This window comes from Deltaproteobacteria bacterium (genome assembly GCA_023382265.1).
In the GTDB taxonomy this organism is placed as follows: Bacteria; JAMCPX01; JAMCPX01; order JAMCPX01; family JAMCPX01; genus JAMCPX01.
The window spans coordinates 1-57,671 of record JAMCPX010000025.1 but is presented as its reverse complement, the minus strand read 5'-3'; the positions used below and the strand labels follow the sequence as shown (position 1 = coordinate 57,671).

Annotated in this window: 52 protein-coding genes and 1 tRNA gene (1 of these 53 running past the window's edge); 26 read left to right on the top strand and 27 right to left on the bottom strand. The window is 39.4% G+C overall.

Annotation, left to right across the window (positions count from 1 at the left end; translation table 11 throughout):
• From M1381_04995 to M1381_04970, 6 genes are all read right to left on the bottom strand, one after another.
• A protein-coding gene (locus M1381_04995) for a histidinol phosphate phosphatase domain-containing protein (GenBank protein ID MCL4478444.1) crosses the window boundary here: on the bottom strand, window positions 1-133 show its 5' portion. 530 nt of this gene lie to the left of the window's left edge; only the first 133 of its 663 coding nucleotides appear in the window; its start codon is at window positions 131-133; its stop codon lies beyond the left edge, outside the window.
• Window positions 130-1,674 (bottom strand): DUF4388 domain-containing protein, encoded by a 1,545-nt coding sequence (locus M1381_04990; GenBank protein MCL4478443.1) that lies wholly within the window; start codon window positions 1,672-1,674, stop codon window positions 130-132. The genes M1381_04995 and M1381_04990 overlap by 4 nt, the downstream gene beginning before the upstream one ends.
• The gene (locus tag M1381_04985) at window positions 1,675-3,531 is read right to left on the bottom strand and encodes a diguanylate cyclase (protein ID MCL4478442.1); all 1,857 of its coding nucleotides are present in this window, start codon (window positions 3,529-3,531) and stop codon (window positions 1,675-1,677) included.
• A 21-nt stretch (window positions 3,532-3,552) separates the two neighbouring features.
• The gene (locus M1381_04980; GenBank protein ID MCL4478441.1) at window positions 3,553-4,059 is read right to left on the bottom strand and encodes a bifunctional nuclease family protein; all 507 of its coding nucleotides are present in this window, start codon (window positions 4,057-4,059) and stop codon (window positions 3,553-3,555) included.
• Window positions 4,049-5,365, bottom strand: a complete 1,317-nt coding sequence (miaB, locus tag M1381_04975) for a tRNA (N6-isopentenyl adenosine(37)-C2)-methylthiotransferase MiaB (protein MCL4478440.1) — start codon at window positions 5,363-5,365, stop codon at window positions 4,049-4,051. Before miaB ends, M1381_04980 begins: the two co-directional genes overlap by 11 nt.
• Before the next feature lie 123 nt (window positions 5,366-5,488).
• Window positions 5,489-6,289 (bottom strand): inositol monophosphatase, encoded by an 801-nt coding sequence (locus tag M1381_04970; GenBank protein ID MCL4478439.1) that lies wholly within the window; start codon window positions 6,287-6,289, stop codon window positions 5,489-5,491.
• A gap of 192 nt (window positions 6,290-6,481) precedes the next feature.
• Here M1381_04970 and M1381_04965 point away from each other — a divergent pair, with 192 nt between their 5' ends.
• Window positions 6,482-7,354 carry a GGDEF domain-containing protein gene (locus M1381_04965; protein MCL4478438.1) on the top strand — a complete coding sequence of 291 codons (873 nt, stop codon included), beginning with the start codon at window positions 6,482-6,484 and terminating at the stop codon, window positions 7,352-7,354.
• Window positions 7,355-7,547: 193 nt separating this feature from the next.
• Here the strand turns inward: M1381_04965 and M1381_04960 are convergent, their stop codons facing one another.
• Window positions 7,548-8,144, bottom strand: coding sequence for a Maf family protein (locus tag M1381_04960; protein ID MCL4478437.1), 597 nt, complete (start codon window positions 8,142-8,144; stop codon window positions 7,548-7,550).
• A gap of 34 nt (window positions 8,145-8,178) precedes the next feature.
• On the opposite strand from M1381_04960, the gene rnr reads away from it, so the two are divergent.
• On the top strand, window positions 8,179-10,101 hold the full coding sequence (gene rnr, locus M1381_04955; GenBank protein ID MCL4478436.1) for a ribonuclease R: 1,923 nt from the start codon (window positions 8,179-8,181) through the stop codon (window positions 10,099-10,101).
• Between the two features lie 4 nt (window positions 10,102-10,105).
• Here the strand turns inward: rnr and M1381_04950 are convergent, their stop codons facing one another.
• On the bottom strand, window positions 10,106-10,456 hold the full coding sequence (locus M1381_04950) for a PilZ domain-containing protein (GenBank protein ID MCL4478435.1): 351 nt from the start codon (window positions 10,454-10,456) through the stop codon (window positions 10,106-10,108).
• Between the two features lie 172 nt (window positions 10,457-10,628).
• On the opposite strand from M1381_04950, the gene polX reads away from it, so the two are divergent.
• The 3 genes from polX to M1381_04935 are packed head-to-tail and all read left to right on the top strand — an operon-like array spanning window position 10,629 to window position 13,616.
• On the top strand, window positions 10,629-12,353 hold the full coding sequence (gene polX, locus M1381_04945; protein MCL4478434.1) for a DNA polymerase/3'-5' exonuclease PolX: 1,725 nt from the start codon (window positions 10,629-10,631) through the stop codon (window positions 12,351-12,353).
• Window positions 12,350-12,961 carry an isoprenylcysteine carboxylmethyltransferase family protein gene (locus tag M1381_04940; protein MCL4478433.1) on the top strand — a complete coding sequence of 204 codons (612 nt, stop codon included), beginning with the start codon at window positions 12,350-12,352 and terminating at the stop codon, window positions 12,959-12,961. Before polX ends, M1381_04940 begins: the two co-directional genes overlap by 4 nt.
• A gap of 55 nt (window positions 12,962-13,016) precedes the next feature.
• Window positions 13,017-13,616 (top strand): DedA family protein, encoded by a 600-nt coding sequence (locus M1381_04935; protein MCL4478432.1) that lies wholly within the window; start codon window positions 13,017-13,019, stop codon window positions 13,614-13,616.
• A 138-nt stretch (window positions 13,617-13,754) separates the two neighbouring features.
• On the opposite strand, the gene M1381_04930 is transcribed toward M1381_04935, so the two are convergent.
• Genes M1381_04930 through M1381_04920 form a run of 3 tightly spaced genes read right to left on the bottom strand, consistent with a single transcriptional unit; the run spans window position 13,755 to window position 19,527 of the window.
• Complete coding sequence (locus M1381_04930) at window positions 13,755-16,868, bottom strand: efflux RND transporter permease subunit (GenBank protein MCL4478431.1); 3,114 nt, start codon at window positions 16,866-16,868, stop codon at window positions 13,755-13,757.
• A complete protein-coding gene (locus M1381_04925) occupies window positions 16,865-18,010 on the bottom strand; it encodes an efflux RND transporter periplasmic adaptor subunit (GenBank protein ID MCL4478430.1) in 1,146 nt (381 codons plus the stop codon). The genes M1381_04930 and M1381_04925 overlap by 4 nt, the downstream gene beginning before the upstream one ends.
• Before the next feature lie 20 nt (window positions 18,011-18,030).
• A complete protein-coding gene (locus M1381_04920; protein MCL4478429.1) occupies window positions 18,031-19,527 on the bottom strand; it encodes a TolC family protein in 1,497 nt (498 codons plus the stop codon).
• A 204-nt stretch (window positions 19,528-19,731) separates the two neighbouring features.
• On the opposite strand from M1381_04920, the gene M1381_04915 reads away from it, so the two are divergent.
• From M1381_04915 to dapB, 5 genes are read left to right on the top strand one after another with little or no spacing between them, the layout of a single operon-like run.
• On the top strand, window positions 19,732-20,934 hold the full coding sequence (locus M1381_04915; GenBank protein ID MCL4478428.1) for a hypothetical protein: 1,203 nt from the start codon (window positions 19,732-19,734) through the stop codon (window positions 20,932-20,934).
• Entirely contained in the window at window positions 20,935-22,182 is a 1,248-nt protein-coding gene (lysA, locus tag M1381_04910; GenBank protein MCL4478427.1) for a diaminopimelate decarboxylase, read from the top strand.
• A gap of 14 nt (window positions 22,183-22,196) precedes the next feature.
• On the top strand, window positions 22,197-23,024 hold the full coding sequence (gene dapF / locus M1381_04905; GenBank protein MCL4478426.1) for a diaminopimelate epimerase: 828 nt from the start codon (window positions 22,197-22,199) through the stop codon (window positions 23,022-23,024).
• Window positions 23,021-23,911, top strand: coding sequence for a 4-hydroxy-tetrahydrodipicolinate synthase (gene dapA / locus M1381_04900; GenBank protein MCL4478425.1), 891 nt, complete (start codon window positions 23,021-23,023; stop codon window positions 23,909-23,911). Before dapF ends, dapA begins: the two co-directional genes overlap by 4 nt.
• Window positions 23,904-24,716, top strand: coding sequence for a 4-hydroxy-tetrahydrodipicolinate reductase (gene dapB, locus M1381_04895; GenBank protein ID MCL4478424.1), 813 nt, complete (start codon window positions 23,904-23,906; stop codon window positions 24,714-24,716). The genes dapA and dapB overlap by 8 nt, the downstream gene beginning before the upstream one ends.
• A gap of 139 nt (window positions 24,717-24,855) precedes the next feature.
• Here dapB and bamD read toward each other — a convergent pair whose 3' ends face one another.
• The 5 genes from bamD to pstC are packed head-to-tail and all read right to left on the bottom strand — an operon-like array spanning window position 24,856 to window position 28,833.
• Window positions 24,856-25,578, bottom strand: coding sequence for an outer membrane protein assembly factor BamD (gene bamD, locus M1381_04890; protein MCL4478423.1), 723 nt, complete (start codon window positions 25,576-25,578; stop codon window positions 24,856-24,858).
• Window positions 25,579-25,622: 44 nt separating this feature from the next.
• Window positions 25,623-26,285, bottom strand: coding sequence for a phosphate signaling complex protein PhoU (phoU, locus tag M1381_04885; protein MCL4478422.1), 663 nt, complete (start codon window positions 26,283-26,285; stop codon window positions 25,623-25,625).
• A gap of 12 nt (window positions 26,286-26,297) precedes the next feature.
• Window positions 26,298-27,056, bottom strand: a complete 759-nt coding sequence (pstB, locus tag M1381_04880) for a phosphate ABC transporter ATP-binding protein PstB (GenBank protein MCL4478421.1) — start codon at window positions 27,054-27,056, stop codon at window positions 26,298-26,300.
• 11 nt (window positions 27,057-27,067) lie between these two features.
• Window positions 27,068-27,913: a phosphate ABC transporter permease PstA gene (pstA, locus tag M1381_04875; GenBank protein MCL4478420.1), complete on the bottom strand. Its 846-nt coding sequence runs from the start codon at window positions 27,911-27,913 to the stop codon at window positions 27,068-27,070.
• 14 nt (window positions 27,914-27,927) lie between these two features.
• Window positions 27,928-28,833, bottom strand: coding sequence for a phosphate ABC transporter permease subunit PstC (pstC, locus tag M1381_04870; GenBank protein ID MCL4478419.1), 906 nt, complete (start codon window positions 28,831-28,833; stop codon window positions 27,928-27,930).
• 481 nt (window positions 28,834-29,314) lie between these two features.
• Between pstC and M1381_04865 the strand changes: the two genes are divergently transcribed.
• The 9 genes from M1381_04865 to M1381_04825 all read left to right on the top strand — a co-directional run bounded on the left by M1381_04865 (window position 29,315) and on the right by M1381_04825 (window position 38,344).
• Entirely contained in the window at window positions 29,315-29,791 is a 477-nt protein-coding gene (locus tag M1381_04865; GenBank protein MCL4478418.1) for an acyl-CoA thioesterase, read from the top strand.
• A gap of 121 nt (window positions 29,792-29,912) precedes the next feature.
• Window positions 29,913-30,113 (top strand): cold shock domain-containing protein, encoded by a 201-nt coding sequence (locus M1381_04860; GenBank protein ID MCL4478417.1) that lies wholly within the window; start codon window positions 29,913-29,915, stop codon window positions 30,111-30,113.
• 202 nt (window positions 30,114-30,315) lie between these two features.
• Window positions 30,316-31,287: an ABC transporter permease gene (locus tag M1381_04855; protein MCL4478416.1), complete on the top strand. Its 972-nt coding sequence runs from the start codon at window positions 30,316-30,318 to the stop codon at window positions 31,285-31,287.
• Complete coding sequence (locus tag M1381_04850; protein MCL4478415.1) at window positions 31,284-32,309, top strand: ABC transporter permease; 1,026 nt, start codon at window positions 31,284-31,286, stop codon at window positions 32,307-32,309. Before M1381_04855 ends, M1381_04850 begins: the two co-directional genes overlap by 4 nt.
• Before the next feature lie 121 nt (window positions 32,310-32,430).
• The gene (locus M1381_04845) at window positions 32,431-33,717 is read left to right on the top strand and encodes an ATP-binding protein (protein ID MCL4478414.1); all 1,287 of its coding nucleotides are present in this window, start codon (window positions 32,431-32,433) and stop codon (window positions 33,715-33,717) included.
• Window positions 33,714-35,105, top strand: coding sequence for a sigma-54 dependent transcriptional regulator (locus M1381_04840; GenBank protein MCL4478413.1), 1,392 nt, complete (start codon window positions 33,714-33,716; stop codon window positions 35,103-35,105). Before M1381_04845 ends, M1381_04840 begins: the two co-directional genes overlap by 4 nt.
• 137 nt (window positions 35,106-35,242) lie before the next feature.
• Complete coding sequence (locus tag M1381_04835; GenBank protein ID MCL4478412.1) at window positions 35,243-36,688, top strand: OB-fold domain-containing protein; 1,446 nt, start codon at window positions 35,243-35,245, stop codon at window positions 36,686-36,688.
• Window positions 36,689-36,699: 11 nt separating this feature from the next.
• Window positions 36,700-37,911 (top strand): acetyl-CoA acetyltransferase, encoded by a 1,212-nt coding sequence (locus tag M1381_04830; protein MCL4478411.1) that lies wholly within the window; start codon window positions 36,700-36,702, stop codon window positions 37,909-37,911.
• Between the two features lie 79 nt (window positions 37,912-37,990).
• The gene (locus tag M1381_04825; protein ID MCL4478410.1) at window positions 37,991-38,344 is read left to right on the top strand and encodes a hypothetical protein; all 354 of its coding nucleotides are present in this window, start codon (window positions 37,991-37,993) and stop codon (window positions 38,342-38,344) included.
• A gap of 138 nt (window positions 38,345-38,482) precedes the next feature.
• On the opposite strand, the gene M1381_04820 is transcribed toward M1381_04825, so the two are convergent.
• The 10 genes from M1381_04820 to M1381_04775 all read right to left on the bottom strand — a co-directional run bounded on the left by M1381_04820 (window position 38,483) and on the right by M1381_04775 (window position 48,433).
• Entirely contained in the window at window positions 38,483-39,607 is a 1,125-nt protein-coding gene (locus tag M1381_04820) for a penicillin-binding transpeptidase domain-containing protein (GenBank protein ID MCL4478409.1), read from the bottom strand.
• Window positions 39,608-39,662: 55 nt separating this feature from the next.
• Window positions 39,663-40,754, bottom strand: coding sequence for a hypothetical protein (locus M1381_04815; protein MCL4478408.1), 1,092 nt, complete (start codon window positions 40,752-40,754; stop codon window positions 39,663-39,665).
• Window positions 40,755-40,766: 12 nt separating this feature from the next.
• Window positions 40,767-40,850: transfer RNA gene (locus tag M1381_04810), tRNA-Leu, on the bottom strand.
• Window positions 40,851-41,124: 274 nt separating this feature from the next.
• Window positions 41,125-41,946, bottom strand: a complete 822-nt coding sequence (locus M1381_04805; GenBank protein MCL4478407.1) for an ABC transporter permease — start codon at window positions 41,944-41,946, stop codon at window positions 41,125-41,127.
• A complete protein-coding gene (locus M1381_04800; protein MCL4478406.1) occupies window positions 41,906-42,739 on the bottom strand; it encodes an ATP-binding cassette domain-containing protein in 834 nt (277 codons plus the stop codon). The genes M1381_04805 and M1381_04800 overlap by 41 nt, the downstream gene beginning before the upstream one ends.
• A gap of 38 nt (window positions 42,740-42,777) precedes the next feature.
• Window positions 42,778-43,194, bottom strand: coding sequence for a MarR family transcriptional regulator (locus tag M1381_04795; GenBank protein MCL4478405.1), 417 nt, complete (start codon window positions 43,192-43,194; stop codon window positions 42,778-42,780).
• A 290-nt stretch (window positions 43,195-43,484) separates the two neighbouring features.
• Window positions 43,485-44,924, bottom strand: coding sequence for an argininosuccinate lyase (argH, locus tag M1381_04790; protein ID MCL4478404.1), 1,440 nt, complete (start codon window positions 44,922-44,924; stop codon window positions 43,485-43,487).
• Window positions 44,925-45,081: 157 nt separating this feature from the next.
• Window positions 45,082-46,176 (bottom strand): phosphate ABC transporter substrate-binding protein PstS, encoded by a 1,095-nt coding sequence (pstS, locus tag M1381_04785; GenBank protein MCL4478403.1) that lies wholly within the window; start codon window positions 46,174-46,176, stop codon window positions 45,082-45,084.
• 81 nt (window positions 46,177-46,257) lie between these two features.
• Window positions 46,258-47,664 carry a HAMP domain-containing histidine kinase gene (locus M1381_04780; protein ID MCL4478402.1) on the bottom strand — a complete coding sequence of 469 codons (1,407 nt, stop codon included), beginning with the start codon at window positions 47,662-47,664 and terminating at the stop codon, window positions 46,258-46,260.
• The gene (locus M1381_04775; GenBank protein MCL4478401.1) at window positions 47,657-48,433 is read right to left on the bottom strand and encodes a prepilin peptidase; all 777 of its coding nucleotides are present in this window, start codon (window positions 48,431-48,433) and stop codon (window positions 47,657-47,659) included. Before M1381_04775 ends, M1381_04780 begins: the two co-directional genes overlap by 8 nt.
• A 213-nt stretch (window positions 48,434-48,646) precedes the next feature.
• Between M1381_04775 and lipB the strand changes: the two genes are divergently transcribed.
• The 7 genes from lipB (at window position 48,647) to M1381_04740 (ending at window position 55,398) form a co-directional block, all read left to right on the top strand.
• Window positions 48,647-49,285: a lipoyl(octanoyl) transferase LipB gene (gene lipB / locus M1381_04770; protein ID MCL4478400.1), complete on the top strand. Its 639-nt coding sequence runs from the start codon at window positions 48,647-48,649 to the stop codon at window positions 49,283-49,285.
• Window positions 49,286-49,291: 6 nt separating this feature from the next.
• Window positions 49,292-50,134 (top strand): lipoyl synthase, encoded by an 843-nt coding sequence (locus M1381_04765; protein ID MCL4478399.1) that lies wholly within the window; start codon window positions 49,292-49,294, stop codon window positions 50,132-50,134.
• Between the two features lie 13 nt (window positions 50,135-50,147).
• Complete coding sequence (locus tag M1381_04760; protein MCL4478398.1) at window positions 50,148-50,576, top strand: hypothetical protein; 429 nt, start codon at window positions 50,148-50,150, stop codon at window positions 50,574-50,576.
• The gene (locus tag M1381_04755; GenBank protein MCL4478397.1) at window positions 50,573-52,315 is read left to right on the top strand and encodes a C45 family autoproteolytic acyltransferase/hydrolase; all 1,743 of its coding nucleotides are present in this window, start codon (window positions 50,573-50,575) and stop codon (window positions 52,313-52,315) included. The genes M1381_04760 and M1381_04755 overlap by 4 nt, the downstream gene beginning before the upstream one ends.
• Window positions 52,316-52,514: 199 nt before the next feature.
• Window positions 52,515-54,356, top strand: coding sequence for a translational GTPase TypA (gene typA, locus M1381_04750; GenBank protein ID MCL4478396.1), 1,842 nt, complete (start codon window positions 52,515-52,517; stop codon window positions 54,354-54,356).
• Between the two features lie 393 nt (window positions 54,357-54,749).
• Window positions 54,750-54,998: an AbrB/MazE/SpoVT family DNA-binding domain-containing protein gene (locus tag M1381_04745; GenBank protein ID MCL4478395.1), complete on the top strand. Its 249-nt coding sequence runs from the start codon at window positions 54,750-54,752 to the stop codon at window positions 54,996-54,998.
• Window positions 54,991-55,398 carry a PIN domain-containing protein gene (locus M1381_04740; GenBank protein MCL4478394.1) on the top strand — a complete coding sequence of 136 codons (408 nt, stop codon included), beginning with the start codon at window positions 54,991-54,993 and terminating at the stop codon, window positions 55,396-55,398. Before M1381_04745 ends, M1381_04740 begins: the two co-directional genes overlap by 8 nt.
• Before the next feature lie 396 nt (window positions 55,399-55,794).
• Here the strand turns inward: M1381_04740 and M1381_04735 are convergent, their stop codons facing one another.
• Window positions 55,795-57,576 carry a methyltransferase domain-containing protein gene (locus M1381_04735; GenBank protein ID MCL4478393.1) on the bottom strand — a complete coding sequence of 594 codons (1,782 nt, stop codon included), beginning with the start codon at window positions 57,574-57,576 and terminating at the stop codon, window positions 55,795-55,797.
• Window positions 57,577-57,671 lie beyond the last annotated feature (95 nt).

The following is a 57,671-nucleotide window of genomic DNA, read 5'->3' as shown; positions in this document are numbered from 1 at the left end:
ATATGAAATTTGAAAAATCAACATGATCCGTAATTGCAATAGCTTTTATCCCAATATCCTCTGCTCTCCTTACGAGCTCCGATGGTAACAGTTCACCATCACTGAACAATGAATGTGTATGCAGATCTATCATACGTTTATTACCCTTCTTATGAGTTCCGGTAGCACCTTGATCCCTTCTGTTGAATACTCATTTATTATAAAAACAGGATCATCATTATTTAAACCGAGAAGTTTCCTTATAGCAAGCACTGCATTTTTGCCCTGCTCCTTTGTTGATGGATTAATGAATACGTAAGCAAATGGAAGTCCCCCTATTTGTTTAAACTTTCCTATTGCCTTAACAAATGAATCCATTACCTCTCTGGATTCCTTATCAAAGATAGCTACTGCACCAACAGCACTGCCTGATAGTGCAGTCCATAGTGGGCTGTACTCTTCCGCCGGCGGGATTGATAATAGCTCGATACTCAGGAGATCTGTAAGTGTAATAAAACCAATATTACCAAGTAAAACATCATCTTTTGCTGATCGTGTAAATGAGCTGCTAAAACTAAATTTTGGCATATTTGCCATACTATTTAAAAATATTTTAAGCGAATTATGATTTGTCGGTAACATAACCACTCTGCCGCGATGCATCTCTAACTTTATATGCCTGTTTGTAGAAACGTATTCAAGAAGCTTATACACCTCTTCATTTGCAAGCAGGCTTTCTTCTTTTATCTTCTCTTTCGTTAATATTTTGGTATTGATCTCTATGATACCCTTCTCCACAAGGGCCTTCAGAACCCTTAGCACATCGTAGTCGGGGAAAGTACAGTTGTCCACTATATCCTCTACATTAGAATAGAACTCAAGCAATAATAAAACCTCCTGTGTTATGGTTCTCACCTGTTTCGGTATGTCTGATAACTTTTTTTTCAACGCTACAACTCCATCATAGCTGGGTAATTCGCTCTTGTGTTTATTCATTTCGTCTATATGCCTCATACCTTCCATCAGCAACGATTCCGTCGTAGAATTTATTCTGGTCGGTGTCAATGCCCGGTGTGGAACAAATTCGAACTTCCCAACCCTTATACCAATCAATCTGAACAGAGCTTTTACACCTTCCGCTTTACCTATAGTAGCGTTTATGATATTCCCTTCCTGGAGATAAATAAACCCGTTACTCTTTTCTGAATATATCGTTATGGTACCGTCTTTTTTGTTCATACTGAATATCTGGAGCAGATCGATTAACGATATCTGTGATATATTACCTTCTATTTCTTTATCCTCTCTTGATAATTCTATAGCCTTCTGCCTTTTTTGATAAATGCCTGATATTAAGTTGATAAGTTCATCGACACGAAACGGTTTTGTGATGATCTTTTCTCCGGAATTATTAAGTTTTTTTAATTGTTCCGGTGTCCCGAGAAATATGATAGGCAATTTATCTGTGTTTGGATTTGCTCTTACAATATCCCTTAATTTCTCCGTTGCTACAATCGTTAGAGTCATACTGAGTATTATAATATCCGGGATGTTCTCTATTATGAGTTCAAGCGCCTTTGCCCCATTAAGAGCTGAAAATACTGTAAAACCCTGAGTTTTAAGGGTATCCTTTATAAGGACTACAGATTTTTGATCTACATCTGCTATAAGGATCTTGCCCTTTATTTTAACCACTTATATCTGCCTCTGCAAAAAATATTTTTCCTGAAGAACAGCAATGAATTCCTCAACAAGCAGCGGCTCGCTGGTATGAAAAGCTTTTAACGTATTATCAGGCTGTTCTACTGCAACGAATCCGTACGCATATTCTTCATTAAGATTGAATATAAAATATCTATTGCCGAAATCTTCATCCATGATTATAACGGGTGCATAAGATATATCAATATCTTCACCCACTGTTTTTTTACCCATAATATAAAATTTTGTGCTGGAGTTGTGAAGTTTGTACTGTTCTCTTAAAATCGTCATCTGCTTTGTTATAAAAGGTAAACCGACAAACAGCATACCTCTCATATAAGGCCTTTCGATCATGTCGGATGAAATCAAATCGATGATTTCCTGCCCGCGATCTTTAGTAAGGGTGAATACGGCATTTACGGTTTTTCCATCTTTATCCATACGACTAAAACTATCTATTATTTTATCGGCAAACTCCGCAAAGCTTGTGTATTCTATTGCCGAAACTTGCTTCAATATCCCCGACTTAGTCTTATTTGCACTTTCATAAGCCTTTGACAAAAGGGTCTGCACTGTAGTCCCGTCAACTGGATACGTTGCAGCACCTATTACAATTTCCACATTCTTTGTTATTAATCCATCCGTTATGTATAAGTTTTGCTTAAGCTGGTTTTTAATTCTGCGTATGGTTATAATGGAACCGAAATAATCGGTATCGGGTAAAAAAAGGTTAAGCATATTTGAATGTTCCGATAAGGAAAGAGTATCAGCATCTCTTAAAACCTCGTTCATAAGATCGGCTATCTTTTTAAAAATAGCATTCACGTGATTTTTGCCGAATGTCTCAACCAACTCTCTATAATTTTCTATAGATACCACCGATAGGGAAAACATACCATGCATCCTATGGGCTCTTCTAATCTCATTCTCCGTGTATTCTATAAAATACTTGTACGTATAGGCAGGTAAATCGCCTGCTCTTAATGTATCGGGTATTTTACTTGAAAGCTCTATTGCATTAGCTATAGCAATGCTTCCAAATGTAGCGAGCGTCCTCATAATTCTTACATCCTGAATAGAAAAGCCTTCTAAACCTTCTTTAACCAACCTGAGCATTGCATAGATATGCCCATCATTGGACTGAATAAGTACATACATCACACTTTTGCTATCTTTTTTTATAATATAGTAGCCTTCGTTAAATGCAACTTTGTATTTAAATCCTTTCCAGTTAAAAGATGTTGATTCATCATAAGGCTCTGTCTCATAACCAAAGGACTGTACAATGTTAAAGTTATCTGCATCATCCCTTAACCATATCATGGCTTTATAAGCCTTTAACTCTATAACCATTGCACTTGTAAGCTTTTTTAAAACATCATCGATACTTTTTTGTGATAATATCTCACTCGCCCTTTTATAAACTTCGAGCAGTATAAAATATTCCATACCTTCTCGGGCAAGTTTATCTTTATCTATATATAATCTCCTCTTTGAAATTGCATTCGTTACGAGATTAATCAGTTTGTTGTCATCAAACGGCTTCTTTATATATGTGTATTGCTGATCGGATGGGTTAAACATGGCTTTATACTTCTGCACATCCCCCGATGTTATAATCATTATTTCAGGCTTATAAGGCTGGGCCTTTAAAATGGAAGTCAGAACCGTAAATGATTCTTCATGTTTATTTGGTTCATAAATGATCAGATCAAAATCCTCCAAATTCGATGGAGCAATATCGTAACTATCGTTTATTGAAATTTCATAACCTATGCCCGTCAGTAAATCGGAATAAAGCTCTCTATAAAATCTATCCCGCTCTACTATAAGTACTTTACCGTTATTCATTTATACTGTTATCCGTATTTATTACATCTTGTACTTACCGAAATCAGCATTCTTAAAATGTTTTAATAATTCATCATAGGTTTTCTTTTTTTCTTCGGGATTTACATCCGATACGGTGGAAGCAGAAATAATGGATTCTATTGATTTATCAATAACCGATTTTTCAACAAAAATGGGCGCTGCCATTCTTAGTGCAAGTGCTATTGCATCTGATGGCCTTGAATCGATTGAGATATTTAAGTCGCCGGCCCTTAAAAATATAATCGCATAGTATGTATTATCTTTTAATTCCGTAATTTCTACTTTTGTAACGATAACACCGAGTGTATTAAATACATTCCTGAGCAGATCGTGTGTATATGGTCTGGGAGGCTTAATACCTTCCATTTCCATCATAATAGCACTTGCCTCAGAAACACCAACCCATATAGGTAAGGTATATTTATTTTCACTATCCTTAAGTGCAACTATTGGTGTCAGATTTACAGGGTCAACCATTACACCCGCTACTTTCATTTCAATTAACATTGTTCACCTTCTTATTTTTAACACTGCCGTACAGGGCATTGTCTGAATAATCATTGATCAAAACATCAACAACTTCACCAGGGTCTGCCGCACCTTCAAAATTTACAATTCTATTATGCCCGGTTCTGCCCTGCATTCTGCCCTGTTTTTTACTCTTCCCTTCCACAAATACTCTCTGAACCGTATTAACAAGAGAGCTGTATATACTTTTTGTTATCCTTAACTGTGTTTCATGAAGTTCTTTTAATCTCCCGGCCTTATCATCATCACCCACCTTATTATCAAACCGGCTCGCCTTTGCAAGGAGCCTATCGGAGTATTTAAATGAAAATATATTATCATAGTATACCTGTTTTATAAATAAAATTGTACTATCGTGATCATCATCGGTTTCCGATGGAAAACCTACTATAAAATCAGATGTAATAGCTATATCCGGTTTGATGTTCCTTAGTTTTTCAATTTTTTTTATATAATCCGTTGTCGTATAACCTCTTGCCATAAGTTTAAGTATCCTGTCAGAACCGGATTGTACCGGCAGATGTATGTGAGGACAGACTTTGCCAAAATCTGCAAACGCTCTAATCAGCTTGTCGGTAAGATCCTTTGGATGGGATGTAATAAATCTTATTCTCTCAATGCCATTTATATCATTAAGCATGGACAATAGTTCATAAAGGCTTGTTGATTGATCCGTGTATGAATTTACATTCTGTCCAAGCAGTATAATCTCTTTAACCCCAGACCCGGCAAGAGCATAAACCTCATCAACGATCTCCCTTGCATCTCTGCTAACCTCCCTGCCCCTCAGGTAAGGAACGGTACAGTATGTACAGAAGTTATTGCATCCTTCCATGATCGTAACATAAGCTTTTATCCCGATTATGTTTTTTACCGGATTTTTAAATCTGGATTGGCCGGTGTTCTCTGATGTAGCTATTACATGCCCATCATGATCGATCCGTGCAATCAGCTCACCGATCCTGTGAACATTTGAAGGGCCTACTATAACATCAACATCTTTAAATGTTTTAATAAGCTCTTTACCGTCCTGCTGTGCAACACAACCACTGAAAACAACAACCTTATTGTGCTTCCTGTGTTTTAGTTCCATGTATCTGCCAAGGCTTGAATAAGCCTTATGCTCGGCCTTTTCCCTTACACTGCATGTATTAATAATGATTACATCGGCATCCTTTGGATTATCGGTATAACCGTAGCCATCCTCTTTTAAGATCGAGAGCATTCTCTCAGAGTCGTGTTCGTTCATCTGACATCCATAAGTTTCTACATAAACCTTTCTCATACTTAGAATAATAATGGTGATAAGAATAGTTGTCAAACACTACATAGGCTGTATAAATTAAAAAATGCAATGCCGGGCTTCCTGAATGATGCTGTTCGTTATAAGTAAAACGCGAATGGTTTTTTATCTCTCATTAAGAACGTCAAGAAGATCACCGTGGATAATGCCATTGGATGCCACTATGCTATTGTTATAAATGGAATAATGTTCTCCTAAAAAATCTGTAACCTTTCCGCCTGCTTCATTAACAATCAATGAACCTGCTGATACATCCCATGGCTTTAACTTCATCTCCCAGAAACCGTCAAATCTTCCCGCGGCTACATAACAAAGATCAAGGGCAGCAGAGCCGTCTCTTCTTATTGCCTGCGCCCTTTTCAGGAACCTTATCCAGTTATCAATGTTGTTCTCGTTTGTATGTCTTATATCATAAGGAAAACCTGTTGATAAAAGCGATTGTTCTATGGCATGTATGCGAGATACATGAATCCTTTTACCATTAAGGAATGCACCCTTGCCATTTATTGCAGTAAAGGTTTCATACTTTAATGGATCATGCACAACACCGGTGATGATCTTGCCTTTATGCTCAACAGCTATTGAAACTGATACAAAAGGGTACGCATGAAAAAAATTGGTCGTACCATCTATTGGATCTATAATCCACTTATAATCACTCTTTCTTGATATGCTGCCCATTTCTTCTGTAAGAATGGAATGTTCGGGGAAGTATTTATTAATTACTCTGATGATCTTTCGTTCAGATAATTTATCAACGTCCGTTACGAGATCAACAACACCTTTGTAGGATACCTCTTTGTAACCGCTGATCCTTTTTCTAATAATATCCCCGGCAACCTTTGCTGCTTTCTCAGCTATGCTTAGCAGTTCTGCATGTGATATCATCTTTTTTACCTTTTCCATATTGAGTTTGATTAAACCAGTTTATTAAAAACTACAATAATTAAATCAGATCAATAAGATTTAGTGCCTATTATTTAAGCAAACCATCTTTTAGCTGTATTATAACAGAGCAGGCATGGCATTTAAACTAACTTACTAACAATTTTTAAACAAATTAGTTGATTGTTTTACGATATTAGTTAGTATTATTTTATGTTTTCTGAAGATAAAACATCTTTAATAAAAATAGAACAAATCGGAGCTGCGCATGAGAATATTCCATCCCTTATTGTTGTTGAGGGTGAACAGATAGGAGACGTGTTTAAGGTAAAAAAGGGTGAAAATATTATCGGGAGAGGGGCAGACGTTGATATAAGGTTAAATTCTCTTTTGGTTTCACGGGCACATTCTGTAATCATTTTAAATGATAATAATATTTCTATAAAGGATTTAAAAAGCAGTAACGGAACTTATGTAAACGGGAAAAAAATTGATGCGGCAAATTTGAAAGAAGGTGATGTTATCACAATTGGGACAATTTGTCTATCCTTTATGCCGGTGTATGATTCCGATTTTATTAAACGCATTATTAATGATGCAAGGATAGATCAATTAACAGGCTTATACAACAAAGGGTATATAACCCATTTATTGGATATAGCTGTAAACCAGGCTTTAATTTTAAACACGTACGTTAGCATAGCAATAATTGATATCGACCATTTTAAAAATATTAATGATACTTACGGACACATCGCAGGGGATACAGCGTTAAGATATATCTCAAATCTATTCCGCAAACATCTTCGTCCGATCGATAATATCGGCAGATTTGGAGGAGAAGAGTTTTTGGTAATACTTGATAAATTTAATTTATCCCATGCTGCATCGGTTTTTGAAAGGTTAAGAACCATCATTGCGTCTTCTACGTTAACTTATGAGGATTTAGCTATAAACATTACGGTAAGCATAGGCGTAGCATGCAATGAGTTCATTGAGGTAAAAGATACATTGTCGTTGATTAAGATCGCAGATCAAAAACTATACAAAGCAAAGATACAGGGAAGGAACCGCATTGCTTACTGATTATAATCAAAAGGTTTCCACGACATTTACGCTGATGTAGAGCGTCTATGCTGTCATTCTCAAGAAAGCGGTAATCCAGATAATGTATGCCTATGCACTTTGGTATAACAGATACGCCGGTGCTTGCGCAGTGGGGCTTCTTTGATAAAAAATTATTGCCTCAAAAAATGCATTTTTGAATTAAACGACCGTTTTATAATTTCTTAAGTGCCTTTAGCAACTCAGCAGTCGGAAAACCTACGACATTTGTATACGAGCCGTTTATCTTTTCAACAAACAAACCGCCTATACCCTGTATTCCATAGGCACCTGCTTTATCCATCGGCTCTCGTGTTTTCACGTACCACCCGATCTCCTTATCGGTTAATTTTGCCATCTTTACTTTTGTACTTACATGAAAACAACGTAAATGCATCTGCGGTGTTTTTAAAATGCACACACCGGTAATTACACTGTGGGTTTTACCGTTTAACAGTCTAAGAATCCTTTTTGCATCATTTTTGTTTTTTGGCTTTCCTATAATTCTGTTTTGCATTACGACTATAGTATCTGCCGATATTATTATGGCATCATCCTTTAGCCATGAGCCTATCGATTGTGCCTTTATCTTTGCGATTTTAATAGCGTATTGATACGGTTTTTTACTGTTCAATATGTGTTTGAATCCCGGCTCATCCTCAATCGCAGGCGCTATTACCCTAAATTTTAAGCCCATACCCTTAAGCAGTGCCTCTCTTCTTGGGGATGCCGATGCAAGAATAATATCCGTTAAGTTTATTATAGGTTTCATAAGTATTATGTGTTATAACATTACAGGAGCAAAAATGGGAAGAAATAAATTTAATAGCATAAAAAAAGAAGGCCGCCTTTTCGTACACCCTGATGGGTACGGATTTGTTGCAACGGATATGTCTAAGGACGTGTTTATTCCAAAAAAGCATATAAACGGTGCAAGACATGGAGATAAGGTGCTTATAAAAACAAAATCTAAAGGCGAGCTTTACGAAGGCGAAGTTTTAAAGATATTGGAGAGGAAGGTAAAAGACATCGTTGGTATGGTCCAGAAAGAGCAGGGCCGTTTTATGTTTTTTCCATTAGACAAACATTATCCATTTGCCGTCCCTGTTCAAAAAGGTACAAGAAATATCAAAGATGGAGATGTTGTTACCTGTGAGATATTAGAAGCAAAACATGGAAACATGTATGTTAAATTAAATGAGATACTCGGTGATGAGCATAGCCCTGACATTGATGCAAAGCTTGTCATAAAGAAGAATGGCCTGCCATTTGAGTTTAGTAAAAAGGCAAAAGAAAAGGTATCTTCACTAAGATATGGGATAAATGCTTCAGAACGTTTTAAAAGACATGATCTCACAAATATGCAAATTGTAACAATCGATGGAGAAAATGCACGTGATTTTGACGATGCTGTTTTTGTAAAAAAGGCATCACACGGTTATACTCTTTATGTTTCCATTGCAGATGTCAGCCATTATGTAAAGTTTTCGGATCCGGTTGATTCGGATGCTTATGAGAGAGGAACAAGCGTATATTCCCCTGATAGGTCAATACCAATGCTTCCAGAGGAATTATCAAACGATCTGTGCAGCCTGATACCCCATAAAGAGAGAGTTACATTAACAGCAGAGATAAGGTATGACAACAATGGTATCAGGACCGGTTATGATGTATATCAAAGCATTATAAAAAGCTATGCAAGGCTTACCTATACATCTGTGAAAGAGATGCTTGAGAATGGCGGCAATGATACGTATAAAGATCATCAATTAATCCGCAACCTCAATACCATGAAGGAACTTGCTTTAAAACTTAAACAAAACAGGATAGCACAGGGGAGTCTTGATCTGGATCTCCCCGAGGTAGAACTTTTGATAGGCTTATCGGGTGATATAGAATCCATTGTAAAGAGAGAAAGAAATGTTGCCCATATAATTATAGAAGAATTTATGCTTGAGGCAAACAGAGTAGTTGCTATAATGGGGACATCAACAAAACATCCTTTCCTATACAGGGTACACGATCAACCCGATAGAGAAAAGCTCTATGAATTTTATTTGTTTGCTTACAACCTCGGAATCAAGTTACCGGTATTTGAATCTTTTGATGCCTTATCCCTTCAACACATTCTCGATGAAGTAAAAAATACAAAACACGAAAAAGTTATAAATTATACACTTTTAAGATCCATGAAGCAGGCAAAATACTCAACTCACAATATAGGGCATTACGGGCTTGGGTTTGATCTTTATACACACTTCACATCGCCTATACGAAGGTACCCGGATCTAACCGTCCATAGAATTATAAAAAATAAATTAGCGAATAATAAAGAATCATCGCGTGAACTGTTTGGACAGGCTTTACTGGATACTATAGCCAACAATACATCTGAAACAGAGAGAAGAGCAATGGATGCAGAAAGGGATATAACAAAATTACTGATATCAAAGGCATTAAAAGAGATGCAAGATGACATCTTCACAGGCTATATAAGCGGTATAACCAAATCGGGATTGTTTGTAGAGATAGAAAATTATTTTATTGATGGGTTTTTATCATTTGATAATATAAAAGGGGATTATTTCTACAGTGATATCCAGCGGTACACGGCGATAGGCAAAAGAACAGGGAGGATGTTCAAGATCGGCCAAAAGATAAAGATCGAAATTGAGCATATAGAAAGATTCACAGGTAATATAACATTAAGGATTGCTCAGAACAAATAATATCTTAAGCTATTCGTTTAGAGACGAATCCGAATAGTTTTTCTTTATGTGAATCATTAATATCTATGAATTGAACCCCGAACATCGCATTTGACTTACCTGATTCATACGTACTTGGTTTTACTCTTGACCACAAAACCTTACCTCTTACCATTATGCTTTCTGTCTCCTCAGGTAATGTGAAGAATAGATCAATAATTGTTCCAGGGGCAATGGTCACCAGACTTTCTATGCCAGCTCCATCAAAACTTATATCTCTTGTAAAATCAGAAAAGAAAATACCCTCACTTTTGCAATTAACCCGTACGTGTGTTTTTGCCCGTATATGCTTTCGTTTTTCATTATTATTAGGCATACAGATATTTATACTACACTTATAAAATCTTTTTGCAAGGATAAAATTAAAGTCAACCGTATTATACCGCAGTACCTCAAAAGCACATTCATGCGGTTGTGTTACTGTACAAAGGAATTACTTTGATTAAACAAATTATTGATATTTTTTATCATACGTTTATCTTTTATATATGTTGAATAAAGAAATTGCTCACATATTTAACAATATAGCTGACATGCTTGAGATGAGGGGAGATAATCCTTTTAGAATACGGGCGTACCGGAAGGCTGCGTATGTTATGGAAGATCTTGCAGAGGATGCCGATAAACTCGTTCAAACACACGATCTTGAAGAGATTCCGGGTATCGGCAAGGATCTGGCTTCCAAAATAGAAGAATATGTCAAAACAGGTAAAATGATTTCCTATGAAGAGCTTAAAAAAGAAATCCCTCAGGGTGTGCTTGATGTCTTATCTATTCAGGGAGTCGGGCCAAAGACGGCAAAGCTGTTGTACGATCAATTCAAGATAGATTCGGTCGAAAAGCTTGAAGAATATGCAAAATCGGGCAGGATTAAAGGCGTTAAAGGTATAAAAGATAAAACGGTAGAGAATATTCTAAAAGGTATTGAACTCAAGAAAAGTATTAAGGGCAGATTTCCACTTGGCACTGCATTACCTATAACGGAATCCATTATAAAAGAATTAAATGCCCTAACAGGAGTGGATGAGGTCGAGGTTGCAGGAAGTATAAGGCGGAGAAGAGAGACGATTGGGGACATAGACATACTTGCAATTGCATCTGATTCCGAACCGCTGATGAATAAATTCGTAAATTTAAAAGAAGTAGAAAGAATCCTTTCACACGGCACAACACGATCATCCGTCATACTTAAAGATACACACATACAGGTTGATCTGCGTGTGCTTGATAAAAATAACTTTGGTGCATCGCTTTTGTATTTTACAGGTTCCAAAGATCACAACATAAAACTTAGAGAAATTGCTATAAAAAAGGGCCTAAAACTCAATGAGTACGGGCTGTTCAATATGAAGAATAATCAAAATGAGGCAGGGACAACAGAACAAGAGATTTACAAAGTCCTTGATATGCAGTTTATTCCTCCCGAGATCAGAGAGGATCAAGGGGAGATTGAACTCGCGGTTGAATACAAATTGCCCGACCTTATCATGCTTGCCGATATAAGAGGGGATGTACATACACATACCGTTCACAGCGATGGAGACAGCACTGTAAAACGGATGGCTGAACATGCATCAAAACTTGGATACGAGTATATCGCAATCACAGATCATTCACAGTCACTCGGCGTAGCAGGAGGACTTGATGCGGAACGGCTAAAAGAAGAAATGATGGAGATAGATTTACTTAATAAAAAACAAAACCGAACAAGGATTCTAAAAGGCATGGAGGTTGATATTCTATCAAACGGCTCACTCGATATGGATACAGAATTGCTCGGTCAGCTCGATATTGTTATAGGTTCTATACATTCGGGTTTTAAACAAACGGCAGAACAGATTACAAACCGTTTAACGGGTGCAATGAAAACAGGGCTTGTGGATGTTATAGGACATCCGTCGGGAAGGTTAATTGGTGAAAGGGATAGTTACGACGTAAACTGGGATAAGGTATTTGAAGCAGCTGCACAGTACAATGTAGCAATGGAGATTAATTCATACCCGTTAAGACTTGATCTTACCGATATTATGATAAGAAAAGCATCGGGTTATGGTGTAAAGTTTATGATAACAACAGACAGTCATGATCCAAATCAGATGCGGTATATGAGCTATGGTGTATCTGTAGCAAGACGCGGCTGGCTTAAAAAAGATGATGTTATTAACACAAAGCCTTATGAAGACTTCGTAAAATGGTTGGGAGGTGATAGATGAAGCAAAGTAAGATGGTGCGTTTTGGAGATTTTCTTTTCCGGCACAGGGACACCCTGCCGGTGCCTTTTATTATCTTGACAATAATAATACTTGTGCTGGCCAAGCCTTCGTTTGTCGGTTTTAAAGCAAACCTGGCAATTCTCATTATAGGAGGGTTTGTTGTCCTTTCGGGTGAGGCCATAAGGATATGGGCCGTTGGGTATTCAGGCATGACAACACGATCGAAAAAATTAATTGCGGACAGGCTTACCACAGAGGGGCCTTATTCTATAATCAGGAATCCTTTATATCTGGGTAATTTTTTCATTACGTTAGGGTTCTCTGTAATTGCTAATCAAATAATCGTAATACCTATGGTAGTTGTATACTTTGTATTCCAATACTACCCAATTGTTATAAGAGAGGAGCATTTTCTTCTCGAAAAGTTCGGTGACGCGTATAAACAGTACACATCGGAGGTCCCGAGATTTTTCCCTTTGATGTTAAAAACAAAAAAATCCAGATACAATTCACGTGCACTTAAAGGCGAGATGTGGACAATTACAGGTATTGCAGCGATGTTTATAGCCATGATAGGGATCAATCTGATCAGGTTAAAGCTTCTATAAGATAATTTACGTTGATATTCTTGATTTCGGGCGGCGATTCATTTAATGATATATCATGCTAAATGAATTTGTATTCCAGTATATTGAGCAGTTCACCTTTATTGCAATATTCATCTTTCTTATATTATGCGGACTAGGATTCCCTGTTCCTGAAGAGGTTTTACTCGTTATTTCAGGATACATAGCTTATAAGGGTTTGACGTCTCTATATCTTATGGGGGCTGCCGATTTTTTAGGTGTACTTGGCGGGGATCTTATACTCTTTTCTATAGGCAAAAGATGGTCGATCGGGCGAAAAGATCACAGGTTTATAAAAAAATTTATAGGGGATATCGGCCTTGAAAAGGTAAAATATTTTTACACCAGGCATGGTAATAAAACAATATTTATAGCAAGATTCATAAGCGGATTAAGGGTTGCCGTATTTCTGTCAGCGGGTGTTATGAATATAAAAACAGATAAATTTCTATTTATCGATGCACTTGGTGCAATCATTTCAGTACCGTTATGGGTAGGTGCAGGGTTTATAATGGGCAGCAATATTGATAAAGTACTGAGGTATGCGAGAGATTTCGAATACCTTTTTATAATTCTTGTTCCATTCATTATTGCAGGCATTGTGGTAATCTTTTTACACCTGAGAAAAAGGACATAGACCATGGGAATACAATAGGAAAGCCTGTCCGTTCAACACTGTGCTACGCTCAACATACCATAAACAAAGATGTTTTGTCCTCCTCCCACATTTTTAAATGCACGTTTTGGGTTAAGAAAACCTGTGTGATGCGGTAAGTCAGGGTTCTGTATCCTGCCTGATATGCAATGCCTTAGGCAGCCATTTGCTGAAGGAATCCATGTATATGTAGAAAACCGGGGTGATATACAATGTAAGGAACTGAGAAAATATAAGTCCGCCGACGACGGCAAGGCCCAGCGGCTGACGCGAGCCCGCACCTGCACCAAGTCCGATTGCTATGGGTAAGGTACCGATGATTGCAGCCACTGTTGTCATCATAATGGGCCTGAACCTTATGACACATGCCTCATAAATGGAATCCCTCGTGCTTTTCCCTTCCTTCCGCTCTGCTTCAACCGCAAAATCGATCATCATGATACCGTTCTTTTTCACAAGTCCTACGAGCATTATTATGCCCACGAATGAGTAGATGTTTAAATCCACATGAAAGATCAACAGCGTCAACAATGCACCGAACCCTGCAAAAGGCAGGGCGGAAAGTATCGTTATTGGATGTATAAAACTTTCATACAATATACCGAGCACCATGTAGATGATGAGGATAGTCATGATCAGCAGCATGCCAAGTCCCTTCATAGAGGATTCAAATGCCTGTGCGGTACCCTGGAAACTCGTGATGATGTTTGCAGGAATGGTCTTATGTGCAAGCCTGTCAATCTTAGAAACAGCATCACCGAGTGATACCCCGGGCAGAAGATTGAACGATATGGTGACGGACGGCAGCTGGCCTGTGTGGTTAACCTGAAGCGGACCCACTGTTTTTTCCATGCTGACAACGCTATCAAGAGGTACAAGTTGACCCAATGAGGATCTGATGTACAAAAGTGACAATACGGACGGGTCTTCCTGGTACTGGGGCTCAAGCTCCAGGATAACTTTGTATTCATTGTCCGGTGCATAGATGGTCGATACCTGCGTTGAGCTGTACGCATAGGAAAGAGCGTTCTCTATCTGATATGCAGATACACCAAGCTGGGACGCCTTATTCCTTTCAATGGTAAGGTTGACCTGCGGGTTTGAAATCTCGAGATCAGACGTGACATCCATAAGTCCGTGCAGCGTCTTCATTCTTGCTTCCATGATCTGTGCATTCTTGTACAGTTCATCGGTATTCGTACCCTGCAGCGTGTACTGGTAAAGGCTCTTCGTGAACCTGCCGCTGAGCTGTATGGGCGGAGGGTTCTGAAGGAATATGCGGATGCCGGGGATTTTGACAAGTTTCGGATACAATTGCTGTATGATCTGCTCCGGCGACAGCTTCCTTTCGGATTTCGGCTTTAACCTCATGAACACCACGCCGGAGTTGCTGCTGGTAATACCCGCCCTTGCCCCGCAGCTTGTCATAAAAGCATCCACATTGGGATTTTGTCTTATGACGTTTGCAACTTCAATCTGGTGCTTGACCATGGATTTGAATGAAATGCCCTGTGCTGCCTGGGTTATTCCAAAGATCTCGCCAAGATCCTCGCTTGGCATAAATCCCTTTGGCACCTCTGCGAACAGGAGTCCGGTAAATATCAGTATGATGAGAGAAAATATCATGGTACTTTTTTTATGATTTAGAACCCACTGAAGACTTATTTTATATGCGTTTAACATGGAATCAAAACCACGTTCAGACAGCTTATAGAGCTTGCTGTGTTCCTTTGGTTCTATGGACTTAATAAATCTGCTGGTCAGCATTGGAGTAAGGGTAAGAGATACAAAGCCTGAAACAAGTATTGCAACACCTATGGTAACTGCGAATTCATGGAAGAGTTTGCCGATAATACCGCCCATGAAGATTATAGGGATAAACACAGCTGCAAGCGATAAGGTCATGGACAGAATGGTAAAGCTTATCTCCTTTGAACCGTTCAAAGCTGCCTCGAACGGGCCTTCGCCCATCTCCACGTGTCTGACAATATTTTCAAGCATGACAATGGCATCGTCAATGACAAAACCAATTGCCAGAACAAGGGCCATCATGGAAAGGTTATCAATAGTATATCCAAGCAGATACATGACAGCAAATGTGCCGAATATCGACAATGGAAGAGACAGGCTTGGAATAATAGTGGCCGACAGGTTTCTTAAAAATACAAAGATAACAAGTACAACAAGTATTAAAGCTATAATCAGGGTGGTTTTTACATCGTTTATGGATTGTTTTATAGAAGTAGAACGATCGAACAACAGGTGCATTGAAACCGATGCAGGCAGGTCCATTCTGAATTCGGGGAGCAGCTTTTTTACGGCATCTGCAACGCCTACAATGTTACTCCCGGGCTGTCTTTCAACGGCAAGAACTATGGCCCGTTGAAATGTGTTCTCTTTTGTATTTACATACCACGCAGCGGTCTTGTCATTCTCAACGCTGTCGATTGCCCTGCCTATATCCTTAATCCTCACAGGACTGCCGTTATTGTAAGCAACTATCAAGGGATTGTATAAACTTGCATCGGTAAGCTGGCCGTTTGCCTGTATTGTGTATGCCGAGTGCTCACCATCAAGTACGCCTGTCGGAAGCTCTACATTGGATGTTTGTATTGCATTTGCCACCTGATCTATGCCCAAACCCAGCCCTGAGAGTATCTTTGGATTCACCTGTACCCTCACGGCATATTTTTGTGAGCCGTACACAAGCACTTGTGAAACACCGTTGATCATGGATATGCGCTCTGCCATCATTGTTTCACCGTAGTAGTCGAGTGTATAGAGCGGCAGGGTCTTTGATGTAAGAGAGATATACACTATCGGCATATCGGCAGGATTCACCTTTTGATAGGTAGGAGGGCTTGGCATACCCTGTGGCAGCTGCGGAGATGCCGCAGTCATTGCTGCCTGAACATCCTGTGCCGCTGCGTCTATGTTTTTGCTTAAATCGAACATGAGTGTTATCTGCGTTGCACCGAGCATACTTGAAGAATACATGGAGTTAAGCCCGGATATTGTTGTAAATTGTCTCTCAAGCGGTGTTGCAACGGCAGATGCCATTGTTTCGGCACTTGCCCCTGGAAGGGTTGCCATAACCTGTATGACAGGGAAATCAACATTGGGCAGGTCGCTTACTGCCAATAGTTTATACCCTATGATCCCGAACAATAGTATTGCCAGCATGACCAGCGTGGTCATGACTGGCCTGCGTATAAACAATTCAGATATATTCATTGATTCGTGTTTCCTGCATCTAATTTATTTTTTATCTCAACCTTGGAACCATCGACCAGCTCAAGCTGTCCGTCCGTTACAACCATCTCTCCAGGGGAAACGCCTCTCTCAATAAGGCTTTCATGATCATAACTGTAATTTGAAACAATTGGTCTTGTTTCAACAATGTTATTCTTATGAACGACAAACACGTATTGTCCCTGTTGTGATACCTGAATTGCCTGTGTTGGAACAACGACTGCATCCGGCAAATTCGTCAGTGTTAAAGTAACATTGACATACTGACCCGGCCAGAGCATGTCGTCCTTGTTTTGGTATAGCGCTTTCAGCATTATGGTACCGGTCGAGGTATCGATTGCGTTGTTGATAAAGGTAAGATCCCCGTATTCAACCTTACTGTTGTTTCCACTGTTCTTAAAATAAGCCCCAACCTTCAATGTGCCTTTGTGCTTATACGTCCTTATATCATTGAGGTACTGTTCAGGCACTGAAAACTGCACATAAATGGGCCGGGTTTGCTGTATATTGACAAGCGTCGTACTGTTGGGCTGGTTGATACTCACGATATTGCCTGGTTTTACGAGTAGGCTGCCAGTCCTGCCGGATACCGGGGCATCTATATAACAATAGCTCAACTGGAGTTTTGCATTGTCTACCTGTGACTTGTCGGCTTCGACCGTAGCGCTCAATGACTGTGCCTGCGTTTTTACCTGATCATACTGATCCCTTGTTACATAGTCTTTTGCCACAAGTTTGGTATATCTCCTCAGGTTTTCAAGATCATAGTTTAACTGTGCCTCGTCCCGCATAAGATTTGCCTTTGCCTGCTCAAGGGCGATCTTGAACGGTCTTGGATCAATACGCAGCATTGGATGGCCTTTTTTTACATACTGTCCCTCTTTAAAATACGCACTCAGAAGCTCTCCACCTACGCGTGCATCGACATCTACTGATGAAATTGCCTGTACGTTTCCGATGGTATGAATCTGTATGGGCATTGTTCTTTTTGTTACATAAGCAGCAGTAACAGGTGCAACTTGCTGAAAGCCGTTCATTTTTTTTCCCTTTGAACATGCAGATAACGATACATACAAAAACAGAGAAGCTATTATAGTAACAATTTTTTTATTTTTATTTATCATCGTATGTGTACCTTTCTCTTTTAATCATGATTTGCAGCCGCTTTTCCATTTAAAAAATCGGGCGTTAATATACCTGTATCATGTGCAAGCTGTGCCATTGACAAAAACCATGTTGTTCGTGCCTGAATCTCCTGTGCCCTTGCCAGAGCAAGGGTGTTTTGCGCATTCAAAAGACTTATAATGTCTCCAAGCCCCTGCTTGTACATGCCAAGTGCAACATCAGCTGATTGCCGTGCACTTGTTAGGAAATCTTCGCTTGTCTCGAGGGATTGTTGCGCAGTCTTAAATGAGTAATAACTGTTCCATACTTGAAGTATTACCTGCTGCTGGGCGCCTTTCAACTGCTGTTGTGCAGCCTTTGCCTGCTCCTTTGCCGTATACACATTGTATGCCGTTGAAAAACCGTTGAATAGCGGGATCTCAAGGAGCACTGCCCCGGAATACTGATCAAAATACGGGTTGCCTATCGTACTGTAAAGATAGGTACGGCTTGCTGTACCGTTTAACGAAAGACTCGGCAATCCGTAGGCAAGAACAGAATGGGTATGTGCTTTTGCCTCAATAACCTGTGCCCTGGCAGCAGCGAGATCCGGCCTGTGTGCTTCTGCTTTTTTTATGAGGTCGTTGATATTGTCGTAGATTTCCTTATCAGGGACATGCTCCGGAAGGTTACCTACGGCGACATGAATGTTTGCCGGAAATCCCATGGATGTTGCGAGCGCACCGTACATTATTTGAATCTGTCCGTTTACATTCTCAAGCGCGAGTTTTGCCTGAGAATAGGCTGCTTTTGCCTGAAGTACGTCTGCAATCGTTGCAAGCCCGGCAGTATATCTCTCTTGTGCCGCATCCAGATTTGTTTTTGCATCTTCGAGATTTTTTTGTTCAGCATCAAGCAAGGCCTTTTCACCAAGGTATTGATAGTAAGCCTGCTCGACCTGAAGTATTACATTTTGAATTGTATAATTCTGGCTAAGGTCTGAAGCAAGTAGGGCATAACGCGCCTCTTTTACTTGAGCATATCGTCCTCCGAAATTAAACAAAAGGTAGTTAATGCTTGCGGAAAAACCGTATATTGTAAGTAAAAATGAGAGCTGAGAACCAATGAGGCTCTGCTTGTAACGGTTAAAATCCACACTCGCTGTTACCGTTGGAAAGTATAATGCCCGGTTTGCGCCGAATATTCCGGCTGCTGCGCGTGCCTGCAGCCATGCATACCTTGTCTGGGTGCTGTTTTGCAGGGCTATGTTTATGATATCCTCAAGACTCAGATTATTTGAATCCTTAAATTGCTCCAGAACAGACGATGTTGTTGTGGTTTCAGATGCCTGAGGTTTCATGATTGATTCAGGTGCTGTATAGGGAACATCCGGAGCTGAAGATGTGTTTGAACGTATGCCTGGCATTGCAGCACATCCTGCAAAAAAAACTGAAAATGCTGACAAGATAAGCACAATAGATAGATTCGCATGGATCTTTCTAAAAAAACTTTTTGGGTTTATCTGACATATATTCATTATAAAACTTTATCTCCTTAAGTAAATATAAACGATCCGCATATGGTTTTGTTCCCTAACATAAAAAATTGCTTTAAAAAAGATGCTGATGTAAATGAATTTGTCCGTAACTCCATTCTTAGTAACAGCGACGGTTTCATCTGTCTATAATATTTAAACACAAAATTGTTGTTTGTTATACCTTATTTATAGTATGAATATACTATGAAAAAGCGGAATAACGGCAAATCGCATAAACTATGGATTACAAGATTTGAGCAAGGGTCATCCGGTCTTAAAATAAATTTTACAAACTCTATAATATCTGATGTGAGATTTGTAACGCATGTTGTAGAAGGCCGTACTGCCCAGGCTTACGGACTTAGGAAGGCAGGTATAAAAAACTTTAAATACCTTTTAGTCATAATTTTATTTATAATAGCGGGGTGCGGTGTAAAAGCAAATCCTGTGCCTTATGCCCTTGCAAGACCTGCTTTTATATCCGATCTTACAGCACTGGCAAGAGGAGACGGCATAATACTAACCTGGACTGTTCCATCAACAAACACAGACGGCACTGTATTGAAAGATATAAAAGGTTTTAACCTTGTAAGGGCCGGTGCCCCGATAACACTCATTGGAACAAAAGAGGTTTATAAACAATGGCGATACCCGTATAAACGGGGTGAACACTTTATGATCATAAAAGATACCGACGTTAAATACGGGTTCAGATATTCATACATTGTATTCACGGTTACAAAAGAGGATATTGTAAGTGATGCTTCCAATATCGTCGTTGTTAACTGGGATATACCGTATAACCCACCCACTGATCTAAGGGCAAATTCCGGGAATAATTTTGTAGAACTCCACTGGTATCCTCCATCAATCTACATCAACAACACTAAAATCAATACACCCATTTACTACAATATTTATAGAAGTCTTAAAATGGATAACTTTCCTTTGTTTCCTATAAATCCTGTCCTGATTTCAGGCACAACCTATATAGACGGAGAACTGAAAAACAATGTACCTTATTTTTATGCGGTTACAAGTGTTTCAAAAGTTTTTAACACACCTGTAGAAAGCAGGCTTTCCAATGAGATTCTCGCCGTACCAATAAACCTTGTTCCACCCGCAAGGCCCTATGCCCTTTCAGGTGCCCCGATAAAATCTGGAATAGCATTGAGCTGGGAACCAAATACCAGATCGAATATTCTTGGATATTATATTTACAGAAAGTCGGGGAATGAAAAACTTTTCAGACGTCTTAACGCTATCCCCATATCTTCTACGACTTATATAGACAAAACGGCCGTAACAGGTTATAATATTTATTATGTAACTGCTGTTGATAGCTCAAGTGAACATAATGAAAGTGCACAATCAGAACCGATCACTATCTTTTTACAGGAGAAGTAGATGAATTTTTTTAATTACAAAAACCGCGAACTTTACTGTGAAGATGTTAAAATAAAGGATATCGCAGACGATGTTGGAACCCCTGTTTACATCTACAGTAAAAAAACATTAAAAAGACATTATGCCGTTTTAAGCAATGCATTTACAAGCATAGAGCCTTTGATCTGTTATTCTGTAAAAGCGAACTCGAATATTGCCAATATAGCACTATTTGCATCAATGGGCGCAGGTGCCGATATTGTATCCGGTGGTGAATTGTACAGAGCTTTAAAAGCCGGCATTAAGGCTGACAGGATCGTGTACTCCGGTGTAGGGAAAACGGAGGAAGAAATAGCTTATGCAATTAAAGAAAACATCCTCTTATTTAATGCCGAATCCATAGAAGAGATAGACATTATAAACAGCGTAGCAAAAAAACTTAAGAAAAAGGCGAGGGTTGGCATACGGATAAATCCCGATATAGATCCACAGACACATCCATACATTTCAACGGGATTGAAAAAGAATAAGTTCGGCATAGACAGTAAATATGCTGTTGACGCTTATAAATACGCAAGCTCCATGCAATATCTTATTGTCAACGGGATTGATATGCATATAGGCTCCCAACTTACAACGGTATCCCCAATAGTATCTGCGATCAACCGGGCCATGAGCCTGGTTCAAAAGATCAATCAAAGTGGAATAAACATACAATACATGGACATTGGCGGTGGACTCGGTATAACATATAAGGATGAATTGCCTCCGGTCCCGCAAAAATATGCAAAAGCAATAGAAGGAGCATTGGCAAATTTCGAAGGTAAACTCATACTTGAGCCCGGCAGGGTTCTCGTCGGTAATGCTGGCATTCTTGTCGGTAAGGTGTTATACAGGAAATACAATGGTAAAAAAAGATTTATGATCATAGATGCAGCTATGAATGACCTCATACGACCAAGCCTGTATAATGCATATCATTCTATAATACCTGTTAAAACTATAAATACAAAAATAGAAAAACAGGATGTTGTAGGGCCCATATGTGAATCGGGAGATTTCTTTGCAAAAGATAGGAATCTTCATTTAATGGATAGAAATGAACTTGTAGCTATAATGAGTGCGGGTGCGTACGGCTTTTCAATGTCATCAAATTATAATTCAAGACGCCGTGCCGCGGAGGTGCTTGTCGATGGCAGCAGATACTATATCATAAGAAGAAGAGAGACGTTACAGGATCTTATAAAGGGTGAAACTCTTATTAGATAAAAGAGGAGTAATAAATGGCTAAAAAGACAATAAAGTTTACAAAGATGCAGGGCACCGGGAATCATTTTATACTCATCGATGCTATCAAAAAAGAAGAAAAACTAACAACAGAGGAAATAAAATGGTTGTGCACTCCGGCATTCTCAATAGGAGCTGATCAGCTTTTGATGGTACTTCCATCCAGGACAGCAGATTTCAGAATGCGAATATTCAATGCGGATGGTGAAGAGGTCGAGATGTGCGGGAACGGCATAAGATGTGTTGCAAAATACCTTGTAACGCATGGATATACAAAAAAGGAGGAGCTTACAATAGAAACACTTGCGGGTATTAAGAAACCCGCAATCATTCACAACAATATAAAGGTTGATATGGGTGAACCTTCATTTGATGCGAAACAAATTCCAATGAAACTCAGCGGAAGGGTCATAAACAGGAATCTCAAAGTAGAAGATACGGAATTCAAGATCACGTGTATCTCAATGGGGAATCCTCACACAGTTATATTTGTCGATCATGTTGATAAATTTAATGTTCACAAGTATGGTCCTGCCATCGAAAATCACAAACTCTTCCCCAAAAAAACAAATGTGGAGTTTGTAGAAAAGATCAATGATTCAGAGCTGAAAATGCGCGTTTGGGAACGAGGAAGCGGCGAGACCTTAAGCTGCGGAACCGGTGCAAGCGCTGCTGCTGTAGCAGGGGTGTTGAATAATAAAAGCAAGCAAAAGGTTCTAATACACCTTCGTGGCGGGGATCTTGAACTTGAATGGGCTAAGGATAACCGTATCTATCTTACCGGTCCTGCCGAAGAAGTCTTTAAAGGAGAGATTGATGTATGATATATAATGCAATTAAAGGTGTAATAACTGCAATTATTACCCCTTTTAAAAATAATGAGATTGATAAACAGGCATACAAAAAACTTGTTGAACTGCAGATAAAAGCTGGTATTCAAGGCATCGCCCCCTGCGGCACAACAGGTGAGTCCGCTACACTTGATATTGAAGAACATGAAATGCTCATTGATTATACAATCGAAATAGCTGATCATAAAACCATTGTCATAGCAGGCACCGGTTCAAACAACACAAAAGAGGCTATAGAACTTACAAAACATGCTGAAAAATCAGGGGCTGATGCAGCGCTTTTAATAACACCTTACTATAATAAACCAACTCAGAATGGCTTATATGAACACTTTAAAGCTGTTTCAGAAGCAGTTGACATACCAATAATACTCTACAACGTGCCCGGTAGAACAAGTGTGAATATGCTTCCCGAGACGGTTGCAAAATTATCAGAGATAAAAAATATAATTGGGATAAAAGAGGCAACAGGCTCGGTACAGCAGGTAACAGATGTTATAAAGCTATGCAGGAAAGATTTTATCGTCCTTTCCGGTGACGATTTTACTGCATTGCCGGCTATGGCTATTGGAGCAAAGGGCGTTATTTCAGTAACATCCAATATAGTGCCTGAAAAAATTGTTGAGATGTTTAATGCCTTTGAAGAAGGAAACCTGCAAAAAGCCGCAAAGCTTAATCTCGCATTATGGAAGCTGCACAATGCAATGTTTATGGAAACGAATCCCATACCTGTAAAAGCAGCGGCATTCCTTATGGGCTGGATTTCCAAAGAGATAAGACTGCCTTTGACTCCACTATCGGAAGCAGGCATGAGCAAGCTAAAAAATGTTATGACAGAAGCGGGCTTAAAAAATGAATAAACCCATCTCTGTTGCAGTAAATGGGGCAATGGGTAGAATGGGCATGCAGGTGCTGAAACTCTTATTCAATGACACTTCATTTGATGTTGCAGGGGGGATTGAAAGAAAAGGACATCCATCTCTCCTCTCACAGGATAACAATACCATGGAAGCGAAATCTACCTCAAATATCGTAGATGACCCCGGCAAGATCAATAGCAGCATAGATTGTTTTATAGATTTTTCAAGCCCTGAATCTACAATGAAGCTTATCGAATACGCAAAGATAAAAAGCATAGCTACGGTGATAGGAACAACCGGTTTTTCACAGAGTGAGATGGAAACAATCCATAAAACAGCAAATATCATACCTGTACTATTATCACCCAATATGAGCGTGCTTGTAAATCTCGCTTTCAAGCTTGTTGAATTATCGGCAAAAACGCTTGACGATGCATATGATGCTGAAATTTTTGAATTACATCACAGAAACAAGGTTGACGCACCAAGCGGTACAGCAATAAAGTTCGGTGAATTGATAGCATGGGCAAGAGACAAGTCATTTAAGGATACCGCAAGATACGCAAGGTCCGGAAATACCGGAGCAAGACAAAAGGGCGAGATTGGAATACAGACACTAAGGGGTGGTGATGTTGCCGGTGAACATACGGTCATGTTCATAGGGACCGGGGAAAGGCTTGAAATAACACACAGGTCTTCAAGTAGAGAAAATCTTGCCCAAGGTGCTGTCCGTGCCGCCAAATGGATTGTCGGTAGGCCTCCGGCACTTTATAACATGTTTGATGTACTCGGGTTCTCGAAATAATAGTAAGCCCGATAAAAATGCACCGTACAAGTAAATCTTATCACGATTCGTTCTCTTCAAGGTCAAATAGAACAACCAGCCTCTGGCAGTAATATCCTTGATCGGTTGCAACTCCGGGTAAAACGCGTTTATTATAGTGTCAATGATTTTGTTTTAATAATTTCACGGTCTTATTATATTCCTGAAGGGAGTTTATCTTTTTATAAAGATAAGCAAGCTTTTTTAGTGCCTGTTCAACCAGACCACTGGTGGGGTATAATTCGGGTATCTCTTTTAATCTATCTATTGCAGCTTCATAATGGTCGTGAGCTATATAAAAATCAGCAATGTACAAATCATGCCTGGCAAGGGTATAATTACATAATTTTGCGTACCTTTGTGCATCTTTGAAATATTTGGAAGAAGGGTAGTAATTAACTATATAATTAAACTCATCAAGTGCATTATAAATACCCGTTTCATCTATATCATAAGGTATAGTGCGGAATAACCATGTTTTTTGATTTTCAAGATAGGATTTACCTTCCTTAAATACCGCATAAGGAACCTCTTTATCGTTTGGATACATTTTTATGAAATGATTGTAGGCTTCAGCAGACTCGAGGTATCTGCTTTGTTTAAAGTATGTGTCTGCAATTCTCAATTGTGCAAGAGGCGCATAAGTTGAGTAAGGATAGTTGTCTACAATTTGATTTAGAGTTTGTCTTATCTCTTCATAGTCTGGGCCAAAAACTCCACCTTTCATTTCTCCAAGAGCTTTATCGTATAAACCTTTTGCACCAGGTTCTTTTTTAATCTGCTGCGATGTACATCCGCTCATCAGAAGCAATAAAAACATGACGGAGTATGCTAAAGGTCGCATTTTGTCAAAAAGTTTTTTTATGTCAAAGCCTTTTGTATTCATTTTCACTTTATATTCATGTGATGCCTGATGTCCTTACCAACAACCATAAATATAACATCCTCTGCTATGTTTGTTGCATGATCGGCTATTCGTTCAAGATTTTTTGATACAAATATTAGATCAATAGCGGTTGGTATAGTTGTTGGATCACTCATCATGTATGTAAGCAATTCTCTGAATATCTGATTGTTGATATCATCTATTGTATCATCTCTTGTCAGGACATCTTCTGCAAGACTGACATCTTTTTTTACAAACGCGTCAAGGCTGTCGCTTACCATCTTTTGAGCTATGGTGGATTCCCTTGGGATATCAACAAGCGGTTTTATTGCCGGCCTTTCAAGCAGGGATTCCGTACGCTGCGCTATGTTTACCGCCTGATCCCCGAGCCTCTCGAGATCCGTGTTGATCTTTATTGCTGCCGTAACCATGCGCAGGTCTCCTGCTTGAGGTTGGCGAAGCGCAAGAAGTTTCAGACAAAAGTCGTCTATCTCAATATGCATTCTGTTTACAGTTTCCTCCAGTGTATATACCTCTTTTAATACCGCTCTGTCCCTGTCAACGAGTGCCTTAATAGATTTATGTATCATGGTTTGAGCAAGACTTCCCATCTCAATCAGCATACCTGATAATTCTTTTAGTTCTTCATCAAATCTTCTTTCCATCTCTGCTCCTTATTAACCAAACCTTCCTGTAATATAATCCTCTGTCCTTTTATCTTTTGGGTTTGTAAAAATATCAGAGGTTTTATTAAACTCAATCAATTCCCCAAGCAAAAAAAATCCCGTGTAATCGGATACCCTTGCGGCCTGCTGCATGTTATGAGTAACGATTACAATAGTATATTTATCTTTTAATTGCTGCATCAGCTCTTCTATACGTGATGTAGAAATAGGGTCAAGTGATGAAGCAGGTTCATCCATAAGTATAACTTCAGGCTCTATTGCAATGGTTCTGGCTATGCATAGTCTCTGCTGTTGTCCCCCCGACAAAGCCATTGAAGATTTATAAAGCTTATCCTTGACTTCATCCCATAGTGCCGATTTCCTCAGGCTCTTTTCAACAGTATCCGCAAGTAACCTTTTATCTTTTATACCATTCATTTTTAATCCCGCAGCAACATTATCAAATATATTCATAGTTGGGAATGGATTCGGTTTCTGAAACACCATTCCGATTCTACGTCTTATTAAAACCGGATCACTCGAATTGCCGTAAATATCGTTTCCATCAAGTATAACCTTTCCGCTTACTCTGGCATTATTTACTATCTCGTGGATCCTATTCAGACATCTAACAAATGTGCTTTTACCGCATCCAGATGGACCTATCACTGCTGTAACACTATTTTCTTCTATCTCTATGTTTATAGCTTTTAAAGCCTGAACACTGCCATACCATGCATTCAGATCCTCTATAAGTAATTTCTTGGCCATAGTGATACACCTTATAACGAATAACTCTTTTTTGTAAACATCTTTGCAAGTATATTGACAATAAGCACACCCATAATAAGAACAAATGCACTACCCCATGCAATCCGGTTCCAGTCCAAATAAGGGGAAGATGCATAATTATATATAAGAACCGTCATTGTTGCGATCGGCTGATCAAGCCTGAAGCTCATAAACGGGTTATTAAAGGCAGTGAACAAAAGCGGGGCTGTTTCGCCGCCAACCCTTGCCACGGCAAGCATTATTCCTGTTATAATACCTACCGAAGCTGTACGCAATACTATAAAAATGATTACCTTCCATTTGGGGATACCAAGAGCGAGAGCTGCTTCTTTTATAGTGTCGGGTACCATTTTTATTAATTCTTCTGAAGTCCTTGTGATTACAGGGATCATAAGAATGGATAAGGCAATGCCACCGGATAGTGCTGAGAATTCATGCATTGGAACAACAATAAACACGTAGACCGCAATGCCTGCTATTATTGATGGAATACCGTTCATGATGTCTGTCATATATCTTACAAACCCAGCGAACCTGTTTTTCCCAAATTCGGAAAGATATATACCCGACATGATGCCGATAGGTACAGCTATTATAGAAGCTATGCCTACCACTATAAATGTTCCTATAATGGCATTCGCAATACCTCCGCCCGCCTCACCTGTGGGTTTTGGTAACTTTATAAAGAAATCGAGATTAATAGCGTTTGCACCTTTAATGATAGTGTAAATAAGTATAAGCAGAAGAATAATAAACCCTAACAATGCAGATATATACGAAAGGACAAGCATCGTATTATTAACGGTTTTTCTTTTTATATAAACAAGGGATTCCATCTTGCGTCATCTCATTATATTGAGTCTCTTTTAACAAGCAGTTTTGCAATTGCATTGAATATCATTGATATTACAAGGAGTATTAGTCCAAGCTCTATAAGTGATGATATGTATAGCTTGTATGTGGCTTCTGTAAATTCATTTGCTATCACACTTGCTATCGTATAGGAAGGTGCGAACAAAGAGGCTGAAATGTTTGGAGAATTCCCTATGACCATTGTAACAGCCATTGTTTCTCCAAGTGCCCTTCCAAGCCCAAGCATGACCGCACCTATTATGCCCGATTTCGAATATGGAATGCTTATTTTTGAAATAACCTCCCATCTCGTCATGCCAAGACCCAGCCCTGCTTCTTTATATATTGTAGGAACAGAATTTAAAATGTCTCTCGAAATTGATGCTATTGTTGGAATAATCATAATCGATAGAATGAGTCCGCCTGCCAGCATTCCAACCCCGAGAGGATAGCCTTTAAACAACAATGGCATAAAACCTAGATATCTACCGAGAAACGGCTCAACATAAATTTGAAGGAACGGGACCATCACAAACAGTCCCCATAATCCATAAATTATGCTTGGTATTGCCGCGAGCAGTTCAACCATTAGTGATCCATAGATACGAAGTTGTGGAGGTGAAAGTTCTGATAAAAATATAGAAATCCCAAGACTTACCGGTAAAGCTATAATCAATGCTATGACCGAAGATACCACTGTCCCATATATAAATGGAAATGCTCCAAATACCCTGTTAACGGGATCCCACGTGGAAGTGATTAAAAATTTCCAGCCGAACTGCTCTATAGAAGCTCTCGAACCTGCTACAAGTTCATAAGCTATACCTACAAGGATTAAAAGTATTAAACAAGAAAAACCCAGGGAGACATATTTTATAAAATGATCACCTATTCTTGTTTTCATAATACTTAAGAAGGATAATTCTATGCGATTACTTATACAAGTAAATTTTGTGTTACACGGATTTTACATGTCTGTAACACGACTCAAAAAATAAATCCCCTCGAAGTACATGAAATATCAAATAATTTAAATCTTTTTAAAATAGAACGGGCTTGGACTTTAAAAGGTATTGCTGACCGATGAAGGTAGAAATTGATTAACCCAAAAAATGCATTTAAAAATAGGGGGGTTTTTGTAATGAACAATAACCCTTCGTCAAATAAAGGTATTCTCCGAATATTAGAAAAAAGAAACACAAAGTGCATGTATATAAACTTACAGAGGTCTTGAGCATCATTTATAACAAAAAACCTATATATCTTAGGTGGATCGCAGGGTCGAGTGAATGAAAAAACTTTCCTATTGCATTTTTCGGGTTAACAAAATAAAATTGTTATTATCTTAATAGAATCGAGTTAAAGGATTAAAAAAGGATAATTATATGGAAGCAAAAAGGATCAGTGAGTCAGAGGTTGTGTTAAGCCAGCTTATGCAGCCGGAACATGCCAATAACCTTGGTAACATACATGGCGGAGTACTGATGAAACTTATAGATGAGGCAGGGGGAATGTGTGCTACACGACATGCAAGATATCCGGCAGTAACGGTGGCGGTTGATTCTCTTACTTTCCTTGAACCCGTACATATTGGTGACCTTGTCACATTCAGGGCAAGGCTTACCTACGTCGGCAGGACGTCAATGGAAACAGAGGTTATTGTTGAGGCAGAGGAAATCTTAACAGGCAGGCTCAGGATAACAAATCAGGCATATCTTGTGTATGTTGCACTCGACAGTAAGAATCGTCGGCCTGTAGAGGTGCCGCGACTGATCCTTGAAACAGGTAGAGAACATGAACGTTGGGAGCAGGCAGAAAAACGCCAGAAAGAACGTCTTCTCCGTAAAGCACAACATGCTTAACCTAAAAATGCATTAGATTTGGGCAAGACTTAAAATAACAGTTGACAATTCAATACTAAGCTCTTATAGTTATAATACTTCTATACGGTTTAAGTATGAAGTGAAAGGAGAAAGGTTTTAAATGCCAACAGGAAAAGTAAAGTGGTTCAATAATGCAAAAGGCTACGGTTTTATTGAACAGGATAATGGACAGGATATATTTGTTCATTATTCAGAAGTCCAAGGAGATGGATACAAAACTCTAAAGGCAGAAGATCGTGTAAACTTTGAGGTTGTTGCGGGTCCTAAGGGTCCACAAGCTGCAAAAGTTACAAAAGCCTAAATAGATAGGCATCTTTTTTTTGCTCTACCCGGTTCGCGCGAACCGGGTTTTTTTATGTCGAAACCGGTATGGGTGATAACGAGATGTAAGAGTACAATGAGCAACCCAATCGGTTGCTTCACAGCCTTCCCTTTTTTTTAAACACATCTTTTGAGTTAAGCACTTGAAGTAAACACAAAATCATGATTTTGTATTTTACATCATGTTATTTAAGTTTATTATAAAAAGACTTTTAATAATGTTACCTGAAATACTCGGGATAACATTTATTTCTTTTGTTATCATTTCGCTCGCACCCGGTAATATCTTAACTTCATTAAAAATGAATCCTTATATTTCCGAAAAAACTATAAAAATGATGGAGCAGGCTTATGGGCTTAATAAACCTTTGCTTTACAGATATGGATTGTGGTTATGGAATATAATACACTTTAACCTGGGCATAAGCATATACTACCACGCATCCGTTTTAAGTCTTATATCATCGCGTGCATTGAATACACTTATATTGTCAATCACAACCATCGTTGTCAGCTGGCTAATATCATTACCCGCTGGGATCATTTCTGGGATAAAAGAAAATGGGTATTTTGACAGAAGCGTTAGCTTTGCAAGTTATATAGGCATATCACTGCCGAGCTTCTTGATTGCATTTATCCTGCTTCTGCTTGTAGCTAAAACCGGCATACTGCCGACAGGCGGGACAACAAGTCCTCTTTATAATCTTTTAAGCATCAAGGATAAGATATACGACAGGTCGATTCATCTGATCATGCCCGTAACAGCACTGGCAATACCACAGATTGCTTCATATATAAGACTGATAAGAGCAAATATCATAGAGATTAAATATAGCGAATTTGTTACTTCCGCAAGAGCAAGGGGATTAAATAGTTCACGTATAATCTATATTCATATATTAAAAAATGCGTTAAACCCTTTTGTTACACTTGCAGGCTATGACCTTGCAGGCCTGCTTGGAGGGGCAGCCCTCGTTGAAACGATACTGAATCTTCAAGGACTTGGAACACTTCTGTTAAAAGCTGTTATGTCAATGGATGTATTCCTGATCATGGGAGACTTACTTATAGGTGCTGCAATGCTGCTTATAGGCAATTTGATTTCAGACATTGCTCTGATGTATATTGATCCCAGGATAAAAGCCCAGTTATGATTAAACATTCTTTTAAGGTATCTAAACTTTCAGCAATTATCGCAGGAATAGTCCTTCTCATTCTTTACTCCATTTCTATTTTTGCCCCTTATGTTGCTCCATATCCATACAAACAGCAAAACAGAGCTTTCCCTGATCTCCCTCCTACATCCATACATTTTACTGTTGTAGAAAACGGTAAAACCACACTTGTAAGACCTTATGTATACAGATATGAATTAACTGATATCCATGCTCATAAATACAGCGAAGTAAAAAATCGAATCTACCCTATAAGGTTTTTTACCGGCGGTAAGCTGTTTTATGTAAAAGATGCTGGGATTCATTTACTCGGGACGGATCAACTTGGAAGGGATTATTTCTCCAGGCTAGTGTACGGCGGCAGGGTAAGTTTATTTATTGGTTTAATTGGAGCACTGATCAGCTTTAGTATCGGCATTGTAATTGGAACACTATCGGGTTACATAGGCGGGATTGTAGATACATTGATAATGAGATTTACGGAAATCATTATGTCTTTACCTGCATTTTATTTTTTACTAACACTCGCTGTTATAATACCGGCAGGTGTTAGCTCGTCCACAACCTTTATGCTTATTATTGTAATTTTGAGCTTTATAGGATGGGCAGGATTTGCAAGGGTTATCAGAGGGATCGTTTTAAGCATTAAAGAGAGGGATTTTATAATTGCATCAAGGGCTTATGGTGATTCTATCCGCGGAATCATACTAAAACAGCTCATACCAAATCTGATGTATTATACTGTCGTAGCAATAACACTATCCATACCGGGATACATAATAAGTGAGTCTGCATTAAGCATGCTGGGACTCGGTATAAGAGACCCGGATGTGAGCTGGGGCAACATGTTAAGCGAGGCAACGAATGTGGAAGCGCTTACGGCAAGGCCATGGATGCTTGCTTCCGGCATTGCCATTATTATTACCATACTATGCCTTAATATTCTGGGTGATTATTTGAGAAGTATATTAGATCCCAGAACGAATAATCACAAGGCTTAAAGTATTTGCAAACTACTTAAAGATGGTATAATAAGTATACATGTTAATGATTAATATTTTATTAAGAGTGTATATTTTTTTACCATAAACAGGACATGAAGAACGGAGAAAGAGGTTTAGATTGGATTTATTTAACGGTTCAAATAATATAACAATGATTAAGAATATCTTTCAAAATATGCCGAGCGGTATAGTGTGTACGGATTTAAAAGGAAATATACTGATTTTCAATTCTGTTATGGAAGAGATCACGGACATAAAATCCGAGAATATGATAAATAGACCTATAGAAGACTTCGTCAAACAATTAAAACTGTCTGGCTTTGACTATAAAGAAGTGGTTGCAAAAAAAGCAGTAAAAAAAAGGCTGAACAGCTTTGGTTATACACCCGAAGGTAAAGAGCTTTTTCTCGGCTTTACATTAGCGCCTCTCACAGGATTGAATGGAAACACGGAGGGAGTAATGGCTATTTTTGCAGATCTAACCCAGATCAGGAAGATGGAAGAAGAGCAAAAAAAACTTACGCATCTCGCGATAATAGGCGAGATGTCTGCAAAGCTTGCCCATGAAATAAAAAATCCACTCGCAAGTATAATTATAGGAATTCAGTTGTTAAAAAAACAATCCGCGGATTATCAGAATAATAATTACTTTGATATGATCATATCGGAGATACAGAGGATTGATGACCTTGTAAAAGAGCTTCTCACATATTCCAAGACCGCTATACCCCGTATGAACCTTGTAAACATACCATCCGTTATAAAAAATGTATTGGATATCTCGGATGCAAGGATACAGCATACCGGTATTAAAGTTATAAAAAAATTTTTAAACAATGATAGACTTGATATAGTTGTTGACGAATCTGCAATACATCAGGCACTTTTGAATATATTAAATAACGCTTTAGACGCCATGCCAAAAGGCGGAACACTCAGGATTAACGTTTCTACTTTAAAGCTAAAAAGGAACCTTTCTCCTGATATAAAATGCCCTAAGATCGCCCCGTATCAGGATGTTGTAAGGATAGAGGTTAAAGACACGGGGATCGGTATCCAAAAGTCGCATATGGATAAGATATTTACACCATTTTTTTCAACAAAGGTGCATGGGACAGGGCTTGGGTTGAGCATAGTTAAAAACATAATTGAAGAAAATATGGGGAAACTGTATATGGAAAGTGAAGTGGATATAGGTACTGCAGTTTCGATCTTATTTTTACAGGGCATTAGAAAACCATGCTACGAGGAGATAAACTGCCCTTTAAATGAGAGAGAGCAGTGCGAAGTCTTTATTAAAAAAGATACTTATAGGTGTTTTAAGTATAAAGATTGTATGTCAGGCTGCAGCGGACACAAATGCGTAGAATGTGAAGTATATCTAAACGGCTATATAACAGTATGAATATTCTAATAATTGATGATGAAAAAATACTTACGAATTTCATTACGGATGCATTAAAATCTCTGAAACACAACGTATTTTCTGCGTATACCGGTGAAGAAGGGCTCGGGCTGTTAAAAAGCGAGAACTTAGATATAATTCTGATTGATATAATGCTGCCCGATGCCAATGGCATTACACTTTTGCAGGATATAAAATCTATGGATGATAATTATGAAATAATAATGATTACAGCACATAGTTCAATCAAAGATTCCATAAACGCTATAAAAATGGGCGCGTATGATTACCTTGTAAAACCTTTTACACTCGATGATCTTGAAATCGCCCTGAACAGCCTGATTGAGAAGATAAAGCTAAAAAGGGAAGTGGCGATACTTAAAAGCAAGATCTCGGATGTACAGCTTAATTACTACATAGGAACATCACATAAGATAAAAAATGCTTACGACATTGCTATGCGCGCAGCCAATGCGGATCAGATGAATGCTCTTATAGAGGGTGAAAGCGGCACAGGTAAAGAGCTTCTGGCAAATTTCATTCATAGAGCTTCAAAAAGAGCAAGAGGACATATGATATCTATCAATTGTGCTGCAATCCCTGATCAATTGCTGGAAGAAGAATTCTTCGGATACGAACCCGGTGCTTTTACAGATGCAAAAAAAAGAAAAAGAGGCCTTTTTGAACTCGCTGATGGAGGAACAATATTTCTTGATGAGATTTCGGAGCTTTCTTTATTGCTTCAGGCAAAACTTCTCCGGGTTATAGAAACAAAAAACTTTTTAAGGCTTGGAGGAGAAAAGGAAGTTCAGGTTGATGTAAGAATTATTACAGCAACGAACAAAAACCTGAAGGTGCTTGTGGACAAGGGTTTATTCAGGGATGATCTTTACTATCGTATCTCGGTTATGCCGATACAGCTCCCTCCTTTAAGAGAGCGGAAAGAAGACCTGCCTCTGCTCGTACAAGAATTCATAAAAATCCTGAACGAGGGCAGGCAAAAAAAAATCAAGGACATCGATAAAGATGCTATTGATATGCTTATAAGCTATGACTGGCCGGGTAATATAAGGGAGCTAAAAAATGTCATCGAACGCGCAGCAATGCTTACCGATGATGAAATGATAAGAAGTAACGTTATACTTCTTTCCGAAGGTTTATTGAGCGAATCAAAAGATGCTTACATTGAAAAGGTTGTGCATGCCGTTATTGAATCAAAAGAGCCTCTGGCTAATTTCATTAATAATGTAGAAAATAAAGCAATAACAAAAGCACTTGAAAAATCAGAATGGAATGTAACAAAAGCTGCAGAACTCCTTGGTATATCAAGAAATACCATCAACTATAAGTTTAGAAAAAAAGAAATAACCTTCAGGCAGAAAAAGTAAGTTCATGCCGGGCAATCAAATTACTTTACAAGAGTAATTTTAAGAATTATTGATAAATATATCAATTTGATGCTATTCGTTTATGCTTATGATGCAATCACAATGTGTTGTGTAGATTAACAAAAAGGAGGTAAACAATGGTAGGTATTGTTTCTTATGGTGGGTATGTTCCAAGACGTCGTTTAAATCGTTTTTCTGTGATTCAGGAGATGGGGTGGTATATCCCGGCATTGATGATGGTAGCACAGGGCGAAAGAGCGATGTGTAACTGGGACGAGGATAGTATAACAATGTCCGTTGATGCTTCAAGGGATTGTATCACGGGCATAGATAAAAGTAGGATCGATGGTCTGTATCTCGCATCAACAACATTACCATTTGCTGATCGTCAAAATGCAGGTATCGTTGCTGCTGCGCTTAATCTGAGAGAAGATATTGTTACCGCGGATTTTACATCATCACTAAAGAGCGGGACTGCTGCACTACTGTCAGCGATCGGAGCAGTAAAAAGTGGAGAAAAAAAGAACCTACTTGTTACCGCCACAGATAATAGAAAGGCACGTTCTGCAAGTTTCTATGAACTATGGTATGGAGATGGCGCTGCTTCTCTTCTTATAGGGGAAAGCAATGTTATTGCAGAATTTAAGGGCTCCCATTCCGTATCTCTTGATTTTGTAGATCATTACAGGGGATCAAAAGAAGCTTTTGATTACACATGGGAAGAAAGATGGGTGAGAGATGAAGGGTATATAAAAATAATACCAGGGGTAATTAAAGGACTTTTGGAAAAGTATAAACTTTCGCCTGAACAAGTCAGCAAGTTTGTATATCCATGCTACTTCCAGAGAGAACACGCAAGCATAGGCAAGAGGATAGGTGTAAAGCCTGATAAAATAGTAAACAATATGCATGATGTGTGCGGCGAAACAGGGGCTGCACATCCGCTTGTAATGTTGACTTCAGCACTTGAAGATTCAAGACCGGGCGATAAGATAATAGTGGCAAGCTTCGGACAGGGCAGTGACGCATTATTATTTGAGGTCACCGATAATATCACAAAGCTCCCGGCAAAAAGGGGTATAAGGGGATCACTTGCCAATAAAAAAGATGAGACGAGTTATGCCAAATTTTTAAAGTTTAATGAACTTATAGAGACAGAAACGGGTATAAGGGCAGAAGCTCCTACACAAACAGCACTTACAACTTTATGGCGTAACCACAAGATGATACTTGGATTGGTCGGTGGTAAATGTACAAAATGCGGAACAATCCAATTCCCTAAAACGAATATATGCGTGAACCCAAAGTGTAATTCATTTCATACCCAGGAGGATTATGAATTTTCCGATAAAGAGGCAAAGCTCCTTTCATTTACGGGAGATTATCTTGCAGTATCGGTAGAACCTCCGGCTATCTATGGTATGATACAGTTTAACGAGGGAGGCAGAATGCTTGCGGATCTTACAGACTGCGAACGGGAAGAACTTGAGATAGGGCAGCCATTGAAAATGACTTTCAGAAAAAAATACTATGACAAGACAAGAGGTTTTACAGGTTACTTCTGGAAGGCAATAAAAAAATAAAGGAGGAATATATGCCAACAGGTATTAGAGATAAAGTAGCAATAATCGGGATGGGTTGCACAAAGTTTGGAGAACGGTGGAATGCAAGCGCGGAAGATTTGATGGTAGAGGCTTTCGAAGAGGCTTTACAGGATGCCGGTATAGAAAAAAACATGATTCAGGCTGCATGGCTTAGTGACTGCTTTGATGAAATACACATAGGCAAAAGTGCATTACCTCTATCTATAACCCTGCGCTTACCAAATATCCCCGCTACAAGGGTTGAAAACTTCTGTGCAAGCGGTACAGAGGCATTCAGAGGAGCGGTTTATGCAGTTGCCTCCGGTGCTTATGATATAGCCCTTGCACTCGGTGTTGAAAAACTCAAAGATGTTGGATACGGAGGCTTGCCGAATTCAGGCTCAAACAGCGGAACATTAAACTGGTTATGGATGCCAAATATGACCGCACCTGGTGCATTTGCCCAGCTTGCCACGGCTTACGCTGCCAAGTATAAATATTCCATTGACGAATTAAAAAGGGCACTCGCTCACATATCCGTTAAGAGCCATGCCAATGGTGCATTGAACCCAAAGGCACATTTACGGACCCCAATTACAGAGGAACAGGCACTATCTTCACCAATGGTTGCATATCCACTCGGACTTTATGACTGTTGTGGAGTTAGTGATGGGTCTGCAGCGGCAATTGTCACAACGCCAGAAATAGCAAAAAAGCTTGGCAAAAAAGATCTGGTTACTGTTAAAGCACTACAAATCGCACTCAGTAACGGGGAAGAAATGCAGTACAATGAATGGGATAGTACTTACTTTGTGAGTACTTCAAAAGCATCGGTTAAAGCTTATGAAGAAGCCGGGATTAAAGATCCGAGAAAAGAGATAAGCATGATGGAGCTTCACGATTGTTTCTCTATCACAGAGCTTGTAACTTATGAAGATTTACAAATATGCCAGAGAGGCAAAGCAGTTAAGGATGTTATGGATGGTTTTTTCGATCTAAAGGGCGGTGGAATTCCTGCTCAGGTAGACGGCGGATTAAAATGTTTTGGACATCCTATCGGCGCATCGGGCTTACGAATGCTTTACGAAATGTATTTACAGCTTCATGGCAGAGCGGGTGAAAGACAGCTAAAAGAGCCAAGGATAGGCCTTACGCATAACCTCGGGGGATTCCCCTTTATGAATATAGTCAGCATAGCTATTGTAGGTAAAGAAGGGGCGTAATTTTAATAAGCAGTGGCGTGGTAGCCTCGTCCCTGAATTAATTCAATAAAGGTATTATATTATAAAGTAAGGTGAGGACATGGATTTGCATTTTTACATTCATCCAAAGCTTGGAGAAGAGATAACGGCAATCTCAGGGCATTATTCTATAGAAAAGGAAAAATTCATAGAATATAAATCCAGAAGAGTGTATTACAATACAGGATATAGTATGTTTGACACCTCATGCTGCGGGGTAGGCGGCTGCGGTTTTGCAATCGTTATAGGTTATTCTAAAAACTGGAAGGGCGCTAAAAACGAAGCCGGTCTTGATATCTCCGAGGTAGAGCCAATCACTGATGAAGAAGAAAGGAAAGAGATCGGCAAGCTGATAATGGCATTAGAAAAAGTTCAGCAGGTTAACTTCTGGCTGCCTGCCACAGAAAAGCATTAGCCCTGTTTAACCCGGAATGCTGTGGTCTATAAGAGTGGGTGGGTTTCAAACCAGTTCCTGTATACGTGCGATCGGTATGCCGTGTACCGCGATCTGTATTGTCTTCCCGAGTTTGCATATTGAAATCATGGGTTCAAACTATCTTAGTAATTTTTTTACTGCATCAGGAAAGAAATATGCGAAAAATGTTTGTGCACCAAGATAAGAACCTTTTACCGTCCATTTTTCTCCATTCACAACAAGCGCAGAAACTGCAACTTCCGGATTGTTCACAGGGGCTATACCGATAAACCACTCGTAATCACCTTCTGGCCCGGTTCCATGAATAGAACCGGTTTTCCCTGCGACAGAGATATTTGCAAGTATATAGTGTCCCCGCCTGTTGTAGAATGCCCTTCTTGATGTACCTTTTGTTATTGTAAATCTCATCATATTCAGGAGTTCTTTAGCAGTTGATGCTGCTATAATTCTCCTTTTAATCTGAACGCGGTTATCAAACCGCGTATACGGCACACACATGTTGCCTCCAGAGCCTATTGCCTGTGCAATAAGGGCTGCATGGAATGGACTTAAAAGAACACCGGTATTTAAACCCGCACCCGTTAATGCGATATCATCCCCACTGTCACCAACTACGGCAGTACTGTGTTCTATGAATGAAGGCCCCAAACTTTTGTTAAAATAAAATCTGTCAAAATAAGACTGCAGATTCGCAGCGCCGATCTTATAAAGTGCCAGTTTTCCAAATACGGGATTATTTGATTTTGCTAAAGCGATGGAAAAAGTTATACTCTTTTTACCGTAATCATAACCATCGGTTAATGCTCCGATACTTTGAGATGAATTCCTTGAGTCATAATAAAACAATGCATAAGACGGGATATGATGCAGTTCAATAGCGGCAGCTGCTGTAATAAGTTTTGCGAGTGAGGCTGCGGGGTAAGCTTTAAAAACAGAGAATCCGTTACCAATGTTCACTATCGCAATGGGCTTGCACGTCTTTATATCAATGGCTACAACCGCACCGTATTTTACACGGTACTCTCTCATTATAAATTTGATCCATCTTTCGATATTGTTTTCCTTTAAATGATAAGACGACACACTTTTGATCTCTGTTATGGGTGGCATTCCCGATGCTATCTGAGGCTGTACTGTTGAGGTGAATTGCGATTTGACTTTCGTTTGTTCTGTTTTATTCGGCTTAGGATTAGCGGCATGTTCTCTCATTCCGATATAAAGGCTGAGCGAAAGACTTATCATAAACGCAAGGATAGCGTATAGGATAATTTTGCGCTTTATTTGTTTGTGCAAACGTTTAAGATACGTCTTTTGATAAGATTGCCAGCTCATTTTTTATGTATGAAAAAAGTATTTTATTATCACTAACAATGTACGCAAGTAATTTAGCATGATCACCGTATCTTTTTATTACGCTCTCGATTTTTCCGGGTTCATTCTTTAATACATTCAGAATTAATTTTGTATCTATTATTGTACTTTTCTGCTTTTTGGTCATGCCAAAGTAATTTGCTTTATTGGTAATCTCATTGGGAGTATTGTGCAAAAACATTGCGGAGAATAAGAGCAGTTTCTTATGTTCATTTTTTATCTTTTTTTCATTTTCTATTTTATCGAAAAAATTTTTCACCTCTTTTAAAGATCCCCGATCGGGAATAATATCCGTCATGATACCGAGTTCATAAGCCCTTTCTAAATATCTGAGCGGCTTTGTCTCATCCAGATAAAGATTTATCTCTTTAATGTATCTTTGTCCACTTATAGTTTTATGAGCATTACTCGCAATGGCGTTTTTTAAAGCTTTTAATGTCTGCTCATCTATCCTGAACCCCAGCCTTATCTCAAACCTTATGGCTCTTAATATACGGGTTGGATCATCTATAAAACTTTTATTGTGAAGGAACTTTATGATACCGGAATGAACGTCGTTATAGCCGTTGAAAGGGTCCACAAGAGATGAAGTTGTTTTACTGTTGAGCTTTATGGCCATTGCATTGATGGTAAAATCCCTTCTTGAAAGATCAGTTACAATATCAGAGATCGGTTTTACTGCCGGCAGAGACCCGGGATAATCATACGTTTCATTCCTTAGTGTAGCAACATCAATCGTATTAAGATCCGGTAAAATCACGGTTGCGGTCAACCGTTCTCTGTAAACTTTAATGTCGCCGTTTATTCTATTTGCAAGAATGGTCGCAAATCTTATACCGTCATCCGGTACTGCTATATCAAGATCTATACTTTTTTTACCGAGGATGAAATCCCTGACAGGTCCGCCTACAAGGAAAATATCGGTATTAAGCTCATTAGCAATATCCCCTATTGTCACGAGATTTTTCTTTGCTGTTTCGGGCAATGCTTTATAAATATTTTTTATCTCGATATCCATACCGGTCAGATATGCCGAAGCAGGGATTTGAACCCTGACAGCCTTTCAGCTACCAGACCCTGAATCTGGCGCGTCTACCAATTCCGCCACTCCGGCTTTTGAAAGAAGTTTAATCATACATGTTATTTTGTCAAGCTCATCATGCATATTGCTAACCAAGAGTCGCATTTTAACATGCATGATCTCGATCCCGTAATTTGGTTTACCAAAAAAAGCGACAGGGAACATGTTTGCCCGTTCCACGCTGCGATTCATCCGTGCCGACGTGCGTGTCTGCTGAACATACCAATAGGGTTGCCCCTACAATAAAATACCGGTATTTATGTCCTACGCCAATGTGATAATTGCCCGACGGCATGTTGTCTCATGCTCACTGTACCAGTGTGGGGTATAATCTGTCGGCTATCAGAAGAAAGATTATAAAAACAAACAGCATTACTCCAAAGTCAACACCTAATCCATGGACACTGTGCCCGCCTGCGATCATAAGACCGCGAAGCGAGTCTACAAGATAAGTCAGTGGATTTAACATGGCAAACCACTGCAGCCACACAGGCATCAGTGTTAATGGATAAATTGCATTGCTTGCAAAGAAAAGAGGCATTGTCAGAAGCTGACCGATCCCCATAAACCTCTCACGCGTTTTTACTATACAGGCTACGATCAGCGAGAATGTTGAAAAAACCGCTGATCCCACGACAACGCTGAATAAAACACCAATCAGGGCGTATGGCTGCCAGCGAAGGTCTATCCCCATGACAATAGCGAGAAAATAAATAATCACCACTTGAACAAATCCCCTGAATCCGGAGGAGATCGCTTTCCCAAAAACGAGTGAGCCGCGCAGTGCAGGACTCACCAGCAGTTTGTGAATGATCCCTAAGTCCCTTTCCCATATGACCGCGATCCCGTAAAAAATGGCACTGAATAAAACGCTTTGTGCAAGAATGCCGGGGGTTATGAATGCGAGGTAACTGATCTTACCGGTAGGTATGCCGTGAACCCTGCTGAAGACCTCTCCGAAGATCACTATCCATAGTACCGGCTGAACCGCACGGGTAAACAGTTCGATTGGATCACGTATAAGTTTTTTCAATTCAACCTCCGCAATTGCCAGGCTTTCTTTCAGAAACCTGATCGGGAAAAATGAATCAACCCATCCGGCTTGCTGTTCTTCTTGTTTTTCTGACATCACGGTAATTCCCTCCTTCTTCAATTGATCCCCCGCTGTAGTATACGAACACATCATTTAGGGTTGCACCAGCCTCCACCGAGGCTTTCAGACTTGCAGGACTCCCTGTTGCCGCGATTTTGCCCTGATGCATAATAGCAATTTCATCGCACAGTTGATCCGCCTCTTCCATATCATGCGTTGTAATCAGTATGGTAATGCCGTATTCCTCCTTCAATGCAATAAGCCTTTCCCAGACGACCCTGCGGGCTACCGGATCAAGTCCAATCGTCGGTTCATCAAGGAACAGGACCTCAGGTTTGTGCAGCATTGCCTGTGCAAGCTCGAGACGCCGTATCATTCCGCCCGAATAGGTCTTCACAAGCTTGTGCGAGAAGTCATTCAGTCCCATAAAGTTGATTGCATCAGCAATCCTTCCTTTTCGATCCGGCTTTTTCATGCCGTAAAGCTTGGCTGAAAGCATGAGGTTCTCATAAGCGGTCAGTGCCCCGTCGGCCGAAAGCATCTGAGGCACGTACCCGATCCTTTTCCTAACCCCAGAGGGGAAGGCACTTACATCAAGACCTGCAACAATTGCAACTCCTGCTGTAGGTTTTAGCAGTGTTGTAAACATTTTGATCGTGGTGGTCTTGCCCGCACCGTTAGGCCCGAGTAAACCGAAGATTTCTCCGCGGGGGATTTTTAAGTTAACCGCATCCACAGCAGTAAAATCTTTAAACCGCATAGTCAGCCCCTTTGTTTCTATTGCCGGTGAGTTGGGTGCAGCGTTTTTTTCAGTATCATCAAAATCCATACTCTTGCCGGAGGGTGGAGTTACGGTAGTTTGTTCTGTCATGTTTTTCCTTTCTCTATGGCTTGGGAAGCGATACTGTGCTCCGGGAAAAAAAGTTTTTCGAGTTGAATCAAACCATGTAAAAGCACTTCCCGGCTTTCATAATCAAGAGCCGAAATTTGTTTACTCAGACTATACTCCGTAGCTTCCGTGATCTTGTAAAACAGAGCAGTGCCTCTGGAGGTTAGCTTTAGCGGAGACCGTCTTCGATCAGAGGATTCGCGGCTTCTTTCAATGAACCCTGATTTAACCAAACCTTCCACACTCCTTGACATAGACGGCTGGCTGACTCCATGATACTTTGCAATATCACTCACAAGGGTTTTCCCACGTACTATGCTTCCAAGTATCCTGAAATCCGCGACGCTAAGCTCCCGGGGAATGCAGGATCTCATCTCGTTCCTGATACGTGCCATTGACGAAGGGAGCACCTCCAACAGCCTTTTCGCTATTTTAAGTTCATCTTTCATAAAAATTAAATATCAATAACAATATATATCTTTGTTATGCAATTGTCAACAGGGAATGCACCGCATGCACTCAACTTTTATCAGGACAAAAGAGTTTTCCCCTGAACATCTCCACGCAGGCAACGAGGTATCAGTTATACCGGAGCGCATTGGCAAACATGCTCAGGATTACCGCTTTCGCGGGAATAGCAGCACAGACTATTTATCCCGGCGTGAATGCCGGGGAAACCCTTTGATTATAAACTTTTGAGCAGCTCCATATAATGCTTGATCCTCTTCCGGAGCCTTAACATAGCAATCTTTACCTGCTTCTCGGCGGTACCACCATACACGGCCCTGCTATTTATAGAATTTTTGATATCAATCGTATGCCTTATATCAGGTTTGAACAGCGGTGAAAATGCCTTAAAAGCTTCATAATCCAATGATGCCACATCCACGCCTTTCTTGATCGCATACAGCACAATCCTGCCCGTAAGTTCGTGCGCTTTTCTGAACGGCATGCCCTGTCTCACAAGATAATCCGCAATATCGGTTGCGAGCAGATTACCCTGAGAAAGGGATTCATTCAACCTTCCTGCATTGAACCTCAAACCGCTTATCACGGGTGCCCATACTTCAAGTATGGTCTTTACAGTGTCCACAGCTTCGAACACGGCCGGTTTGTCCTCCTGCATATCTCTGTTATATGAAAGCGGCAGGCCCTTCATCATTGTAAGCAGGTTTATAAGTGATCCGTAAACCCTGCCTGTTTTACCTCTTGTCAATTCGGCAACATCCGGGTTTTTCTTCTGAGGCATAATACTGCTGCCGGTTGTAAGCGAATCAGGCAGAGAAACAAAACCAAACTCATCGGTTGACCACAGTATAAGCTCCTCCGAGAGTCTTGAGAGGTGCATCATCAAAATACTTAATGCGTAGGTCGTATCAATGGCAAAATCCCTGTCAGAAACAGCGTCAATGCTGTTGCCACTTATTTCTTTAAACTCAAGCAACTCTGCCATTGCTATCCTGTCGATGTTATACGGGGTGCCGGCAAGCGCACCGGATCCGAGCGGCATAACGGATGTAGAATGATATGCATGGAAAAGCCTTTCAATATCCCTGTTGAACATTTCTGCATAGGCGAGCAGGTGATGGCTTAAAAGCACCGGCTGTGCGTGCTGCGTATGTGTAAATCCGGGCATTGGGATACCAAGATGTTTTGAAGCCTGAGACAAAATGAGAGACTGGATGTTTAAAAGTTTTGAGACGGTATCCTTTATATTATCAAGAAGGTACAATCTGAATGCGGTAACAACCTGATCATTGCGACTCCTGCCCGTATGAAGCTTATAAGCAGTATTTCCTATCAAGCTGTGCAGCCTCCTTTCAATAGCAGTATGTATATCCTCATCTTTTTTATCAAGCACAAATCTGCCTGTAAGTAGTTCAAGCTCTATCTTCCCCAGGCCATCATTTATTCTTTTGTACTCGGATGGATCAAATATACCAGCATGCAGTAAGCCTTCTGCCTGTGCCATGCCGCCCTTTATGTCGTAAACCGCAAGCCTCATATCGGACAGGAGCGAATTGGTAAATCCGCTTACTACCTCACTCGGCTCCTGTTCAAACCTGCCACCCCACAGCTTAAACACACCGTTCTTACTCCGTTTATTATTTTTAGAATCCTTCATAGGTCATTCATACTACAAAGCAGGCGGCATAAACAAGGTTTTCTTAAAATCCCTGCTGGGAAATGATCAAACCTGCAACAATCAAATTTGATTTCACTTTTAAACAGTGGGATCTGGAGGGAAGTATGGGCGGGTCAAAACCCGCCCATACAATTCATTACTTAATCTTTATTTCTTTGATCTCTCTCTTTATCCTTTCAATGATGTTGTTGGGTATAGATACATAGCCAAGTGGTGCAAGCATTGTCTGACCTTTAGAATAAGCCCAGTGAAGGAACTTAACCAGTTCTTTTCCTTTTACCGGATTAGTTTGATTTTTATAGACAATAAGATATGTGAATCCTGCTATAGGATAAGAATCAACGCCGGGCTGATTTACGAACATTACATTAAAATCTGGTGGAATCTTATTAAGGGTGGCTGCTGCATCTTTTGCGGAATCAAGGCTTGGCAGTATAAATCTGCCCGATTTATTCTCTACAGGTCCGTAGGTTATTTTATTTTGCAGCACATAAGCGAACTCTACATAACCTATGCTGCCCCTTGCTTTCATAATAAATCCTGCAACACCCGGGTTTCCCTTTCCGCCTATACCAACAGGCCAGTTAACAGACAGATCATGCCCTATATTTTTTGCCCATTCTTTGTTCACATCACTAAGGTATGCCGTAAATATGGCTGTTGTTCCACTGCCATCCGACCTGTGAACGGGTATTATAGCCAATGAAGGAAGCTTTACATCAGGATTTACAGCCTTGATCCTCGGATCACTCCAGTTTGTGATCTTACCAAGATAGATGTCGGCTATAAGCCCGGGCGTAAATTTTAAGCCGTTGCCAACACCGGGTATGTTATACGCAATCGCTACAGCACCTGCTGCTGTCGGCATTTGTATCAAGCCGTGCCCATTGAGTGTTTTTTCATCGAGCGGCTTATCACTTGCGCCAAAATCAACAACCCTTGCAAAAAGCTGCTGTATGCCTCCACCGCTTCCTATTGCCTGATAATTAATCCTCACACCCGTTTCTTTATTGTAATCATAGAACCATTTTGTGTAAAAAGGATAGGCAAATGTAGAACCGGCACCATTGAGCATTGGCCCTGCAATCGCATTACCGGTAAACAGTGCAAACCCTATTAAAATAGCCCCTGTCAGAATACCCGTAGTATGATTTAGCTTTAACAACCCTGTTTTCATATCCGTTTTCAGCATCAACCATCCGCTTTTTAGTTTTAAACTTATTTTTTTCATTTTACACCTCCATGTGTTTTTGTTTATTGTATACCTTGATTGTAACATACGGATTACAGAAAAATGTACTCAGTGTAAATTCTATAATCTTATAATGAACGTCGTTCCTTTGCCCTGTTCACTTTTTACCGTTACATCGCCGTCAAGGTCCTGAACAAGGTTCTTAACAATGGAAAGCCCAAGACCTGTGCCTTTACCCGATGGCTTTGTTGTAAAAAACGGCTCAAATACCTTGTCAAGGTAATCCGCTTTTATGCCTTCTCCGGTATCGGATACCTCTATTGAGATGCCGTCGGCTGTAATCCCTGCCTTTATTACAATCCTTCCCCTATCATACATTGCATCTAAAGCATTTGATATAAGGTTAATAAGTATATGCCTGAGTTTTTCATAATCGATCCTGTAAGTTAGAGATTGGTTTACATCCACCAAAACGTCAATTCCATCCATTGATCTATTTAAAGTCGCTGCTGAAAGTGCGTCATTAACAACAGCTTTAACATTGACATCACTTATGTTAACGGATGCCTGCCTTACATATAATAGCATCTGCCTTACAAGTGCATCTATTCTGTAAGCCTCATTTAAAGACCGCTGAATCATATCCCCTTTATCCTTTTTGATCTCATCATTTTTCAGGATCTCAAGCATTGCTATGATAGCACTTACAGGATTGCCTATCTCGTGCGATATGCCTGATGCAAGGTTTCCGATGGCTGCAAGCCTTTCTTTTTTTATTGCAAACTGCTGTGTTTCTTTCAGCTCTTTCAGGTTGTTCTTTAATATCTGTTCCTTTGACATAATAATCTTTACCATTGCGTTAAATGCTTTTATAACGTTCGCAAGCTCCTTTGAATGAGGCATGTATTTTATCTCTGAATACTCTCCGCCGCTTATCTCCTGCACAGCAGTTTCAAGGGCCTGCAAAGGGGCAGCCGTGTACCTGTCTATAATAAACCAGCCAATCGCAGTGAGGATTAAAAAATTAAACAGCATATAGGCGCTGATAATCTCCATAAGCAATAAAAGCCTTCCTGTTATATATCTGTTGCTGGATGTGATGAGCAGACTCTTACATTGTGTTTTTGATATGTTCATTGGATATATCTTTATAAGCCTCATCCCCGATCCATGGAAAAATCCTTCTTTACAGTCATCAATATCCTTTGCTATTAATGCCATATCTTTAGGCTTGAATTTTATTTTGATATGCTCCGGTACATTTTCCCGGCGATCGAGAAGCATAATATGCTGAACCATGGACATCCCTGTTTTGTTCTGAAAAGACTCTACAACCTTTTCAGCGCTGTTATAACCATAATAAATACTTCCTTGAACAAGGTTATATATTTGTGAGGTATCATCAAGAAACTGTATTATCATGTTTTGTTTTTGTAATTCGTACAGGATAATACCCATCAGCAAAAGGGCTATACCTATAATCATACCTTCAATAAGTACGATCCTTGCCCTTAACCTTCTAATCATAACCAATGAACCTAAGATAAATCTGTATAATATATTGCCCGTAAAAAAGGTAAATGAATGCACCCATAGATATGAATGGCCCATAAGGTATTGCGTATTTCCTGTTTTTGCCGGCTAACAGCATAAGAGCAATACCAAAAATAGAGCCTGCAAAAGCACTTGTTATTATAATAAAAAGCGATGCCTGCCATCCAAGAAATGCACCAAGCATTGCCATGAGCTTGACATCTCCCATACCCATGCCTTCTTGCTTTGTTATCGCTTTATACAAGTATGCCGTCGCATACAGCACACCCCCGCCTATTACACTGCCTAAGACCGAACCAGTTACCGTATTTATAGTCATAAAAAAACTTGATGCAAATCCTATAACAATGCCTGGATAGGTGATCACGTTCGGGATAATTCTATTATCAAGGTCTATGAAAATTATCGTGATGAGACTCAAAGAGAGGACAAACAGAAATACCCAGTCGATGCCGAGCCCGTATTTAAGATAAATCGCAACACCCGAAAGTCCTGCAAGCAGTTCTACAAATGGGTATCTCAAGGATATATGTTTACCGCATGATCTGCATTTACCTCCAAGTATGGCATAACTCAACAGAGGTATATTGTCATAAGGTTTTATGTGTGCACTGCAGTATGGACAATGCGACGATGGATAAACAATGGATTCATGTCTTGGAAGCCTGTATATTACAACATTTAAAAAGCTTCCAAGGATCAATCCAAAAATAAAAATCAGAGCATTTAATATCGGATTCATATTTGTTATTCCTCTATTGATTTCAGCATAGCATATGTATTTGCCAATCTGAATCTGTAACTATCACAGGCAATATAGGCTTACAAGCATTGATTATCATGCAGTGCGTTAATCGCTCAGATGTAACAAATGCCAACGAACGTATATGTGAACAAATACTTGCAATGGTATGTAAGACTCTGTATGTATGAAAACAAGGGACAAGAGTTAATGATGAAAAAACTAAATATCATAGACCTGGGTATAATGACGTACAGTGATGCAATAGAAGTAATGGAACGGGTAAGAGCCGATGTAGAAAGAATAGAGGATGATACGCTTTTACTTGTTGAACATCCGACAGTGATTACGATCGGCAGGGATGGGGATGATTCAAGTATTGTTGATAAGGCATATATAGATAAACACAACATTCCCGTGGTTCATGCAGACCGTGGAGGTAAAGCTGTTGTTCATAACAAAGGACAGCTTGTGGTTTATCCTGTGATCAAGGTTACAGACAATCCAATAGATATCTTATTTAAGATGATGGATGTAATGGAAAGCACATTAAGCACATTTGGGCTTAAAACAACGCGGCATGATGAACCGGGAGCATGGATCGATGATCAAAAGATTGCATTTTTCGGGATGAGTGTAGAGCATGGCGTGCTTGTTCATGGCGCTGCTCTTAATATATTTAATGATCTGAATCCGTTCAATGCAATCAAAACATGCGGCAGAGATAATGAAAGGGTTACAAACCTTGTTCTTAAGACAAAAAACATGATTGACATAGAGTCTGTTAAGATGACCCTTGTATCAAGGTTCTCAAGACAGCTTGGTTACCTGCCTGATAGGTTTATAGGATAGGTTTTTATGCAAAGACCGGAATGGATAACCGTAAATTACAATGAAAATAGCATTGCAACCGTTTCCGATTATCTTGTTGAACATGGCATAAATACAGTATGCGAAGGTGCGTTATGTCCTAATAGATGGACCTGTTATGCACATAAAGAAGTAACATTCATGATACTTGGCAGCAATTGCACACGGCGGTGCATGTTTTGCAATGTGTCAAAGGGCATACCGGATAGTGTTGATGAGTATGAGGCTGAGAGAATCCTTAGCACCGTTAAATGGCTTGGAAGTGATTACGCGGTAATAACCTCGGTTACAAGGGATGATCTTTCGGATGGAGGTGCTGAACAGTTCGTAATAGCAATAGAACTTCTTAATGCAAACGATATAGACGTAGAGGTATTGATCCCAGATTTTAATGGAGAAGATGATCCTCTCAAAGCCATCGTTGATGCAGGACCAAAGGTCATTGCATATAATATGGAAACGGTGCTTGATCTTTACCCGGTGGTAAGGCCATTATCAAATTATGCAACCGGTCTGTATGTTCTTGATGAGATCAAACGGCTGAATAAAAAGATTGTGACAAAATCGGGCTTTATGCTTGGACTTGGTGAGAATTTAGTCCAGATAAAAGAACTTATCAGAAATATTAAGGATACTGGATGTGATATCTTAACGATCGGCCAGTACCTGAAGCCGACAGAATCACACATGGATGTTAAAACTTATGTGCACCCGAAGATGTTTAAAATGCTTGAAGAATATGCGTACAAACTTGGATTCGGATCTGTTCAGGCAGCACCATTTGCAAGAAGCTCATTAAATGCAAGAAATACTTTTAAAAATATAAAATGAAGGAGGATGGCATATGTTAAAAAGAGATGCATCAAAAACGTTTATAGCTCTCGAGGTCGTGGTTGGAATTCTAACCATTGTTTACTGGATACTGTTTTTATTTGTACCAAATAGCGTTCAATCATTCCCAAATGATAAGTGTTATATGATCTATGAGAGAAGCTTTGTAGCTGCAGACCTGTGGATGAGTATTGCGTTCTTTTTATCCGCTTATTTCCTTGTAAAAAAGGATTTGAAAGGCGTGCTATGGGGCATTGTCGCGGGTGGAACTTTCGTTTACCTCGGATGCATGGACATACTGTATAATCTCGAGAACGGAACATATCTTGATATGAACATGGGCATGTTTTTTGAAGTTCTTATAAATTTGGCGAGTGTTATATTTGGTGCCGTCACAATAGTTTATGTGTGGAAGTTAATAAAGAATGGTGATAACAAATGACGGCAGCACAACTCCTTACACCCATAGAATTCAGCTCTCTGCCGGAGGGCAGAATAAAAAAGGTTGGCAGGATTAATCTCATAACATTAAATGGAAGTGCCTATGACATGGGTTATCAGCATGGTGTAATTGCTCAGGAGCTTTATGTAAAAGGGCTAATACTGTTTTTTGCAAGATTTCTAAGGGTGTTAAGGCTTGGTATTAAAGATATGGTTCCAACGGAATTCTTATCAAAAAAGGCTGAAAAACTATTTGAGAGCTATGTCGAAATACTCTCTTCAAACCTGAAAAAACGTTACACCACATGGATGATCGATGAAATAAAAGGCTTTTCAGACGGAAGCGGCGAGTCCGTAGAGCTGTTGAAAAAGCTGGTTGCAATGCCGGATATATTACAGATGCTGCTGTCAAGAGGTTTATCCCGTACAAGAGCAAACTCGATTGCTGCATTAAATTTCGGTTGTACAAGTGTTGGTGTCTGGGGTAATAAAACTTATGATGGAAGCTTTATTTACGGCAGAAATCTTGATTTCTTCGATGATCACTCTATGGACAGCTATCCAGCTGTATTTTTGTATAAACCAGATAAAGGAATGAAGTATGCAGCTTTTAGCTTTCTGGGTGTGTTTGGCGGAGGTATAACGGGTATAAATGAGGCGGGTATTACCTGTGCATTGCACATAATGCTTTCAAAAGATGTTTCGAGCTTTTCAACGCCTATTATGAATATATTAAACGAGATACTGAGAAATGCAGAAAGCATGGAAGATGCAATACGGATAGCAAAATCATTCAAATTTTCATCAGGATGGGGCATAGCCGTAACTGATGCGAGGCATGGAAAAGCGGGAGTGATAGAGGCATCATCAAGATATGTTGCTTCAAGGCAAGCTGTCTCTAACTATATTATCAATACTAACCATTACAATACAGAGCTGCTTAAAAAAAGAGAGTACGATTATAACGTATCAACCACTGCATCAACGATTGGAAGATATAAAAGGGCTGAGGAAATAATAAAAGAGAAGAACGGTAAGTTTAATGAGCAGGACATGATTATGCTGCTCGGGGATCATCTGGAATATTTCACACGCAGGGAAAGAGCGCTTGGCAGCACCATCATGGCTATTCATAATGTGGGCTCGTATGTTTTCAAACCGGAAGAATTAAAGGTATGGGTAGCACAGGGCGATGCACCCACAAACCATTCGGATTATATCGGAATGGACATTAAGAGCTGGATGGATGGAGAGTTAAGGCTGCTCGATATAAAACCTCCGCATCCTTACGCCAATTCTCATAACTTTAACGTATTCAAAGAGCATTATGAACAGGCGTATCAAAAGTATTTTTATCATAATAACATAAAAGATGCGCTCAAAGAGATGGAGGAGCTTACACGCGAGGATCAAACAGAGCCTATTTATTTTATGTTAAAAGGACAACTGTACTTAAAAACAAGCATGTACGATAAGGCTTTAGACGCGTTTGAAAAAGCTCTAACAATGCCGGATATCCCTCATAGAATAGCTGTAAACCTTCTCTGGAAAGCAAGGACACTCGATATACTCGGAAACCGCCAGGAGGCTTTAAGCCTTTATGAAAAGGTATTAAATACGGGCGGCGCGGGCACAAACCTTAAAAAGGCTGCAAATAAAGGTAAAAGAACGATGTTCAAACCCTCGAAGGTTAAACAGCACGACATTGATTTTATTTTTTCCGATAATACAGGTTACTGATCCCATTCCACAAATCTTGATGATGTAAACAATATCATTGCATATTTATAAAACCCTATTATAATAATATATTTCCTGAGACCTGCAAGTGGCAATTTATGAATTGCCACCTACAGGCGGACCAAGGTGTTAAGAAGCAGGGTGGTTTTTAACCCACCCTTTATCGTTTTTATTTAAAATATAAATTAAAGGCAGGATAATGTTATCGGCAGATAAAATCAGGAACATAGGGATCATAGCGCATATAGATCATGGGAAAACAACCCTTGTGGATGCCATGCTTAAACAGGCAGGCATATTCCGCAGCAACGAGTTGATTGTTGAACGGGTGATGGACTCTTTTGAGCTTGAAAGGGAAAGAGGGATAACGATCCTGGCAAAGAATACATCTATCAGGTACAACGATTACAAGATCAATATTGTTGATACGCCGGGGCATGCTGATTTCAGCGGAGAGGTTGAAAGGGCGATTTCGATGGTTGATGGGGTACTCCTACTTGTTGACGCAATAGACGGTCCAATGCCGCAGACCAGGTTTGTGCTTAGAAAAGCAATTGAGAGCGGGCTTAAGGCGCTTGTCGTTATCAACAAGATAGACAGACCCGAGGCAAGACCACAAGAGGTCCTTGATGCCGTATCCGAATTGTTTCTTGATCTCGTGGTAGACTCATCCCAGCTTGATTTCCCTGTTATATACACATCCGCAAGAAATGGCACCGCAACACTGTCAATGGATAAGCCGTTGAGCAGCCTGAAGCCCTTGTTTGATGCAATCATCAGCAGTATCCCGTATCCTGAAATAGATATGGATGAAAATTTTGAAATGATGATAAGCCAGCTTGCATACGATCAGTATATAGGCCCTATGGTCATAGGTAAGGTAAAGAGCGGTAGACTGCATCCGGGTGAAGAGGTGTATATCTACCCCAGGGATCATGAGCCCATTACAAAAAAGGTCCTTAAATTGTTTACGTTTGAAGGGCTGCAGAGAATTGAGATCAACGAAACAGCTCCCGGCGATATTATAGCCATTGCAGGCATTGATACACATGACATAGGAGCTATCGTTTCACAGAAAGAGGGCATACAGCATGTTGCAGGATTAAAGGTTGAAGAACCTACAATCTCCGTACAGATGCTTGTGAACAACAGCCCCTTTTCAGGCAGGGAAGGTAAATTTTTCACATCAAGGCATTTAAGTGAAAGATTGAAAAAAGAGGTAAAATCCAACCTGTCTTTAAAAGTCACCTCAACAAATAGCCCTGATGTCTTTGATGTTGCCGGCAGAGGTGAACTGCATCTATCAATCCTTTTTGAAACGATGCGCAGAGAAGGATACGAATTTCAGGTAGGTATGCCGAAGGCTATATTGAAAAACGTTGAAGGCAGGGTCATGGAACCAATAGAGGAACTCACTATCGAAGTGACGGATGATTATTTTGGCAGGATTATGGAAAAGACCGGTTCACGAAAAGGAGAATTACTCCATTCTTACAAAACTCCATCAGGGTTGACACGCCTTATTTTCTCAATTCCTTCAAGAAGTATTATCGGATTACGCTCGGAACTCTTGCTCGAAACAAAGGGTAACGTCGTTATGCATCATCAATTCACTAAATATGACCTGTATAGGGGCGACCTGCCGTCGCGGAAAAAAGGCGTTCAGATTGCAAAAGAAGAGGTTGTTACCGTTGCCTATGCCCTGTGGTTCTTACAGGAAAGAGGACCTTTATTTATATCACCCGGGGATAAGGTATACGGCGGCATGATAGTGGGTATCCACAACAAAGATACGGACCTCGTTATTAACCCGGGAAAGAAAAAACACCTCTCAAACATGAGGGCTTCAGGCTCTGATGAAGCCATAAGGCTTATTCCTCCGCTAAAACTAACACTCGAGTACGGCTTGGGATTTATAGAAGACGATGAGCTGCTTGAAATCACGCCTCTATCAATAAGGCTGAGAAAAAAGGTTCTTGAGCACACTGAACGTAAAAGATCGGAAAGGTATTCCGAACAGGAGATAGACAACGACGAATAATATGAGAGATGCGATTCTCTCATCATACGCAGAGTACGCTCGGGAACCCGAAGTTTTGTTATTCTGAATGCATTAACTTTGTTCTGAGTAACACCTATGCCGCCAAAGGCGGCTGCTCCTGAGGTAAAACTCGAGAAGAAGCACTTGAGAATATTCAGGATGCTATAAATGGTTATTTAGAAAGTCTAAAAAACATAAGTAACCCATTACTCCATCTATTGAAGAAGAAATTGCTGAGGTAGCAGTGTGAGCAAGCTACCGGAGTTTCTGTAAAACAACTTTGCAAGTTATTGGAGCAGCTTGTATACTTTATCGACCATCAAAATATTAAAATAGCCACTTTCCTAATTCATCTTGACATAACTACATTTATCATGTAGTTTCTTTACATACATGAAAACAAAAGTCACTACAAGAGGACAGGTTTCAATACCAGCAAAGATAAGAAAAAGATTAGATGTTAAGCCGGAATCCTATATAGAATGGGTTGTCGAAGGCAATACCGTGAAAATAATCCCTATACCGGGGGATATCATCTCAGCTTTTAGAGGAAAAGGGAAAGGTGCCTATAAAACGCAAGAACTTCTGCGGGACAGAGTAAAGGAGAGAAAAGCAGAACGTGTGAGAGATAAGAATGCCTGATACTTTTGTGCTGGATACTTCTGCTATCCTGACTCTTTGTAACGATGAAGAAGATGCAGATACTGTGGAAAAAATATTACGTTCACCTGCAGCGCTCCATATTTCTTTTATGACAAGAATGGAAGCAGGTTATAGAATATGGAAGAAAGCGGGTAGAACAATATCAGAAGAATTCCTGAGGTATCTTGACTTGCTGCCGTTAAAACAAGTTGATGCGAGTGATGAAATTCTGATGATGGCAATGGAGATAAAGGCTACAAAAAAACTTTCAAATGCAGACACCTGGATAATTGCTACAGCCATTGCTACAAAGGCTATACTTGTTCATAAAGATCCTGAGTTCGAACAGGTAAAAGACATGGTTAGTTTACAAACCTTAAAGTACAAAAACAGACAGTAAAAAACATCTTCCCGGTAGCGGAGGATTACATGAGTGATATTATTTTTCTTATCATATACAGTGCACGATACGATAATTTTATAAAGGCGGAAGTCGGAAATATAAAAAATTAGGTACTGTGCAGAAACGGTACAGCTATGCAAGCTGAACATCCCCCTCGCATTACGTATTGCTCATGGGACTCATGCCTCATAAAAACCCGACAAAAATATTTGCCTCAGAAGTATACAAAAAGTAATTGTTTTTCTGGACACAAAGGATCGGGACCGAATTATACTTTATAAATTTTGTTCCTGAACTAAGTTTACCAACGGTATTAAAATCTCTTGGATATAAAACTATAGCAAAGGTTTCATAAAAGAGAGACTATATCTATAACTTTATATTCGATTTTATTCAAATTATCTCAACTTTGATTACTACAGGTAAATTATCTATAATATTTTCAAACCAGAATTGTTGTTCTTGAACTAAAGTAATCTGTAATAAATATTTTCCCGCTCTCTCAGGTGCAACAACATCCATTTCAAGATCTTTTGACTCATTGGGCTCAATCGGGGTTTGTAAATCAGTTCTTATCCCATCAAATACTTCGTAACTGTTTGTCTCTAAATTATACCAATGATAAGCCAAATATACTGGATAAGGCAAACGTGATTTAAAAGATTCTTTTGATAAATTTGTTAATTTGATATTTACAGTATAATATTCTGCTCTTGCTAGAGTTAATTCATTCCCACCTACCTCTATAACTACTTTCAAATTATGAGTATCTAACTTGTTTTGGCTAATGAGATTTACTATGGTATTAATGGTAAAATCCTTTCTGTTTGTTGCTATAGCGAAAATACTTGTATGGTTTAGAAGGTCTGTTTTATTCGGTATGAGAGTCAAATTACCTTTGATGTCGGGTAAGTTTGTCGTCCATACAAATATTTTACTGAAATACCTTTTTAAACTATTTTTTAGTTTTGCCGGTGTTTGCTCATTGATATGCATTAAGTCTTCGTAAAATGTTCTCGGGTTACTTGGAATATAACTGCCTATCGATTTAGCCAACTTATATTTTTTATTGTAAGCATATTTATAATTTAATTTATTGGGCGCTGTATGGATAATCAATATCCCATTATTATTCAAGAGTTTACTGATCTTTTCAAAGGTACGATATAGCTTATCACCTTCTATATGTTCAACGACATCCGTCATTAATATTTTATCGAATTTAAAATCAGGATTGTATTTTAGGATATCTTCTTGTATGAAATTTAAGTTTGTCATATTAGAATATGTCGCTGTGGCAATATTAATGGCACTTTCGGAATAATCCAGGCCTATCACTTTTTTTGTTTTTTTCGATAGCAGATAAGACAACTCGCCCCGTCCCGAGCCAATATCCAATATAATATCATTTTTATGAGGATCGGCTAAATAATTTGCTGCCAAAATCCTACCATCGGTAATCTTTTTGCCGCCATATCTTTTAAAGCTATCATATCCACCACAATCATTCATATAATAAACCGTATCATATGTATTTTTTAAGTCTTGATAACCCTTGATATATTTATTTAAAAATATATCTTTAGCAGAAGGTTTTGTTTTGATGAGTAATTCACCCGCATAACCGGGGATTATGATAGCATATTCGATAAATGCTTTATATTTCTCCGTAAAATATGTTGAGCTTAGCATATTTTCTTTTGACCAATAGTATCCATCAACTAATATAAAATATCCTTTCCCTAAAGCCAGTTCCAAATCTCTATAAGTCCCATCGCCATCTTGCTGACCATCAATATGTATAAGATCAAAATAATCACCGGGAAATTCTTTCAATTCTTGCGTATTGGCAATCAAAAATTCTACGTTAAATCCCTTTGTGATCTCCTTAGCCCATTTTATGGCACCGATTGATGCACCAAAAGTATCGGAATTGTTGTCAATTCCTAAATAACTTGCATCGGGGCATGCTTTTAGAAATGTAATTGCGCCATATCCATACCTTACACCTATTTCTAAAATCGATTTTGGCTCAATCGCCTTGCAAATCGCATATTTCAATTTATAATAATCAACCCATTCATCGAAAAGGTATTTCAGAGGATCATTACCGTATGTATATTTTCTAAAGTCAAAATCTATATTTTTTTTAATTTCAAAGATTTTATCTATCAACTCTTTTACCTCTCATAGCATTATATTTTGCACATTTTTAAAATAAGATTATATGTTGATACTAACAGATTCATTCTAATTTAACAATTTTATTA

Bases quoted from the DNA above. Each gene is read 5' to 3' on its own strand.
- M1381_04855 (MCL4478416.1), top strand. From the start codon at position 30,316: ATGTTATTTAAGTTTATTATAAAAAGACTTTTAATAATGTTACCTGAA.
- M1381_04860 (MCL4478417.1), top strand. From the start codon at position 29,913: ATGCCAACAGGAAAAGTAAAGTGGTTCAATAATGCAAAAGGCTACGGT.
- M1381_04930 (MCL4478431.1), bottom strand. From the start codon at position 16,868: ATGAATATATCTGAATTGTTTATACGCAGGCCAGTCATGACCACGCTG.
- argH (MCL4478404.1), bottom strand. From the start codon at position 44,924: ATGAAGGATTCTAAAAATAATAAACGGAGTAAGAACGGTGTGTTTAAG.
- M1381_04820 (MCL4478409.1), bottom strand. From the start codon at position 39,607: ATGATAAGTCTTTCGCTCAGCCTTTATATCGGAATGAGAGAACATGCC.
- M1381_04985 (MCL4478442.1), bottom strand. From the start codon at position 3,531: ATGAATAACGGTAAAGTACTTATAGTAGAGCGGGATAGATTTTATAGA.
- M1381_04815 (MCL4478408.1), bottom strand. From the start codon at position 40,754: ATGGATATCGAGATAAAAAATATTTATAAAGCATTGCCCGAAACAGCA.
- dapA (MCL4478425.1), top strand. From the start codon at position 23,021: ATGATATATAATGCAATTAAAGGTGTAATAACTGCAATTATTACCCCT.
- M1381_04765 (MCL4478399.1), top strand. From the start codon at position 49,292: ATGCAAAGACCGGAATGGATAACCGTAAATTACAATGAAAATAGCATT.
- pstC (MCL4478419.1), bottom strand. From the start codon at position 28,833: ATGAAAACAAGAATAGGTGATCATTTTATAAAATATGTCTCCCTGGGT.
- M1381_04960 (MCL4478437.1), bottom strand. From the start codon at position 8,144: ATGAAACCTATAATAAACTTAACGGATATTATTCTTGCATCGGCATCC.
- M1381_04745 (MCL4478395.1), top strand. From the start codon at position 54,750: ATGAAAACAAAAGTCACTACAAGAGGACAGGTTTCAATACCAGCAAAG.
- M1381_04830 (MCL4478411.1), top strand. From the start codon at position 36,700: ATGCCAACAGGTATTAGAGATAAAGTAGCAATAATCGGGATGGGTTGC.
- M1381_04755 (MCL4478397.1), top strand. From the start codon at position 50,573: ATGACGGCAGCACAACTCCTTACACCCATAGAATTCAGCTCTCTGCCG.
- pstB (MCL4478421.1), bottom strand. From the start codon at position 27,056: ATGGCCAAGAAATTACTTATAGAGGATCTGAATGCATGGTATGGCAGT.
- M1381_04800 (MCL4478406.1), bottom strand. From the start codon at position 42,739: ATGGATTTTGATGATACTGAAAAAAACGCTGCACCCAACTCACCGGCA.
- pstA (MCL4478420.1), bottom strand. From the start codon at position 27,913: ATGGAATCCCTTGTTTATATAAAAAGAAAAACCGTTAATAATACGATG.
- typA (MCL4478396.1), top strand. From the start codon at position 52,515: ATGTTATCGGCAGATAAAATCAGGAACATAGGGATCATAGCGCATATA.
- M1381_04850 (MCL4478415.1), top strand. From the start codon at position 31,284: ATGATTAAACATTCTTTTAAGGTATCTAAACTTTCAGCAATTATCGCA.
- M1381_04935 (MCL4478432.1), top strand. From the start codon at position 13,017: ATGCTAAATGAATTTGTATTCCAGTATATTGAGCAGTTCACCTTTATT.
- M1381_04760 (MCL4478398.1), top strand. From the start codon at position 50,148: ATGTTAAAAAGAGATGCATCAAAAACGTTTATAGCTCTCGAGGTCGTG.
- M1381_04965 (MCL4478438.1), top strand. From the start codon at position 6,482: ATGTTTTCTGAAGATAAAACATCTTTAATAAAAATAGAACAAATCGGA.
- M1381_04925 (MCL4478430.1), bottom strand. From the start codon at position 18,010: ATGATAAATAAAAATAAAAAAATTGTTACTATAATAGCTTCTCTGTTT.
- miaB (MCL4478440.1), bottom strand. From the start codon at position 5,365: ATGAGAAAGGTTTATGTAGAAACTTATGGATGTCAGATGAACGAACAC.
- M1381_04940 (MCL4478433.1), top strand. From the start codon at position 12,350: ATGAAGCAAAGTAAGATGGTGCGTTTTGGAGATTTTCTTTTCCGGCAC.
- bamD (MCL4478423.1), bottom strand. From the start codon at position 25,578: ATGCGACCTTTAGCATACTCCGTCATGTTTTTATTGCTTCTGATGAGC.
- M1381_04950 (MCL4478435.1), bottom strand. From the start codon at position 10,456: ATGCCTAATAATAATGAAAAACGAAAGCATATACGGGCAAAAACACAC.
- polX (MCL4478434.1), top strand. From the start codon at position 10,629: ATGTTGAATAAAGAAATTGCTCACATATTTAACAATATAGCTGACATG.
- lysA (MCL4478427.1), top strand. From the start codon at position 20,935: ATGAATTTTTTTAATTACAAAAACCGCGAACTTTACTGTGAAGATGTT.
- M1381_04795 (MCL4478405.1), bottom strand. From the start codon at position 43,194: ATGGCACGTATCAGGAACGAGATGAGATCCTGCATTCCCCGGGAGCTT.
- M1381_04980 (MCL4478441.1), bottom strand. From the start codon at position 4,059: ATGTTAATTGAAATGAAAGTAGCGGGTGTAATGGTTGACCCTGTAAAT.
- M1381_04780 (MCL4478402.1), bottom strand. From the start codon at position 47,664: ATGATTAGAAGGTTAAGGGCAAGGATCGTACTTATTGAAGGTATGATT.
- rnr (MCL4478436.1), top strand. From the start codon at position 8,179: ATGGGAAGAAATAAATTTAATAGCATAAAAAAAGAAGGCCGCCTTTTC.
- lipB (MCL4478400.1), top strand. From the start codon at position 48,647: ATGAAAAAACTAAATATCATAGACCTGGGTATAATGACGTACAGTGAT.
- M1381_04865 (MCL4478418.1), top strand. From the start codon at position 29,315: ATGGAAGCAAAAAGGATCAGTGAGTCAGAGGTTGTGTTAAGCCAGCTT.
- M1381_04775 (MCL4478401.1), bottom strand. From the start codon at position 48,433: ATGAATCCGATATTAAATGCTCTGATTTTTATTTTTGGATTGATCCTT.
- dapF (MCL4478426.1), top strand. From the start codon at position 22,197: ATGGCTAAAAAGACAATAAAGTTTACAAAGATGCAGGGCACCGGGAAT.
- M1381_04825 (MCL4478410.1), top strand. From the start codon at position 37,991: ATGGATTTGCATTTTTACATTCATCCAAAGCTTGGAGAAGAGATAACG.
- dapB (MCL4478424.1), top strand. From the start codon at position 23,904: ATGAATAAACCCATCTCTGTTGCAGTAAATGGGGCAATGGGTAGAATG.
- M1381_04805 (MCL4478407.1), bottom strand. From the start codon at position 41,946: ATGTCAGAAAAACAAGAAGAACAGCAAGCCGGATGGGTTGATTCATTT.
- M1381_04835 (MCL4478412.1), top strand. From the start codon at position 35,243: ATGGTAGGTATTGTTTCTTATGGTGGGTATGTTCCAAGACGTCGTTTA.
- M1381_04740 (MCL4478394.1), top strand. From the start codon at position 54,991: ATGCCTGATACTTTTGTGCTGGATACTTCTGCTATCCTGACTCTTTGT.
- M1381_04970 (MCL4478439.1), bottom strand. From the start codon at position 6,289: ATGGAAAAGGTAAAAAAGATGATATCACATGCAGAACTGCTAAGCATA.
- M1381_04920 (MCL4478429.1), bottom strand. From the start codon at position 19,527: ATGAATATATGTCAGATAAACCCAAAAAGTTTTTTTAGAAAGATCCAT.
- M1381_04840 (MCL4478413.1), top strand. From the start codon at position 33,714: ATGAATATTCTAATAATTGATGATGAAAAAATACTTACGAATTTCATT.
- M1381_04915 (MCL4478428.1), top strand. From the start codon at position 19,732: ATGAAAAAGCGGAATAACGGCAAATCGCATAAACTATGGATTACAAGA.
- pstS (MCL4478403.1), bottom strand. From the start codon at position 46,176: ATGAAAAAAATAAGTTTAAAACTAAAAAGCGGATGGTTGATGCTGAAA.
- phoU (MCL4478422.1), bottom strand. From the start codon at position 26,285: ATGGAAAGAAGATTTGATGAAGAACTAAAAGAATTATCAGGTATGCTG.